This is a genomic window from Comamonas terrae, assembly GCF_001544075.1.
Taxonomy (GTDB): Bacteria; Pseudomonadota; Gammaproteobacteria; order Burkholderiales; family Burkholderiaceae_C; genus Comamonas; species Comamonas terrae.
This window is the reverse complement of the sequence record NZ_BCNT01000024.1, coordinates 1-45,002: the sequence shown is the minus strand read 5'-3', so window position 1 is coordinate 45,002 and position 45,002 is coordinate 1. Positions and strand designations below refer to the sequence as shown.

The following is a 45,002-nucleotide window of genomic DNA, read 5'->3' as shown; positions in this document are numbered from 1 at the left end:
TCTACCGACTGAGCTATTGAGGAATGTGTCGGCTGACGGTGCCCTGAACGATTGCAGGGCGATGAATCTTGGCTCCTCAACCTGGGCTCGAACCAGGGACCTACGGATTAACAGTCCGGCGCTCTACCGACTGAGCTATTGAGGAATGTGTCGGCTGACAGTGCCCTGAACGATTGCAGGGCGATGAATTTTGGCTCCTCAACCTGGGCTCGAACCAGGGACCTACGGATTAACAGTCCGGCGCTCTACCGACTGAGCTATTGAGGAATGTGTCGGTTGACAATGCCCTGAACGATTGCAGGGCAGATGAATTCTTGGCTCCTCAACCTGGGCTCGAACCAGGGACCTACGGATTAACAGTCCGGCGCTCTACCGACTGAGCTATTGAGGAAGAAGACCTGGATTATAGAACGTAAAAAGAGGGCTGAAAGGAGTTGCGGAGATTTTCCGAAAAAGAAGTGCGGGAAATCCATGCGCTCTCCGCTGTGACATGCCGGATTCGCATGCCGAATTCGCACGCTGCTTTCCCAAGCCTGCCGGCAAATGGATGCCATGTCCGGGCCGCATCTGGGTGCCGCGGGCGCTATGCTTGGGTAATGCCTGCGTGCCGCCATGGCGGCACGCAATTTCTCCCCCTCTGTTCCATGCAGTGTCTGTCGGGCCCGGGCCCGCTTCTGATTCACCATGACTGTCCGCGCCATCCTGAAGATGGGCGATCCGCGCCTGCTGCGCATCGCCCAGCCTGTCACGCAATTCGATACCGACGAACTGCATCTGCTGCTCACCGACTTGCTGGACACCATGCATGCAGCCAACGGCGCGGGTCTGGCGGCCCCACAGATCGGCGTGGACCTGCAGATGGTGGTATTCGGCTCGGGGCAGCCCAATCCCCGGTATCCGCAGGCTCCTGTCGTGCCCCGCACGGTATTGATCAACCCGGTCGTCACGCCCCTGGGAGACGAAGAGCAACTGGACTGGGAGGGCTGCCTGTCGGTGCCGGGCATGCGCGGCATGGTGCCGCGCTGGGGCCGGGTGCGCTACACCGGCTTCGATGTCTGGGGCGAAGCCATCGACCGTACGGTCGATGGCTTTCATGCGCGCGTGGTGCAGCACGAGTGCGACCACCTGTGGGGCAAGCTTTACCCCATGCGGATGCGCGACTTCACGCAGTTCGGCTTCACCGAGGTGCTGTTTCCGGGCATCAGTGCTGCCGAAGATGACTGAAGGCTGACTGCGCAGAAGGGGCTGGGACGGGAGTGTCCGGTTTCCCCGGTGCCCTGGCCACGGCCCGACATGCGCGCAAGCGGCGCCGGGCATTGCCGCTGCTTTCAGGAACATGGTCCCCGCAAGGGTAATTTTGACCTTTATAGTCAGCTCTTTGTATACAAAACTGTAGACAATTTTTGTACCATTGCGACGTACAGTCGTGCCCATCATGTCGATACTGGCATGGCTGCGATAGCGTGAGGGAATGGGGAAGCATTCCATTCCTTCAGGCTGCATGGAGCAGACGAGAACAGTCTGCCGGGTCGTGGGAGAGTCGTTCTCTCTGCTGGGGTCATGCCCAGGCGGCTGATTCCAAAAGACATATTTCGGCAGACGTGGGGGCGCTTGCCGGTCGGACTGCGCTTGGTTGCAAGCTCGGGCCGATTGGCGCGCGCGTCGGATATTCAAGGAACAAGGGGCCCAAGAGCCCTTGAGAGTTGGAAAGACAAGGAGACAGCGATGAAGGATCACTCCGCAGCATCGATGGGTTCTGCACAGCAGAGACCCGAGGACGAGAACCTGGGCATCGGGGCCAATCTGATGTATGGCCTGCAGCACGTGCTGACCATGTACGGCGGCATCGTGGCCGTGCCCCTGATTGTTGCGGAGGCAGCGGGCATGTCGGCAGCCGACGCCGGCCTGCTGGTGACGGCCTGCCTGTTCATGGGTGGAGTGGCCACCTTGCTGCAGACGCTGGGCCTTCCGTTCTTCGGCTGCCGCCTGCCGCTGGTGCAGGGCGTGTCGTTCGCCGGCGTGGCCACCATGGTCAGCATTCTGCATACCGGCGGCGGCATCGGCGGGGTGCTGGGCGCCGTCATGTATGCCTCCATACTGGGTCTGATCATCGCCCCGGTCTTTTCGCGCATCACCAAATTCTTTCCGCCACTGGTCAATGGCTGCGTGATCACCGTGATCGGCATGTCGCTGATGCCGGTGGCCGCGCACTGGGCCATGGGCGGCAATGCCAAGGCGGCCGACTACGGCAGCATGGGCAATGTGGGGCTGGCCGGGTTGTCGCTGTTCATGGTGCTGCTGTTCAGCAAGCTGGGCAATGCCACGCTGTCGCGCCTGTCGATCCTGGTGGCCATCGTGGTGGGCACGGTGACTGCCGTGTTCCTGGGCAAGGCCGATTTTTCGCAGGTGTTCAACGGCCCCATCGTGGCCGTGCCTGCGCCGCTGCATTTCGGCTGGCCCGTATTCGACATGGCTGCCACGATTTCCATGTTCATCGTGATCCTGGTGATCCTGGTGGAGACCTCGGCCGACGTGCTGGCCGTGGGTGAGATCGTGGGCAGTCCCGTCGACGGCCGCCGCCTGGGCAACGGCCTGCGCGCCGACATGCTCTCCAGCATCATCGCTCCCATCTTCGGCGGCTTCACGCAGAGCGCCTTTGCCCAGAACGTGGGCCTGGTGGCCGTGACCGGCATCAAGAGCCGCTTCGTAGTGGCTTTCAGCGGTCTGATCCTGATCGTGTTCGGCGTGCTGCCCGTGATGGGCCGCATCGTGGCCTGCGTGCCTCCCTCCGTGCTGGGCGGCGCGGGCCTGGTGCTGTTCGGCACCGTGGCAGCCAGCGGCATCCGCACCCTGGCCAAGGTGGAATACACCAACAACATGAACCTGATCATCGTGGCCACTTCGGTGGGCGCCGGCCTGCTGCCGGTGGTGGCGCCCAAGTTCTACGAGCAGTTCCCCAGCTGGTTCGCCACCATCTTCCATTCGGGCATCAGCGCAACTGCCCTGGTGGCCGTGGTGCTGAACCTGGTGTTCAACCATTTCAAGCAAGGCAATTCCGATCAGCCCTCCGTGTTCGAAGCCGGCTACGGCCGCGCACTGAGCCAGTCCGTGCTCGAAGCCCTGGCCGACGGCGACCGTGTCGAGAACGGCAAGCTCTACGACAAGGACGGCAACGAGATTCCGATTCTTCCCGCAGCGGCGGCTCACAGCCACTGAGGAGTCCTTTGAAAGTGCGCGCGGTGGGGCCCATGGCTCCGTCGTGAATTCCGCCGCTGCCCCGCAATGGGCAGCGGTTTTTTTTTGCGCCCTTCTCCGGCAACTGCTGCGGCCAGCCCTTTGGGGCGTTCTATACCGAACCCGCGATTGCCTGTATACGGCTGCCTGGATGTCGCAGCGAAACCGCCCCGGTAGAGTGAACGCTTCCGCGCGACAAGGCATGGGCATCGGCAGTCATGGGCCGGGCCGGCCCTTCCCGGCGGAGCTGGATCCAGGGCAGGGAGGATGGCTGCAGGCGGAGCAGGGCGCCCGGCTGCCGGTACCGTGCAGGCCCTGGCTCTCTTCCAGCTCTCCGGCAGAACAGACGAGACAAGGAGACACGCATGGAAAAGAAGAATGACGCATCACCGGCAATTGCGGCGATCCGCCCCGAGGACGAAAAGCTGGGCCTGACCGCCAACGTGCTTTACGGATTCCAGCACGTGCTGACCATGTATGGCGGCATCGTGGCGGTGCCGCTGGTCATGGCCAATGCCGCAGGCATGTCGGCCGCGGATACGGGCCTGCTCATCACGGCCTGCCTGTTCATGGGCGGCCTGGCCACCTTGCTGCAGACGCTGGGCGTTCCGTTCTTCGGCTCGCGCCTGCCGCTGGTGCAGGGCGTGTCGTTCTCGGGCGTGGCCACGATGATCAGCATTCTGCATACCGGCGGCGGCATGCAGGGCGTGCTGGGGGCGGTGATCCTGGCCTCCCTGCTGGGGTTGGTGATCGCCCCGGTGTTTTCCAAGCTCACGCGCTTTTTTCCGCCGCTGGTCAATGGCTGCGTGATCACCATCATCGGCATGTCGCTGATGCCGGTGGCCGCGCACTGGGCCATGGGCGGCGACAGCCAGGCCGCCGACTACGGCAGCATGGGCAATATCGGCCTGGCCGGCCTGTCGCTGGTCATCGTGCTGGCGCTGAGCAAGGTCGGCAGCGCCATGATCTCGCGCCTGTCGATCCTGCTGGCCATCGTGCTGGGCACGGTCTTCGCGGCGCTGATCGGCAAGGCCGACTTCTCGGTCGTGGGCAGCGGCCCCTGGTTTGCCGTTCCCATGCCGCTGCATTTCGGCTGGCCCACCTTCAGCGTGGCGGCCACCATTTCCATGTCCATCGTGATCCTGGTCACGCTGGTGGAGACCTCGGCCGACATCCTGGCCGTGGGCGACATCGTTGGCACGCGTGTGGATTCCCGCCGCCTGGCCGACGGGCTGCGCGCCGACATGCTGTCCAGCGCCGTGGCGCCGTTCTTCGGTTCGTTCACGCAAAGCGCGTTTGCCCAGAACGTGGGCCTGGTGGCCGTGACGGGCATCAAGAGCCGCTATGTGGTGGCCTGCAGCGGCCTGATCCTGATCGCCTTCGGCCTGCTGCCCGTCATCGGGCGGCTGGTGGCCTGCGTGCCCTCGGCCGTGCTGGGGGGCGCCGGCCTGGTGCTGTTCGGCACCGTGGCGGCCAGCGGCATCCGCACGCTGGCCAAGGTGGACTACCACAACAACATGAATCTGATCATCGTGGCCGCTTCCATCGGCATGGGCATGCTGCCCATGGTCAAGCCCGATTTCTATCACCACTTCCCGGCCTGGTTCGCGACGATGTTCCATTCGGGCATCAGCTCGACCACGGTGACCGTGATGCTGTTGAACCTGGCGTTCAACCACTTCAGGGCGGGCAATCCCGAGCAGCCCTCGGTGTTCGAGGCGGGATCGGAGCGCATTCTGAGCGCCTCCGTCATCAAGGCGCTGGCCGACGGCGACCGCGTGGAGAACGGCAGGATCTACGACAAGGATGGCAAGGAAGTGCCCATTCTTGCGGCGGCCGCGCACGGCCATTGAGAAAGAGCTTCAAGGTGCGCGTGGCGGGGCTCGGATCCCGCCGCGTATTCGGCCGCTGCCCGGGAACGGGTGGCGGCCTTTTTTATCAAAAAAAGACTTTATCCCTTGCCGGTAAAGCGGTATCTGCTATCGAAAATGGAGTCGGCGCGGGCCGTAGCAGGCTTTCGCTTACGGATTCAGGGACAGGGCCTTGAGCAGCTCGGTCTCTATGCGCAGCTGGCGCTGGTTGTCCTGCAGCTCGGCGCCTTCGATCAGAAAGGTGTCGTCCACGCGCTCGCCCAGAGTGCTGATCTTGGCCAGCTGCACGCTGATGTGGTGCTGGGCCAGAACGCGGGCAATGGTGTAGAGCAGGCCCGCGCGGTCGGTGGCCGAGATGGACAGCAGCCAGTGCTGGGCTTTTTCGTCGGGCCGCAGCAGCACGCGCGGCGCGAACGGAAAGCTCTTGACGCGGCGCGACAGCCGGCGGCGCGAAGGCTCGGGAAGCGGCCCTCCCTGGGACAGGACCTGGGCCAGATCGCTTTCGATCATGTGCATGAGTTCGCGGTACTGCTCCTGCATGGCCGGAGCCACGACCTGGAAGGTATCGAGTGCATGGCCGTTGTGGGCCGTGTGCACGCGGGCGTCCAGGATGGAAAAGCCCGCGCGGTCGAAATAGCCGCAGATGCGCGCGAACAGGTCGGCCTGGTCCGGCGCATAGACCAGCACCTGCAGGCCTTCTCCCGCCAGCGAGCGACGGGCGCGCACCACGGGCTTGTCGGTGCCCACATGGCGCGACAGGTGGCGCGTGTGCCAGGCAATGTCGGCCGCCTCGTGGCGCATGAAGTAGCTGACGTCCAGCGTGTCCCAGAGCTTTTTGTGCGACTCGAACGGCTGGGCCGTGAGCGCCAGCTGCACCAGCGCCTCGCGCTTGCGCGCCTCGATCTCGGCCGCCGCGTCGGGCGCCCGCCCGCCCAGCACGCGCAGCGTCAGGCGGTAGGTGTCCTCGAGCAGCTTGCCCTTCCAGGCGCTCCAGACCTTGGGGCTGGTGCCGCGGATGTCGGCCACCGTGAGCAGGTACAGCGCCGTCAGGTAGCGTTCGTTGCCCACCCTTTCGGCGAAGGCCTTGATGACCTCGGGGTCGGACAGGTCCTGCTTCTGCGCCACCTGGCTCATGGTCAGGTGTTCGCGCACCAGGAATTCGATCAGCTCGGCATCCATCCTGGCAATGCCGTGCGCGCGGCAGAAACGCTTGGCCTCCAGGGCGCCGATGATGGAGTGGTCGCCGCCGCGGCCCTTGCCGATGTCGTGGAACAGCGCGGCCACATACAGGATCCAGGGCTTGTCCCAGCCCCCGGCCAGCTGGGAGCAGAACGGATATTCGTGCGCATGCTCGGCCATGAAGAAGCGCCGCACATTGCGCAGCACCATGAGGATGTGCTGGTCCACGGTATAGACATGGAACAGGTCGTGCTGCATCTGGCCCACGATGCGCCGGAAGGGCCAGAGGTAGCGCCCCAGCACCGAAGTCTGGTTCATCAGCCGCATCGCATGCGTGATGCCGCGCGGCTGCTGCAGTATCTTCATGAAGGTGGCGCGGTTCACGGGATCGCGCCGGAAGGATGCGTCCATCAGATCGCGCGCGCCATACAGTGCGCGCAGCGTGCGCGAGGACAGGCCGGTGAACCCCTCGTGCTGCTCGTACATCAGAAAAGTCTCGAGGATGGCATGGGGTTCGCGCTCGTACAGGTCGTCGCTGGCTACCTCGATGGTGCCGGCCTTCTCGTAGAAGCGCTCGTTCAGCGCAATCAGCTCGTGGGAACGGGGGCTGAGCCGCTCCTCTATGCTCATGCGCACGATCTGGCACAGCTGCGTCACGGCCTTGGCAGCCCAGTAGTAGTGGCGCATCAGCGTTTCGCCGGCGCGCATGGCCAGCCTGCGGCCTTCTGGCGTGGTGGAGCGGTAGCCGAAGGTCTCGGCCACGGCCGTCTGCAGGTCGAACACCAGCCGGTCCTCATGGCGGCCGGCCACAGCGTGCAGGCGTGCACGGATCAGGTCCAGCAGCGATTCATTGGCCTCCAGCTGCTGTTCTTCAAAGGCGGTGATCAGGCCTTTGTCGGCCAGCTCGCGCCAGCTGCTGCCGAAGCCGGCGGCGCGCGCCAGCCACAGCATGGTGTGCAGATCGCGCAGGCCGCCCGGCGATTCCTTGCAGTTGGGTTCCAGCGAATAGGGAGTGAAGTCGTACTTGCTGTGGCGCTGGCGCATTTCCAGCAGCTTGCCTTCCACAAAGGCCCGGGGGTCGAGCTGGGCCGCGAAGCGGGACTGGAAGTCGGCGAACAGCGCGCCGCTGCCCGTGACCAGGCGCGACTCCAGCATGGCCGTCTGCACCGTCAGGTCCTGCGCGGCATCGTGCAGGCTCTCGTGGATGCTGCGCACGCTGGAACCTATCTCCAGGCCGGCATCCCAGCAGCTGCTGATGAACTGCTCTATGCCCTGAAGAGGGGTGCAGTCTGCACCATCCTGGTGATCCGGCAGCAGGATCAGCACATCGATGTCGGAATAGGGAAACAGCTGGGCCCTGCCGAAGCCGCCGACCGCGAGCAGGCTGGCTTGCGGCGCAATGCCCGCGCGTTGCCACAGCTCGCGCAGCAGGGCATCGGCCAGGTCGCTGAAATGGTGTAGCACGCCGCGGATGCTGCGGCGGCTGAGCGTGGGCGTGCGCAGCTGGGCGATCAGCCTGGCCTTGTCTTCGCGGTAGCTGTCGCGCAGCTGCTCAAGTGTGGGCGTGGAGGTGGAAGAGGTCATGCGCTGCGGATCAAGAAGAATGGTTTGCGGCTTGCCGAGCAAAAAATATGCCGCACAGTGTGCGGCATATCCATGGAGTGGTGGTCCCGTATGCACCGCTGCGGTGCATGGGTGGGGCCCTCAGGTCTTGATGCCGGTGATGAAGTCGGGCGGCGTGGGCGAGCCGTCGGACCAGGTCAGCACGTCATAGCCGGTCTTGGTCACGGCAATCATCAGCTCCCACTGGGCCGAGAGGCTGCGGTCCTTGGTGGTCACGGTCCAGCCGTCGGGCATGGCCTTGATGTCGCGCTTGCCCAGGTTGAGCATGGGTTCGATGGTGAAGACCATGCCTTCCTCGAGCACCACGCCGGTGCCGGGCTGGCCGTAGTGCAGCACCTGGGGCTCGTCATGGAATACCTTGCCGATGCCGTGGCCGCAGTATTCGCGCACCACCGACAGGTTGTGGCCTTCGGCAAAGCTCTGGATGGCGTGGCCGATGTCGCCCAGCGTGGCGCCGGGCCTGACCTGCTGAATGCCCTTCCACATGGCCTCGAAGGTCAGCTGGCACAGCCGTTTGCCGGCAATCGTGCCTTCGCCGATGATGAACATGCGGCTGTTGTCGCCGAACCAGCCGTCATCGGTGATGACGGTCACGTCCACATTGACGATGTCGCCCTTCTTGAGCGGCTTGTCGTTGGGAATGCCGTGGCACACCACATGGTTGACCGAGGTGCAGACATAGGCCGGATAGGGCGTCATGCCCGGCGGCTGGTAGCCCAGGCAGGCGGTCTTGGTGCCTTGCTGCGCCATGCGCTCGGCGCACAGGTCGTCGATCTGCTGCGTGGTGATGCCGGGCTTGATATGGGGCGTGATGTAGTCCAGCACATCCGAGGCAAAGCGGCCTGCCACGCGCATGCGCTCGATGTCTTCGGGGCTCTTCAGGGTGATGCTCATTCCCGCAATTATCCCATCGTGCGCCAAAGCGGCGTGCCGGCCCCGCAGGCAACCGCGTCCGTTTCCCGGCAATTTCCGGGCCCGGGGTCGTAGAATGACCGGGCGTTTTCTGTCTTTTCCATCAAGGCGGGAGGCCCACGCCAATCGCAGCCATTGCGCCGGGGACGGGAGGGCGCAGCGACATGGCAGCCGCTCCTGTGCCGGAGATATAAAAACATGCGTGCCTCCGTTCTCCGCAACCAGCCCTGCGCTCCGGCTGACCGGCCCGTGGATGATGCGCGCGTGCTGCGTGCCGTCGGCGGCATCATGTCTGCCTCCAGTTCCGTCGACGCACGCTTCTTCGGCATGCTGGTGGAGCGCTGCGTCACGGAAATGGGCGCAGACGGCGCCTGGGCGCATTTCCACGACGAGGCCGACTCTCCGGTCCAGACGGTCTTCAGCACAAGCTGCCAGGTAAGCGGCCGCGGCGACCTGGCTGCAGCCAGCGCCGCGGTCCATGCACTGCTGCGCGGCGGGGCGGCACTTTATCTGGAAAAGCGCTCGGCTTCCCTGCCGCAGACGCCGTGGTTCGCCCGGTTTGGCGCAGCCGCCTGCGTTGCATATCCGATCGGAGGGGGGGAGGGGGCCTTGGCAGGCCATCTGGCCCTGCTGTTTCGCGCCAGGCCCGGGCGTGCCGGGCCCTATATCCATGCGCTGCAGGCGCTGGGGGCATTTGCGCGGCATGCGCTGCTGGTCCGGCCGTGCAGGGACCGGGAAGCCGATGGCCTGCGCGAGGTCGTGGCGCAGTATGAAGCGGTATTCCAGACCGCGCCCGTGCTGGTGAATGTGTTCGGCGACGACGGCAAGTGCCTGCTGTGGAACGAAGAATGCGAGCGCCGCTTCGGCTGGACGATGGAGGAGGTCAATGCCCACCCGGAACCGCTGGCGCTGTTCTATCCCGATCCGGCGGTGCGGGCCCAGGTGAAGGCATCAGTGGGCGCAGAGCCCAGCCGGCTGTTCCGGGAATGGCATCCGCTGACCCGCAGCGGCGAGACGCTGAGCACGATCTGGTCGAATACACGCATGCCCAACGGCCGGGTCATCAACATCGGCCTGGACATCACGGAGCGAAAGCGGGCCGAGGCCGATATCGTGCGCCTGTCCCGCATCGACAGCCTGACCGGATGCTGGAACCGCGCCGAGATCCTGGACCGGCTCTCGCAGCGGCTGGTTTGGGCAAACCGGGGCGGTGCCGGCTTCACGGCCATGATGCTGGACCTGGATCATTTCAAGCAGGTCAACGATTGCCATGGGCACCTGGGAGGGGATGCTGCGCTCCAGCATTTTTGCGAGCTCCTGCGCGCCTGCCTGCGCGAGAATGACGCCATGGGACGGCTGGGCGGCGAGGAGTTTCTCGTGCTGCTCGACGAGGCCGATGCCCGGGCGGGCCATGCCGTGTTCGAACGGCTGCGCTTTTGCCTGCATGCCCAGCCCATTTCGCTGGGCGGTGTGCCCGCGGTGTTGACGGCCAGTGCCGGCATCGCGGTATTCGGCCTGGGCGATGCCACCGCCACCGATGTGCTCAGGCGGGCAGATCAGGCGCTGTATCAGGCCAAGCACCGGGGGCGCGACCAGGCCGTGGTGCATCAGGCCGGCGCCTGAGGCGGCCGGGACGGCCCGGCGCAAATCCCTTGACCCTGCAGCGCGGCGGTCCGGGCAGGGTGGAGGGATGGCCCGGCTTGGTAGAATGCAGGGCTCACCGATTCAGCGCCTTGGCTTTGTCTTTCTGGAAAGACAGGGCCTGGGCGCTTTTCACAAGCCTTCACATAAACAGGCCGCCACGTGACATTGCATCTGACACAGTTTGAGGGTGGAAACGCCCTGAGCTCGTTCCGCGCCCAACAGCTTCTGACCGATCTGGTCGCCATCCACCCCAAGATCACCGGCGTGTCCGCGCGCTTCGTGCATCTCGTGGCCACCGAAGGCGCAGCCGCGCCCGCACTCCAAGAGCGCCTGTCGGCGCTCTTGACTTATGGGGACCCCTACGAAGGCAGCAGCGAAGGCGTGGCCTTTGTCGTCACGCCGCGCCTGGGCACGATCTCGCCCTGGGCTTCCAAGGCCACCGACATCGCGCGCAACTGCGGCCTCCAGGTCTTCCGCGTCGAGCGCATCACCGAATACCGCGTCAGCCTGAAGAGCGGCCTTCTCGGCAATGTTTTGGGCGGCGCGCCCGAGCTGAGCGCCGGGCAGACCGCCCAGATCGCCGCGCTGCTGCACGACCGCATGACCGAATCGGTCTTCGCCACGCGCGACGAGGCGCAAAAGCTGTTTTCCACGCTGCAGGCCCAGCCCATGGAGTTCGTCGATGTGCTCGGCGGCGGCCGCGCCGCGCTCGAAGCCGCCAACAGGCAGTGGGGCCTGGCCCTGGCCGACGACGAGATCGAGTACCTGGTCAATGCCTTCAACGGCCTCAAGCGCAACCCCACGGACGTGGAGCTGATGATGTTCGCGCAGGCGAACTCCGAGCACTGCCGCCACAAGATCTTCAATGCCAGCTTCACCATCGACGGCGTGGCGCAGGAGAAGTCGCTGTTCGGCATGATCCGCAACACCGAGCAGCTCTCGCCCCAGCACACCATCGTGGCCTATGCCGACAATGCCTCGATCATGGAAGGCCATGCGGTCGAGCGTTTTGTGGCCAAATTCGATGCCAAGGAAGGTGCGGCAAGCGCACCCAGCTATCAAAAATCAAGCGCCACCAACCATGTGCTGATGAAGGTGGAGACGCACAACCACCCGACGGCCATCTCCCCCTTCCCCGGTGCATCCACCGGCGCGGGCGGCGAGATCCGCGACGAAGGTGCAACCGGCCGCGGCTCCAAGCCCAAGGCGGGCCTGACGGGCTTCACCGTCTCCAAGCTCTGGGGCAGCGAGGTAGGCAAGCCCGAGCACATCGCCAGCCCGCTGCAGATCATGATCGAAGGCCCGCTGGGCGGCGCCGCGTTCAACAACGAATTCGGTCGCCCCAACCTGACCGGCTACTTCCGCGAGTACGAGCAGCAGGTGGGCGAGGTCATGCGCGGCTACCACAAGCCCATCATGATCGCCGGCGGCCTGGGCGTGATCGATGCCGAGCTGACCAAGAAGATCGAGTTCCCGGCGGGTACGCTGCTGATCCAGCTGGGCGGCCCCGGCATGCGCATCGGCATGGGCGGCGGCGCGGCCAGCTCCATGGCCAGCGGCACCAACGCGGCCGAACTGGACTTCGACTCGGTGCAGCGCGGCAACCCCGAGATCGAGCGCCGCGCGCAGGAAGTCATCAACCACTGCTGGCAGCAGGGCGCGGACAACCCCATCCTGGCCATCCACGACGTGGGCGCCGGCGGCCTGTCCAATGCCTTCCCCGAGCTGACCAATGACGCGGGCCGCGGCGCGCGCTTCGACCTGCGTGCCATCCAGCTCGAGGAATCGGGCCTGGCGCCCAAGGAAATCTGGTCCAACGAATCGCAGGAGCGCTATGTGCTGGCCATCGCGCCCGAGTCGCTGGCGCAGTTCACGGCCTTCTGCGAGCGCGAGCGCTGCCCGTTCGCCGTGATCGGCACGGCCACCGGCGAGCGCCAGCTGGTGCTGGAAGACACGGCAGTCGCCGCCGGCGACCAGAAATTCCCCGTGGACATGCCCATGGATGTGCTGCTGGGCAAGCCGCCCAAGATGCACAGGGATGTGGCTACCGTCACGCGCGAGCTGCCCGCCATCGACCTGACCGGCGTGCCGCTGGAAAAGGCCGTGATCGATGTGCTGGCCCACCCGACGGTGGCGTCCAAGCGCTTCCTGATCACCATCGGCGACCGTGCCGTGGGCGGCCTCACGCACCGCGACCAGATGGTGGGTCCCTGGCAGGTGCCGGTGGCCGACGTGGCCGTGACCCTGGCCGACTACCAGGGTTTCAAGGGCGAGGCCATGGCCATGGGCGAGCGCACGCCGCTGGCGGCCATCAATGCCCCGGCCTCGGGCCGCATGGCGGTGGCCGAGGCCATCACCAACATGCTGGCCGCGCCCATCGAGCTGTCCAGGGTCAAGATGTCGGCCAACTGGATGGCGGCCTGCGGCGAGCCCGGCGAGGACGCGGCTCTGTACGAGACCGTGAAGGCCGTGGGCATGGAGCTGTGCCCCGCGCTGAACATCTCCATCCCCGTGGGCAAGGATTCGCTCTCCATGCGCACGCAGTGGAGCGAGAACGGTGCGGTGAAGAAGGTTACCTCGCCCGTGAGCCTGATCATCACCGGCTTCGCCAGCATCGACGACGTGCGCGGCACGCTCACGCCGCAGCTCGATGCCCAGGAAGAAGACAGCACGCTGGTGCTGGTGGACCTGGGCCGCGGCAAGATGCGCATGGGCGGTTCCATCCTGGGCCAGGTGCTGGGCCAGAGTGGCAACGAGACGCCCGACCTGGACGACGCCCAGGACCTGGTCGCACTGGTCGACGCCGTGAACGCGCTGCGCGCCAAGGGCCAGATCCTGGCCTACCACGACAGGGGCGACGGCGGCCTGCTGGCCACGGTGGCCGAAATGGCCTTTGCCGGCCATGTGGGCGTGGCGCTGAACGTGGACATGCTGGTCACCGAGGGCGACGGTATCAGCGACAGCCGCATGGACAGCGGCGAGGGCAAGAACTGGAGCGCCCAGGTCTCGGGCCGCCGCGAGGAAATGACGCTGCGCGCGCTGTTCAACGAGGAGCTGGGCGCGGTGCTGCAGATCCGCACGGCCGACCGTGCCGAGGTGCTGCAGACCCTGCGCGAGCATGGCCTGATCCAGTGCAGCCACATCATCGGAAAGACCCGGCCGGCAGCCTCCGCCATCGATGCGGGCAAGGGCGAGCTGCAGGTCTGGCGCGATGCCAAGCCGGTGTTCGGCGCCAAGCTCTCCGACCTGCACCAGGTCTGGGATGCCGTGAGCTGGAAGATCGCCCAGCAGCGCGACAACCCGGCCTGCGCCGACAGCGAGCACGCCGCCGCCGGCGATCCCGGAGATCCCGGCATGCATGTGCACCTGACGTTCGATCCGCAGGACAACGTGGCAGCGCCGTTCCTGAACCTGGCCGCCAAGCCCCGCGTGGCCGTGCTGCGCGAGCAGGGCGTGAACTCGCATGTCGAGATGGCCTACGCTTTTGCCGAAGCGGGCTTCGACGCCGTGGACGTGCACATGACCGACCTGCAGACCGGCCGCGCGCGGCTTTCGGACTTCGCGGGCGTCGTGGCCTGCGGCGGCTTCAGCTACGGCGACACGCTGGGCGCCGGCATCGGCTGGGCGCGCTCCATCACCTTCAACGAGCGCCTGTCCGAGCAGTTCCAGCAGTTCTTCGGCCGCAGCGACACCATCGGCCTGGGCGTGTGCAACGGCTGCCAGATGTTCGCCGAGCTGGCCGACATCATCCCGGGCGCGCAGGACTGGCCGCGCTTCACGCAGAACCAGAGCAACCGCTTCGAGGCGCGCCTGTCCATGGTCGAGGTGCTGGAGTCGCCCTCCATCTTCCTGCAGGACATGGCCGGCAGCCGCCTGCCGATCGCCGTGGCGCACGGCGAGGGCTATGCCAACTTCCGCTTCCGCGGCAATGCCCAGCAGGTGATCCCGGCCATGCGCTATGTGGACAACCACGGCCAGCCCACCGAGCAGTACCCGTTCAACCCGAACGGCTCGGCCGGCGGCCTGACCGCGGTGACCACGGCCGACGGCCGCTTCACGGCCATGATGCCCCACCCCGAGCGCGTGTTCCGCAACGTGCAGATGAGCTGGACTTCGGGCGATCCATCCGAATTCAGCCCCTGGATGCGCGTCTGGCGCAATGCGCGCAAGTGGCTGGGGTAAACGGTGTCCGGCGTGAGGCAGCGTGCTGAAGGTCGGTGAGCTGGCCCGGCAGACAGGGCTGACGGTGCGCACCTTGCACCACTATGACCAGATTGGCCTGGTTGTGCCGTCCGCCCGCTCCGAAGCCGGCTACCGCCTCTATGCTCCCGCCGACGTGCGGCGCCTGCAGAGCGTGCAGGCGCTGCGTGACCTGGGCTTTGGCCTTGCGCGCATTGCCCAGATGCTGGCCGGGCCGGCGCCGGATCGTGTTGCCCGCGCGCAGATCGAAGCCCAGCTGCGCGAGGTTGACGCAGCCATCGCGCGCAGCCGGCAGGTGCGCGAGCAGCTGTCGCTGCTGCTGCAGACCGTTGCGCTGGACGAGGCCGGCGGCGGCGCAGACGAGTCGCCCTGGCGGCAGCTGCTGCAGTTGCTGCCGGCCTTCAGCGCCCATTTCTCCGCGCGCGAGCTGCGCTCCGTGCTGCGGCGCTGGCAGCAGCTGCGCGCGCAATGGCTGCCGCTGATCGAACAGGTCGAGGCCCTGCGCCTGGCGCTGGTGCCGGCCGATGCGCCGCAGCTGCAGCGCCTGGCCCAGCAGTGGATGGACCAGTCCATGCGGCTCATGCACGGCAACCTGGCCCTGGCGCTGCGCTGGGCGCGCATGCACGAGCAGGCTCCCGAAACGGCACGCCACCAGGGCATTGCCCCGGCCACGCTGCAGTACATAGGACAGGCCATTGCGCTGCGCATGGCCGCCCTGCAGCGCCATGTGGATGCCGACCAGCTGATGCGCCTGGATGCAGGGCTTGCCTCGCGTTGGCAGCAATGGGCCGTCCTGGCGCAGCGCCTGCTGGAGCAGGGTACCGGCGTGCAAACGCCCGAGGCGCGGCGCCTGCTGGCGCAGTGGGATGCGCTGCTGGCGCGCATGGCCCGGCAGGATGCGGCGCTGCAGGTCGCCATTGCCCGCGCCTATGCCAGCGAACCCCTGCTGCAGCACGGCCACCCGGTCACTCCCGCTATGCGTGCACTTGTGCAGCGCATCCGCGAAGCCAGTGAGCCATCGGAGGCTTGACCCTCACGTCGCGTCAGGCCCGACAGTGCGGACTTCTGTTTCAAAGGAGTTCCACATGCAACACACTTCCCCGACCTCTCCCGCCATGCCGCGGCCAGGTACCAGTCCGTCGGCGCTGCGCATGGCCATGCTGCGCGCCGTGCACGGCCTGCTCGACGAGCCCGTCGTGTTCCGCGATCCCCATGCGCTGGACATCCTGGAGCCGGGAATGGCCCAGGCACTGCGCGAGGATCCGTTCGTTCTCAACGACCCCATGAGCCGCACCATGCGCGCGGGCATCGTGGCACGCAGCCGCTATGCCGAGGATGCGCTGCAGGAGGCCGTGGCCCAGGGGGTGCGCCAGTATGTCGTCCTCGGTGCCGGCTGGGATACGCTGGCGCTGCGCAACCCCTGGCCCGGGCAGCTGGCGGTTTACGAGGTGGACCAGCCTGCCGTACAGCAGGAAAAGCGCGCGCGCGTGCAGGCCCTGCCGGCTGCGCTGGCCGCACGGGCGCCGCACTGGGTGGCGGCGGACCTGTCTCGCCAGCGGCTGGCCGATGCGCTGGCACCGTCCGGCTTCGACCCGCGCCGGCCCGCCTGCATTGCATGGCTTGGCGTCACGCCGTATCTCGCGCCGGCGGCCGTGCAGGCCGTGCTGCGCGACGCCGCGCAGATGGCGCCGGGCAGCGTGCTGGTGCTGGACTACCGCGTCAGCAACCATCTGCTGGAACCGCTGGAGCGCATCATGGCCGAGCATTCGGCCAAGGCATTCGCCGCCATGGGCGAGCCCTGGCTCAGCGATTACGAGCCCAAGATCCTGCATGCGCAGCTGCGGGCGCTGGGCTGGTCCGTGCAGGAGGACCTGGGGGCCGCGCAGATCAATGCCCGCTATTTCCACCGCCGCCGTGACGGCCTGCAGACGGCGGGCGGCGGCTTTCGCTTCCTGCGGGCCGTGCGCGGATAGGCCGGCTGGCGTGCGGGCCGCCGCGCGACGGCGGCCCGATGGCGATTTTTTACGATTGCCTGTACCGGCGCGCGGCGGCGGGAGCAGCCGTGCGCTATTATTTTTATATCTTTCACTGAATGCCATGGCCGTGCGGATTGCAGTTGCGGCCCGGACCGTATCGATGGATAGCGTCGTCAACAGGGGATGTCTTTGTCGCGTGTGTTAGCAACTGAAGAGCAGGTCCTGGCCTTGTCGCCGGACGCCGCATCCAGCAAGGCGGCCAAAGGCCTGCAGTCCATCGGCAAGTGGCCCAGCACGGGCAGCAACGAAGCCGCGGTCTGGGGCGAATGCCAGGGCAGCGGCAGCAAGCCCTACCAGACCCAGGTGGACCTGAGCGGGCCTGCCTTCAAGTGCTCGTGCCCCAGCCGCAAGTTCCCCTGCAAGCATGGCCTGGCGCTGATGCTGCTGCGCGCGGCCGGGCAGGTGGCCGAAGGGGGCGAGCCGCCCGAGTGGGTGAACAGCTGGCTGGGCAGCCGCCAGGACAAGGCGGAAAAAAAGGAGGCCCGGGCCGCCGCTGCCGCAGCGGCGCCGGCCGACCCCGAAGCCGCAGCCAGGCAGCAGGCCCGGCGCGAAGACCGGCGCTGGGAGAAGGTGGCCGCAGGCATGCAGGAGCTGTCGCTGTGGATGCAGGACATGGTGCGCAGCGGCCTGGCCAATCTGGCTGCCGACAGCCAGGCCCGCACCCGCTGGAACAACATGGCCGCCCGCATGGTGGATGCGCAGGCCGCCGGTATGTCGGCACGCATCAGGGATGCCTGGGAACTGGTCGACAGCCACCCGGGCTGGCCGCGCGATCTGCTGGCGCACCTGGGCCACTGGCAGTTGCTGGTCGATGCCGTGCAGCGCCGCGAAGCGCTGTCCGCACCCGTCAAGGCCGACGTGATGGCGGCGCTGGGCTGGTCTCCGGACAAGGCCGAGGTGCAGGCCCTGGCCGAGCCTTTGGCCGACGAATGGCATGTGGCGGGCCTGCGCATGGTGGAGCGCGAAGGCCGGCTGACGGAGCGGCGGGTATGGCTGCAGGGCCTGCAAAGCGGCCGTGCAGCGCTGGTGCTCGACTATTCCCAGGGCGGGCGCGGCTTTGAGACGGCCTGGCTGCCGGGCCGTGTCTATCGTTGTGCGCTGCACTTCTATCCCGGCCGGGCGCCGCTGCGCGCGCTGCTGGCCGGCAGCAATGCCGGCGCCCTGGTGGAGCAGGGCGCCAGGGCGCTGACGGCGGCAGTGGCGGCCAGGCCCCTGGACGATCTTGCCCGGCGCGTGGCGGCCAATCCGCTGCAGGCGGCCCAGCCGCTGTGGTGCGACGGTGCCGGCCTGCAGCATGCCGAGGGACAGTGGTGGGCTGTCTGGCCCGGCGTGGATGGTGGCGCGCCGGGCCAGGTGCCCGCCCTGATCGCCGACGACGAGGCCTGGCACCTGCTGGCGCTGACCGGCGGCGCGCCCATGCTGCTGTTTGGCGAATGGGAGCCGGGGCGCGGCCATGTCGGATGCTGGCGGCTTCTCGGCGCCTGGCAGGCCGATGCGGAAGGCGCCATGCAATCCATCTGGCATCACCGGAGCGAGACCGTATGAGCAATGCACAAATCTGGGCTGCATTGCAGCAGTCGGCCATGGTGGGCGCGGAGCGCCTGCCCGTGCCGTCCCGCTTGGCACAGGCGGCGGACCGCACGCTGCCGGCCAGCCAGCAGGCGCTGCAGGCGGTACTGGCTGCCTCTGCCGGTACCGATGCAGGACAGGCTGCCGCACGGCAGTTGCTGCGTGCCAGCGGCGTGGCTGCCGTGCTGGAGCGCGCCGGCTGGAGTCCGGGCCCGGGCCTTGCCCTGCAGCCCCTGGCGCCGGCTGCGGCCGAAACGCGACCGGCGCTGCACGGCGCACGCCTGCTGCAACTCATGGGCGAAGTGCTGCGGGAAGGCCCGCAGGAACTGCTGGCCCCCATGTTCGCGGCGCTGGACGAGGGCGGGCGGCGCCTGCCCCATGGCCTGCTGGTGCAGGCGCTGGAGCTGGGACGCCAGTCCGCTGCGCTGCGCCATTGGCTCACGCCGGTGCTGGGCGAGCGCGGGCGCTGGCTGGCGGCGCTCAATCCGCAATGGAGCTATGCCAGCGGCGTGCAGGAAACGGCCGATCCCGAACAGATCTGGCAGGAGGGCTCCATCGACCAGCGCGTTGCGCTGCTGCATGGCGAGCGCACGGCCGACCCGGCCAAGGCCCGCGCGCGGCTGGAAGCCAGCCTGAAGGAATTGAGCGCCAAGGAGCGCGCGCCCATGGTCATGGTGCTGGAGAGCGGCCTTTCCCTGGACGACGAGCCGCTGCTGGAAAAGCTGCTGGGCGACCGCAGCAAGGAGGTGCGCGAAAACGCGGCCCGCCTGCTGTCGCGCCTGCCGCAAAGCGCGCACAGCCAGCGCATCACCGGCTGGCTGCAGGCCATGCTGAGCCGCGACGCCAGGGGCGAATGGCAGATCGAGCCGCCCGAGGAGGGTTGCAAGGACTGGGAGCGCGACGGCATCGCGTTGCAGCCGCCGCCGTACATCAAGGGCGTCAGGGCCTGGTGGCTGCAGCAGATGGTGGAGCTGGCTCCGCTCGACTTCTGGACCGGCACGCTGGCCATGGCGCCCGAGCAGCTGTGGGAGTGGAGCCGCCGCAGCGACTGGAAGACGGCGCTGCGCCAAGGCTGGCTGGCCGCCTTGCGCGACCAGCATGACGTGCGCTGGATTGCGCTGCTGCAGACCCTGGAGCGCGATGCGCGGGCCGAGTCGCTGCTGCCTGCGCTGCTCGACCGGCTCGGCCAGGAGCAGCGCGAGGCGCACTGGCTGGCGCAGCTGCAGCAAGCCAGGGGCACGCTGATCGACCGCATCAACGCCATCGAAAGCGGCATGCCGCCCGTTGGCGAATTTTCCCAGGCCCTGTCCGAGCGGCTCATGGAGGAGCTCGACAAGGCGCTGGGCGGCAAGCAGGTCACCGGCAGCTGGCACAGCTGGCAGGCCGACCAGGCCCTGCTGGCCTGCGCGCGACGGCTGCATGCCGGGGTATTGCCGCGATTTGCCCTGCTATGGCGTAAGCCGGCTGCCAGCGCTGCCGCCGACGCCGAACCCGATGCAGCAACTGCCAGCGGCATTGCGCTCACGCCCGAGCAGCAGGCCCGGCTGGAGCGCGCGCGCCTGCGTCCCTGGGATGACGAGCGCGTGCTGGCGCAGCTCAACCGCTGCGTCGACCTGCGCATGGCCCTGCATGCCGCGCTGGGCGCCTGATCCCTTTTTCCGTTTTCCGAATTCCACTCCCAAGCACACCATGAGCCAAGTACTACGCCAGCACGCCGAACAGCAATTCGCCGAGGAACTCGATGCCCTGCAGAAGGTGGACGACCGTCCGCGTCCGCCCAACTGGAAGCTGTCTCCCTGGGCCGTGCTGCAGTACCTGATGGGCGGCAAGCTCAGCAACGGCTTTGACGTCAGCGCCAAATACATCGGCAATCCGCGCCTGATGGAAATCGCGGTCTCCACGCTGGCCACCGACCGCGCGCTGCTGCTGTACGGCGTGCCCGGCACGGCCAAGTCCTGGGTGTCCGAGCATCTGTCGGCCGCCGTCAGCGGCGACTCCACCATGCTCATCCAGGGCACGGCCGGCACCAGCGAGGAACAGCTGCGCTACGGCTGGAACTACGCCCAGCTGCTGGCCCATGGCCCTTCCGGCAAGGCGCTGATCCCCAGCCCGATGGTCAACGCCATGCGGCTGGGCAAGATCGCGCGCATCGAGGAGCTCACGCGCATCCCCGCCGACGTGCAGGACACGCTGATCACCGTGCTGTCCGAAAAGACGCTGCCCGTGCCCGAGCTGGGCACGGAATTCCAGGCCGTGCCGGGCTTCTCGGTCATCGCCACGGCCAACAACCGCGACAAGGGCGTGAACGAGCTGTCCAGCGCCTTGAAGCGCCGCTTCAATACCGTGGTCCTGCCCGTGCCGGCCTCGCAGGACGAGGAGGTGCAGATCGTCACCAAGCGCGTGACCGAGCAGGGGCGCGCGCTGCAGCTGCCGGCCGAGCCGCCCGCGCTGCAGGAAGTGCGCCGCGTGGTGCAGATCTTCCGCGAGCTGCGCAATGGCCAGACCGAGGACGGCAAGACGGTGCGCATCAAGTCGCCCAGCGCCACGCTGTCCACGGCCGAGGCCATCTCGGTCATCAACAGCGGCATGGCGCTGGCCGGGCACTTTGGCGACGGCGTGCTGCGCGCCGGCGATGTGGCCTCGGGCCTGCTGGGTGCCGTCATCAAGGACCCGGTGCAGGACGCCGTGGTCTGGAAGGAATACCTGGAAACCGTGGTCAAGGAGCGCAGCGACTGGAAGGATCTGTACCGCGCCTGCCGCGAACAGCTCTGACCCTATGAGCGACGCATTGCATTTCTTTGGCATACGCCACCATGGCCCGGGCTGCGCGCGCAGCCTGCTGGCGGCGCTGGAGCGCCTGCAGCCCGACTGCATCCTGGTCGAAGGCCCGCCGGAGGGCGAGGCCCTGCTGCCCCTGCTGCAAAGCCCCGAGCTGTGCCCGCCCGTGGCCATGCTGGTCTACCGGCAGGACGAGCCCAGCCATGCGGCCTTCTATCCGTTTGCCGAGTTCTCGCCTGAATGGCAGGCCCTGCACTGGGCCGGTCGCCACCAGGTGCCGGTACGTTTTTTCGACCTGCCGCAGACCCATGCAATGGCGATCGAGGCGCAGCGGCGCGAGCAGCCGAGGCCGGAGCAGGCGGAATCCGAAGCCGGCGGCCAGTACGATGCCGTGGAAGGCGGCGAAGCGGCCGCTGCCGGGCAGGCCTTGCCCGCTGCCGAGGACCGCGCCGATATGGCGCTCGATGGCGAGGCGAACATTGCCGCCCGCCATCTGCCCGGCGATCCGCTGGACTGGCTGGCCCATGCGGCGGGCTTCGAGGATGGCGAAAGCTGGTGGAACCGCCTGGTGGAAGAACGGGGCGACAGCGAGCAGCTGTTCGAGAGCATTGCCGAGGCCATGGCCGCCGTGCGCAGCGAGATCGCCAAAGAGAGCGGCGCGCATGGCGAGCACTGGCGCGGTGCGCACTACGGGCGGCGCGAAGCCTTGCGCGAGGCCTGGATGCGCCAGTGCATGCGCGAAGCGGTCAGGACCGGCCACCAGCGCATTGCCGTGGTCTGCGGTGCCTGGCATGTGCAGGCGCTCAAGGAGAACGTGACGGCCAAGGCCGACAGCGCCTTGCTCAAGGGCCTGCCCAAGGCCAAGGTGCAGGCCACCTGGGCGCCCTGGACCTACCGCAACCTGGCCAGCAGCAGTGGCTATGGCGCGGGCGTCACCTCGCCGGGCTGGTATGCGCACCTGTGGCAATGTTCGGCGCCCGGCAAGGCACCGGTGGCCGCGGTTCCCGCCAGCACCGTGCGCACGGCCGGCTGGCTCGCGCGCGTGGCACACCTGCTGCGCGAAAAGGACCTGGACTGCTCCAGCGCCCACATCATCGAGGCCACGCGCCTGGCCGAAAGCCTGGCGGCCTTGCGCGGCCAGCCCTCGCCGGGCCTGGAGGAGCTCAACGAAGCCATCAGCACCGTCATCTGCATGGGCGAGACCGCGCCGCTGCAGCTGATCGAGGACGGCCTGACGGTGGGCGACGTGCTCGGCACCGTGCCGGCCGATGTGCCCCAGGTGCCGCTGCAGCGCGACATCGAACAGCAGCAGAAGACGCTGCGCCTCAAGCCCGAGGCGGCGACCCGGTTGCTGGCGCTGGACCTGCGCAAGGACACCGACCTGGCGCGCAGCCGCTTTCTGCACCGCCTGCGCCTGCTGGGCATCGACTGGGGCACGCTGGCGCGCGATGCGCAGCGCAACCGCGGCACCTTCCGCGAAAGCTGGCAGCTGCAGTGGCAGCCCGAGCTGGCCGTGCGCATCATCGAGGCCAGTGTGCACGGCTCCACCGTGGCCCAGGCCGCCACGGCCAGGCTGCGCGCCAGCCTGACGCCCGGGACGCCGCTACCCGCGCTGGCCCAGGCGATCGACGATGCGCTGCTGGCCGATCTGCCGCAGCTGGTCGAGGCCCTGATCGCCACGCTGGCCGAGCGCGCCGCGACCACCGGCGACGTGGCCCAGCTGCTGCAGGCCCTGCCGCCGCTGGCCGGTGTGTACCGCTACGGCAGCGTGCGCCAGACCGATACGGCACTGCTGGCCGCGGTGATCGACTCCCTGGTGCTGCGCGCCGCCATCGGCCTGCCCGTGGCCTGCATGGCCATGGACCAAGAAGCCGCTGCCGCCATGCGGACCCAGGTGCTGGCCGCCCATGACGCGCTGCGCCTGCGCGGCGCCGGCGAACCCGATGCGCAAGCCGGGGAGTCGCGCAACGCCTGGCGCGCCGCGCTCAGAAGCCTGGCCATGGGCGACGCCGCGGCGGCCCTGCTGCGCGGCATGGCCTGCCGCCTGCTGCTGGACGAGCACCTGCTGGAGAGCGGCGAAGCCGTGGCCCAGTTCGGCCGCAATCTGTCGCTGGGCGTGGCGCCCATGGATGTGGCGGCCTGGCTCGATGGCTTTCTCAACCAGCAGGCCCTGGTGTTGCTGCACGACGAGGCCATCTGGGGCGCGGTCGACGCCTGGCTCACGCAGCTGGGCGAGGCCCAGTTCGCGCAGATCCTGCCGCTGGTGCGGCGCAGCTTCTCGGCCTTCAGCAATCACGAGCGCCAGAGCCTGGGCGAGAAGGCCAGGCGCACGCCCGTGGGCGGTGCCGCAGGGCCTGCTGCAGCGGCCGTGGCACAAGGTGCGGCAGGCGGTGCGCCGCCGCAGGCTCCGCCATGGGACGAAGCGCGCGCCGTGCTGGCCCTGCCCGTGCTCGATGAGCTGTTGGGGCTGGATCTGCCCGCAGCGCTCACAGAGCAAGCGCCGGCTGCTCCTGTTTCCGAAGAACTCAGCGAGGTGACGCCATGAACGATGCGGCAGCTGCCGATACCCATGCCATCGACGAGCAGGCGCTGCAGCCCACCACGCGGCTGCAGCGCTGGCGCATGGTGCTGGGCGGGCCCGCCGATGCCAGCTGCGGCGGTGTCTCGGGGCGCTTGCAGGAGATGGACCAGGCGCTGGCCGCGCTGTACGAGGAGGACAGCAAGCTGGCCTCGCGCCGCGGGGGGCGCGGCAATTCCTCGCCCTCGGTCGCGCGCTGGCTGGGCGACATCCGCAAGTATTTTCCGAGCCAGGTTGTGCAGGTCATGCAGCGCGACGCCATGGAGCGCCTGAACCTGCGCGAGCTGCTGCTGCAGCCCGAGATGCTGGAGAACGTGCAGCCCGACGTGCACCTGGTGGCCGACCTGATCTCGCTGGGCTCCGTGATCCCGCAGAACACCAAGGCCACGGCGCGGCTGGTGGTGCGCAAGGTGGTGGATGAGCTGATGAAAAAGCTTGAGGACCCCATGCGCAGCGCCGTGGCCGGGGCGCTGGACCGCAGCCAGCGCAACCGCCGCCCGCGCCATGCCGAGATCGACTGGAACCGCACCATCCGCGCCAACCTGCGCCACTGGCAGCCCGAGTACCGGACCATCGTGCCCGAGACGCTGATCGGCTACGGCCGCAAGGCGCGCCGCCCGCAGCGCGAGGTGATCCTGTGCATAGACCAGAGCGGCTCCATGGCCAACTCGGTCGTGTACTCCAGCATCTTCGGTGCGGTGATGGCCAGCCTGCCGGCCGTCTCCACCAGGCTCGTGGTGTTCGATACCGCCGTGGTGGACCTGACCGACAAGCTCGACGATCCCGTCGATGTGCTGTTCGGCGTGCAGCTGGGCGGCGGCACCGACATCAACGGCGCCGTGGGCTACTGCCAGGGGCTGATCGGCGAGCCGCGCAACAGCATCCTGGTGCTGATCTCCGACCTCTACGAGGGCGGCGTGGAGTCGGGCCTGCTGCGCCGCGCCCACGAGCTGGTCGAGGCCGGCGTGCAGTTCATCACGCTGCTGGCGCTCAGCGACGAGGGCGCGCCCGCCTACGACGCGGAACTGGCCGCCAAGCTCGCGGCGCTGGGCGTGCCATCGTTCGCCTGCACGCCCGATGCCTTTCCGCAGCTCATGGCCGCGGCGATCCGCCGCGACGACGTGGCCGCCTGGGCCGCGACGCAGGGCTTCAGGACCAGCAAGTAGCGGCGACCGGCGGCGCTGCGCGCTCCTGCATTGCGAGCAGCTGGCACGCGCCTTGCCTGCATTGCATGGCCGACAAGGGCTGCAGTGCAGGCCCGGTGCGCGCTGGCAGCTTGCAGATGCATAGCATGCCCTGGCGCCGCCGCCATGCGATTTGCCCCGCAGCCCGCGGGGTTTGGCTTCGGGCGCGCATGGCGCGCTGCATGATGGGGCATTGCCGAACAAGGAGATGCAATGGCGGGTGCTGGCCTTTTGATGCTGCTGGACGATATCGCGGCGCTGCTGGACGACGTGGCCTTGATGACCAAGACCGCGGCGGCCAAGAGCACGGCCGCGGCCGACGATGTGGCCACCATGACCAAGGTGGCCGTGGGCAAGACGGCGGGCGTGCTGGGCGACGACCTGGCGCTCAATGCCGAGCAGGTCACCGGCGTGCGCGCCAGCCGCGAGCTGCCCGTGGTCTGGGCCGTGGCCAAGGGCTCGCTCAAGAACAAGGCCATCCTGATTCCCGCGGCGCTGCTCATCAGCGCCTTTGCGCCCTGGCTGATCACGCCGCTCCTGATGGTGGGCGGCGCCTTTCTGTGCTTCGAGGGCGTGGAAAAGATCCTGGAGCTGTTCCACAAGCATCAGAAACCCGATGTGCAGGAGGCCCGCATCGACGCGCAGCAGGCCGCGCAGGCCGGCGTGGCGCCGTCCTCGGTGCGTGCCGCGCGCGCCAAGGCCGTGGACCCGGTCGCGTACGAGAAGGCCAAGGTGGCCGGCGCCGTGCGCACGGACTTCATCCTCTCGGCCGAGATCATGGCCATCGCCCTCGGCACGGTGGCGCAAAAAGCCATCTGGGAGCAGGCGCTGGTGCTGTGCGTCGTGGCCCTGGCCATCACCGTGTTCGTCTACGGGCTGGTGGCCGCCATCGTGCGCATGGACGATGTGGGCAGCTGGCTCATGGCGCGCGCGGGCCGCGCCGCGCAGGCCCTGGGGCGCGGGCTGATCGGCTTCACGCCCTGGCTGATGAAGGGCCTGTCCATCGTCGGCACGGCCGCCATGTTCCTCGTGGGCGGCAGCCTGCTGGTGCACGGCATGCCGCCCGTCACGCACTGGCTGCACGACAGCATCGAGCCCCTGGGCGGCGTGGCCGCCGCCGTGGTGCCGCATCTGGTGCACGTGGGTGTCGGCGCCGTGGTGGGCGGCGCGGTCGTGGCCGGCGTGGAGCTGTGGCACAGGCTGCGGCCGGCCCCGGCCCCGCATTGAAGAGAGGGCCGGTGCGTGGCGCCAGGGCAACGCATTGCGGTTTCCGCAGGGCCGCGACGGCCGAGGTGGTTTCGGGTTGACCTGGGACAAACCCTTGGAGTGAACGCCTTGTTTCAATCAGGGCCAGGGGATGCATCGCCTCCCAGGAATCACTTCAAGGAAATCCCAATGAAAAAGACCCTGATCGCCATTGCCGCAGCCGCCAGCGCCCTGACCGCCGGCACCGCCTTTGCCCAGTCCTTCGACGGCAGCGGCCCCTGGATGGTGCGCATGCGCGCCGTGCACCTGAACAGCGACAACGGCGGCGCCGCGGGCGATGCCGGCGTGAGCATCAACAACAAATGGATGCCCGAAGTCGACGTGTCGTACTTCTTCACGCCCAATATCGCGGCCGAGCTGGTGCTGACCTATCCGCAAAAGCACGACGTGCGCCTGAACGGCGGCAAGATCGGCTCGCTCAAGCACCTGCCGCCCACGCTGCTGGCCCAGTACCACTTCACCAATTTCGGCGCGTTCAAGCCCTATGTGGGCGCCGGCATCAACTACACGCGCTTTTCGAACGTGGACATCCTGGACGGCGCCGTGACCGTCAAGAAGAACAGCTTCGGCGGCGCGCTGCAGGTGGGCTTCGACTATGCGCTGGACAAGAACTGGTCGCTGAACTTCGATGTCAAGAAAGTCTTCATCGATACCAAGGTGACCGGCGCCGGCGTCTTCGACAACACCCCCTTCAAGGTCGATCCCTGGCTGGTCGGCGTGGGTGTGGGCTACCGCTTCTGATCGCTGCCGCGGCAGCGCCTGGCCGCCTGCCAGGCCTTGGGTTGCGGAATCGGCATGCTGCACTGCGGCATGCCGATTTTTGTTTTCATGCTACTGTAAACATAGCTTCAGATGACTGCCGGGAAAGAGGTTGCAGCTGGATTCATGAGAAAGTCATGAATCCAGGAAGCACTCCTACGCCGGCCGCCGGAGCATGGCCTTAGTCTGGCGCTCGGGCCTGCCGCGGCGGCAGGGGCCGGCAGCCGCGCCTCCCGTGCACGGCGACAGAATGCATCCATGCCGCACGCCAGGCCGAGGCCGGCGATCGGCTTGCAAGGAGACCAGGCCATGGACGGTATGTCGATGCGGGCGGAGCAGTTTTCCAGAGCCGGGCGATTGCCCCTGCCCTTGCCCACGGGGCGTTTCGCGCTGCGCAGCAGCGCCCGTGCCCGCGAACCCGCGCAGCCCTCGCAGCACCAGCTGCAGCAGGAGTTGCAGCGCGAATTGCGCCAGGGCCTGATGCAGCCCGCGGCGCAGATTTCTCCCAAGTTCTTCTACGACGAGCGCGGCTGCGCGCTGTTCGAGCAGATCACGCGCCTGCCCGAGTACTACCCGACGCGAACCGAGGACGCCATCATGGCGCGCTACGAGCAGGCCATGGCCGAGGCCATGGGCCCGTGCCAGGTGCTGATCGAGCTGGGCGCCGGCAATTGCGAGAAGGTGCGCCGCCTGTGCCGCAGCCTCGCGCCGCGGCAGTTCGTGGGCGTGGACATCGCGGCCGGTTTCCTGTCCCGGGCCGTGCAGCGGCTGCAGCAGGAGTTCTCGCCCATGGCAGCGCGCGCCGTGGCTGCGGATTTCACGCAGGAATGGGCCCTGCCGGCCGACGTGCCGCGTGCCGGGCGCCTGCTGTTCTACCCGGGCTCCTCCATCGGCAACTTCGACCCCGCTCAGGCCCAGCACATGCTGGCCCATATGCGCAGCCTGCTGGGCGACGACGGCGCGCTGCTCATCGGCATAGACCTGCCCAAGCCCCGGGAGGTGCTGATCGCCGCCTACGACGATGCCCAGGGCGTGACGGCCGCCTTCAACCGCAATGTGCTGCAGCATGTCAACCGCGTGCTGGGCAGCGACTTCGACCTGCAGGACTGGGCGCACGAGGCGCGCTTCGACGCCGTGCATTCGCGTGTGGAAATGCATTTGCGTGCGCTGCGGCCGGTGATCGTGGGCTGGCCGCAAGGGCTGCGCCAGTTCGCCGAGGGCGAGACCATCCACACCGAAAACAGCTACAAATACCCGCTGGGCACGTTTCTCGGCATGCTGTCGCGTGCCGGCTTCGGCCGCAAGCGCGTCTGGACCGATGCACGGAACTGGTTTGCCGTCATTCACGCCCATGCCTGAGCCGCATGCGCTGCAGGCCCTGGCCGGGCGCTACCTGCGCGTGCGCGCCCGGACCCAGCGGCTGGCCGAGCCGCTGTCGGCCGAGGACGCCTGCGTGCAGTCCATGCCCGATGCCAGTCCGGCCAAATGGCACCTGGCCCACACCACCTGGTTCTTCGAGACCTTCGTGCTGGCCGCGCATGTGCCCGGATACGAGGCGTTCGATCCGTCGTTCCGCATGCTGTTCAACTCCTACTACCAGCAGGTGGGCGAGCGCCATCCGCGCGCACGGCGCGGCCTGCTCACGCGGCCCTCGCTGCAGCAGGTGCGGGACTACCGCGATGCGGTGGACGAGCGCATGCTGGCGCTGCTGGAAAGTATGGCGCGCGGCACGAGAAAGGGGCCCGAGGCCTGCCGCGCCATCGGCGATCTGGTGGAGCTGGGCCTGCAGCACGAACAGCAGCACCAGGAACTGCTGCTGACCGACATCAAGCATCTGCTGTCCTGCCATCCGCTATGGCCCGCCTATATGCCGGACCCCGTGTCGCCCGGTGGTCCCGGTGATGCCCAGGACGATGCCGTGCCGGCGCTGCACTGGCTGCCGGTGCAGCGCGGCCTGCACGAGACAGGCCATGCGGGGCAGGGCTTTGCGTTCGACAACGAGCTGCCGCGGCATGCGGTGTTTCTGCAGGCGGCCGAGATTGCGAGCCGGCCGGTGAGCAACGCCGAGTTCCTGGCGTTTGTGCGCAGCGGCGGCTACGGCCAGCCGCAGTGGTGGCTGGCAGAAGGCTGGGACTGGCGCGAGGCGCAGCAGCTGCTCCATCCCTGGTACTGGCGCAGCACGGGGGCGGCGGAGGCTGGCTGGCAGGAGTTCAGCCTGCATGGCGCCCTGCCGCTCCATCCGGCGCGGCCCGTGGCCCATCTGTCCTATTACGAGGCCGATGCCTATGCGCGCTGGGCCGGTGCGCGCCTGCCCACCGAGGCCGAATGGGAGGCCGCGATGGCACCGCACTGGCCGCTGGCCGAAGAAGAGGGGGATGAGGGCCCGCAGGAGAGTGACCGGGTGCGCTTGCATCCCTGGCCCATGGCGCAGGAGGCGGGCGGGATGCAGCTCGGGCAGGTCTGGGAATGGACCCAGTCATCCTATGCGGCCTACCCGGGCTTTCGCGTGGCCGAGGGCGCCGTGGGCGAATACAACGGCAAGTTCATGGTCAACCAGTACGTGCTGCGCGGCGGCTCCTGCCTGACGCCCCCGGGCCATGCGCGGGCGAGCTACCGCAACTTTTTTCCCGCCGCTGCCCGCTGGCAGATGACGGGGCTGCGGCTGGCACGCGATGCCGGCTGACAGCTTCGCCCGCTCCGATGCTACTGAATAAAGAGCTGCCAGCGCTTGATGGAAAAGCGCTGCAGCCCTAAATGCTTCAAACCGCGGCCAGGGCCTGGTTCAGGTCTTGCAGCAGATCGTCGATGTGCTCGATGCCGATGGACAGGCGCACCATGCCTTCGCTGACGCCGGCCTTGGCCAGTTCGGCCGCATCGAGCTGGCGATGCGTGGTCGAGGCGGGGTGCGTGGCCAGCGACTTGGCATCGCCGATGTTCACCAGGCGGGTGAACAGCTGCAGTGCGTCGAGGAAACGCGCACCGGCCGCGCGCGCATCGCCGTCAGCCGCCTTGAGGCTGAACGACAGAATGCCCGATGCCCGGCCGCCCAGCTGGCGCTGCACGAGCGCATGGTCGGGGTGGTCCTTCAGGCCTGCGTAGCGCACCCATTCCACCTTGGGGTGGCTTTGCAGCGTCTCGGCGATCTTCTGCGTGTTCTCGCAGATGCGGTCCATGCGCAGCGCCAGCGTCTCTATGCCCTGCAGGATCAGGAAGGCGTTGTGCGGCGACAGGGCCGCACCCGTGTTGCGCAGCGGCACCACGCGCACGCGGCCGATGTAGGCGGCCTCGCCCAGGGCCTCGGTATAGACCACGCCGTGGTAGCTCACATCGGGCTCGTTCAGGCGCCTGAAGCGCGCCTTGTGCCGGGCCCAGGGGAATTTGCCGCTGTCCACGATGGCGCCGCCGATGCTGTTGCCGTGGCCGCCCAGGTATTTGGTCAGCGCATGCACCACGATGTCGGCGCCATGCTCGATGGGGCGCAGCAGGTAGGGGCTGGGCACGGTGTTGTCCACGATCAGCGGCACGCCGTGGTCGTGGGCCACCTTGGCCAGCGCGGCGATGTCGGTCACATTGCCCAGCGGGTTGCCGATGGATTCGACGAACACCGCCTTGGTCCTGTCGTCGATGAGCCTGGCAAAGCTGGCCGGGTCGCGCGGATCGGCGAAGCGCACCGTGATGCCCTGCTGCGGGAAGGTGTGGGCGAAGAGGTTGTAGGTGCCGCCGTAGAGCGTGCTGGCCGAGACGATGTTGTCGCCGGCCTCGGCAATCGCCTGGATGGCATAGGTGATGGCCGCCATGCCCGAAGCCACGGCCACGGCGGCGATGCCGCCTTCCAGTGCCGCCACGCGCTTTTCGAGCACGTCGTTCGTGGGGTTCATGATGCGCGAGTAGATATTGCCCGGCACCTTGAGGTCGAACAGGTCGGCGCCGTGCTGGGCGCTGTCGAAGGCATAGGCCACCGTCTGGTAGATGGGCACGGCCACGGCCTTGGTCGTGGGATCGGGGGAGTAGCCGGCATGTACGGCCAATGTCTCGATATGCATCTGCAACCTTTTATTCACGGAAAGAATCGGGGAAGGGGCTCTGGGACCCGGTGCGAGCGGCCATTATGGGTGGCGGCCGCGGGAAGGGGAAACAACGGATTCGCTATGTGCTTATGCCGCGCAGAATCCGCTGATACACTTTGAAACGAGCCGGCGGCCATGCATGCAACGGCGTGCAGCGGCCCTGTCCTTGAGCGCCCTGACCGGGTTTTGCCAGAGCGAATCGTGAACGTGAATGCCCATCAATATTTCTCGTTGACCGCGCCGGCCGGGGTGATTGCGCTGGGCATGGTGTTGGTCGCCTGCTGGTGGGTGCAGCGCCGCAGCAGGTCCGCGCGCTTTCTGCTGTGGGTGGCAGCAGGCTATGTGCTCCCTTCCCTGGCCATGGGGCTGCAAAGCCTGATGAGCAATGCGCAGCTGAGCCAGTGGTCGCTGTTCACCGCCGTGCTGTACCTGGCCGGGCTCTGGTGCCTGGCCCAGGGCATGGCGCTGCGGGCCGGTATCGGGTCCATCTCCTGGCAGGCCGGGGCGCTGATCTCGGCGGCGACGCTGGCCGGGCTTTACTACCACTCGCGGATGCATGACGACTTGTGGGCGCGCATGCAATGGCTCAATCTGGGCGTTGGCGCCCTGCTGCTGCTGCCCGCGCGCCGCCTGTGGCGGGCCCGGCTGCCTGCCGACCGGCTGGAGCGCCTGCTGCACTGGTCGTTTCTGGGACTGGCGGCCTACCATGTGCTCAGGGCCGCTACCGCGGCCTTGCTGGTGCCCGCCCATGGGCCGATCGTGCTGACGCACTCGGGCTACTGGCTTGCCATGCTGGCCGGCAGCCTGCTGTTTGCCATCTGGTTTTCCGTGCTGCTGCTGGCCTGCTCCATGCGCACCGTCTACATGAGCATGCGCGACGAGCGCAACCGTGATCCCCTGACACGCCTGCTCAACCGCCGCGGCTTCGAGGAGGCCGCCGATGCACTGCTGGGCAACGGACGCAGCGGACCCTGGGTGGCCGTGGTCGGGGATATCGACCACTTCAAGCGCGTGAATGACCGTTGCGGCCATGCCTGCGGCGACCAGGTGCTGCAGGCCGTGTCCGAGTTGCTGATGCAGCAGGTCAGGGAGCAGGACCTGGTGGCGCGCTTTGGCGGCGAGGAATTCGTGCTGCTGCTGGGCCGCGTGCAGTTGCCGGAGGCGGAGAAGGTGGTGCAGCGCATCCGGGAGCAGCTGCGTGCCATGCCGCTGGCCATGCTTCCGCCCGACATGCGCATCACCATGAGCTTCGGCATTGCCGCGGTGCAGACAAGGCAGTCGCTGCGCGCCTCGCTGGACGAGGCCGATGTGCTGTCCTATGCGGCCAAGCAGGCCGGGCGCGACCGCATCCATCTGCAGGCCTTTGCCTGAACAGGGCACCGGGCGAAAGCGCCGTGCGACGGCCCTCAGGCCTGGGGCTGTGCCTGCGGGCCCGGGCGTGGGCGCCTGCCTGGTGCCGGCACGGGGGGCTGCCGGTGTTCCCATCCGGCCAGCGCAGCCTGCACCCGCGCTGCCGCATGTGCATCATGGGCCGCATAGCGGCGTTGCGCTTCGCTGAGCTGGCGCACGGCCCAGTTCGAGGTGCTGGTCTTCTTGGACTTGCGGAAGTTCTGCCCCAGCACCAGCGCCGCGGCCGCCCGCACGCCGACCGAGGCTCCATAGCCATGGCGTTTGAAGACGCGGTCCAGGTCCAGGATGTTGTGCAGCTCCACGCCCAGCTTGCGCGGCAGCGCATGCCTGTCGTTGTCCAGGCCGAAGCCTGCCTTGCAGATGCCTGCGTGGGCCAGCACTTCGCGGGCCAGTTCCACGGCTTGCGGATGGTGCAGCTGCAACAGCCAAGCTTCCTGCTCCGTGGCAAGCTGCACCACATGCGGGCCGGTATCGGTCTGGCTGCTGTGAAACAGCGGCTTGCTCTCGGTATCGAAGCCCAGGACCGTCGCCGACAGCAGGCGCTGGCGCGCCAGCGCGAAATCGGCCTCGGTCTGCGGCACGTGGATGGCGCTGTCGGGCAGGCCTGCATAAGAGGGCAGCAGCGCGGATTCTTCCTTGCTGGGCGGTTTGATTCTGGGCATATGGACGCTATTGTGCAGCCCGGACGCTTCCCCATGCGGCGAGCCGGCGTGGGGCGCTTGCCTTTGTCCCCGGATTGTGGGGATTCTCTTGTGGACAACTGCCCGGGTAACCGCGCAAACCCGCACCGGCTGGAGGTTTGCCTGCAATGCCTAAAAAATCATCATGGGCGTCGGGCGGGGTGAAAGAAGCGCAAGGGCCGGCTGCGATATCCGCCAGGTAGCGGGTCGATGGGCCTCAGTCCGGAAGGGGGAGGGACTCGAGCCGGCAGGGCTTTCGATTGCGCTGCATCAATCTTCGGCGTCCGCATTGCGCTGGCGCAAGTGGCGCTTGATCTGGGGGCGCTGCAGGCGCTGCTCGGGTGCGGCGCCTTCGGTCACACCCATGGCGCGTTGCAGCTGGATGTGAGCGACCAAGCCGCCCGAGGAGGAGTTGGACAGTGCAAAAACGCCGCCCATGCGCTGGACCGTCTTGTCGACGATGGACAGGCCCAGGCCGGCACCGGCCGCTGCCGTGCGCGCCGAGTCGCCGCGGAAGAACGGCTGGGTCAGGCTGGCCAGCTGTTCGGGCGGAACGCCCGTGCCGTGGTCGCGGATGCGCACCACGAGCCAGCTGCCGTTTTCCTTGACGGTCACGTCCACATAGGTGGATTCGGTGTCGGGCGTCTTGCCATACCGGCGCGCGTTCTCGAACAGGTTGGAGATCACGCGGGCCAGTTCCACCTCGTCGGCCAGCACGTACATGCCTTCGGGCACGGCCATGGAAATCTGCAGCTCGCGATGGTCCTGCACGGCATAGACGCAGGAAGAGACCACGGCATGCAGGTCCACGGGGCTCAGCGTCACATGGTCGGGGCGCGCGTAGTCGAGGAATTTGTCGATGGTTGCATCCAGCTGCACGATGTCGGCCACCATGTGCTCGCGCGCGACTTCGTCGTCCACGCTCATTTCGGTTTCCAGGCGCAGGCGCGCCAGCGGCGTGCGCAGGTCGTGCGAGATGCCGGCCAGCATGACCGCGCGGTCCTGCTCCAGCTTGGCCAGTTTCTGGGCCATGCGGTTGAAGCCGATGTTGACTTCGCGGATCTCGCTGGTCACGGCTTCCTCGTCGAGCTGGCTGGCGTCGAAGTCGCCGTCGCGCACGCGGTTGGCGGCGAACGACAGCTGCTTGAGCGGCCGGTTGATCAGCCGCGCGATGGCCGCGGCGCCGATCAGCGACAGCAGCCCGGCCGTGACCAGCCAGATCAGCCAGGTGCGCCCGCTGGCCGGCGTGAAGCGCGAGCGGTCCATGAGCAGCCAGTTGCGGTCGCCATTGATGGTGAAGCCCACCCACAGTCCCGGTTCGCCGTTGACGCTGCGCGCCACGATGGTGCCGTAGCCCAGGCGGCGCGTGAGTTCCTCGGTCAGCCGCTTGCCCAGCGTGTTCTGGTCCAGCAGCTCGAAGCTGTCGCCGGGCTCGCGCGGCAGGATGCGCACGCCTTCCTGGTCGGCCATGGTCTTGATCAGCGAGACGCGGTTGATCGCATCCGAGTGCACCAGGGCCGCCCGGCTCAGGTTGACCAGCGAGGCGATCTGCTGCGCCGTGTGCAGCGTGCGCGGTTCGAAATCCAGCGCGCGCAGTGTCTGCAGCCATGCCAGGATGCTGCCCACCAGCAACAGGGCCAGCAGGCAGAACGTGCGCCAGAAAAGATTCAGCCCCAGGGGCGAGCGCGCGGTCAGGCGCCGCTCGTACTCCAATGGCACGGGGCTGGTGGCGTCGGCGGGCGTGGCGGAAAAGACACTCATGAGCAGCAATGTGCAAATAGCGGTGGGAGCAGGGACGAGCGGCTGTCGCTGAAAATGAGTGGTCGCTTCAATTTCTCTCGGGCGGTGTCATGGTGGGCACCAAGCCTACGCCATGCGCTGCCGCCCGAAGTTACGGGTTGTCTTTGCCGTGACAAACAGGCCACAGCCGCGGCCTGGCGGCCGCCTCCCGGCCCGCGGTCCGGGCAAGGTCGGCACCATACCGCGTTTGGTCTGGCTTTGTCATGAAAAGATGACATTTCCCGAGCAATGAATGTGCTACTGCGGTGAAGGCCAATGGCTGCACGACAGCATGGCCGTGCGTGCATGGGGCCGGTCAGTTCACGCCATCGGGCACGAACACATAGCCCACGCCCCAGACGGTCTGGATGTAGCGCGGCGCAGCCGCATCTTCCTCGATGAGCTTGCGCAGGCGCGAGACCTGCACGTCCAGGCTGCGGTCAAAGGGCTCGAACTCGCGGCCGCGTGCCAGCAGGGCCAGCTTTTCGCGCGACAGCGGCTGGCGCGGGTGGCGCACCAGGGCCTTGAGCATGGCGAATTCGCCGGTGGTCAGCGGCAGTTCCTCGCCGTTCTTCTGCAGTACGCGCGTGCCCAGGTCGAAGGTGAAGGGGCCGAAGGTCACGACCTCGTTGTCGCCCGAAGGCGCGCCCGGCGCTTCCTGCGGCGGGCGGCGGCGCAGCACGGCGTGGATGCGCGCCAGCAGTTCGCGCGGGTTGAAGGGCTTGCCCAGGTAGTCGTCGGCCCCGACTTCCAGGCCCACGATGCGGTCCACGTCCTCGCCCTTGGCGGTGAGCATGATGATGGGGGTGCGGTCATTGGCCGAGCGCAGGCGGCGGCAGATCGAGAGGCCGTCCTCGCCGGGCATCATCAGGTCCAGCACGATCAGGTCCACCGTCTCGCGCAGCAGGATGCGGTTCAGGGCCTTGCCGTCTTCGGCAATCATGATCTCGAAGCCTTCCTGCGTCAGGTAGCGGCGCAGCAGGTCGCGGATACGAGCATCGTCATCCACCACCAGGATCTTGTCGGTACGGTTGTTTGTCGTTGCCATGAACAATCCTCGGTTCGTGATTTGTAACAGCGGCCATTGTTACCAGCTTGGCCGGAAAAGTCAGTCGAAAACCGCCTTGTTTTGCCTTGTGTTACATATTTTGCGTTTAAATTTAGGACGAAAAATGTTTCTTTAGATTTATTGACTCTTGTTTTGCCTGATTGATGCAATTATTGTTGCATCATTGTGATCAATAAGTGGCGGGTGGGCAGGTCTTCTGCGCTCCGCCGGGCGGCGTGCCGAAGCGAAAGGACGGCATGCGGCTGTATCCCTCGGATTCCTTTCATTGCAAAGGTGATGCATGAGCAAGATCTCGAAACAGCTGTCCCGTTCCTGGAGCCGTTCCATGATTGCGGCGACCGCGCTGGCCTGCGCCGGCGGCGCCTGGGCCCAGGGGGGCGACGGTGCGGCGGCGCAGCCCATGAACGTGGTGCAGCTGTCGGCCGAAGGCTCGGTGGACGTGGTGCAGGACCTGCTGGTCGCCACGCTGGCGGCCACGCGTGACGGCCGCGATGCGACCGCGGTGCAATCGCAGTTGCAGAAGGTGGTGGAAGCCGCGCTGGCCGTGGCCCGGCGCAGTGCCCAGCCCGGCCAGATGGATGTGAGCACCGGCAGCTTCGGCATCTATCCGCGCTACGGCAAGGACAACAAGATCGACGGCTGGCAGGGCCGTGCCGAGATCGTGCTGCAGGGCCGGGACTTTGCGCGCATCACGCAGACGGCGGCCCAGGTGCAGGACATGCCGCTGGCCAACATCGGCTTCGGCCTGTCGCGCGAGGCGCGCGAGAAGGTCGAGGGCGAAGCCCAGGCCAAGGCCATCGAGCAGTTCAAGCAGCGCGCTTCCACGCTGGCCAAGAGCTTCGGCTTTGCGGGTTACAGCCTGCGCGAGGTCAGCGTCAACAGCAGCAACAGCGCCATGCCCCTGCCGCGTCCGCACATGATGGCCATGGCGGCCAAGGCCGGCGGCGCCGAGATGGATGCCATGCCCGTGGAAGCCGGCAAGGCCCAGGTCGTGGTCCATGTCTCGGGTTCGGTGCAGATGCGCTGAACGCCGCATGCGCCCATGAAAAAAGGAGCGCATGGCGCTCCTTTTTTCCATGGGTTTGATGCGAAATCGCCTTGGATTCTTTTCTATTCAGGCGCAGGCTGCTTCTTGTTTGATAGCGAAGTCACTGAGCGGCCCAGCCGCCGTCCATGTTCCAGGCCACGCCCCGCACATTGCCGGCCGCGGGCGAGCAGAAGAACACGGCCAGTTCGCCCAGCTCCTCGGGCGTGGTGAACTGCAGCGAGGGCTCCTTTTCGCCCAGCAGCTGCTTGGTGGCCTCCTCGTTGGAGATGCCCTGGGCCTCGGCCTTGGCATCGACCTGCTTTTGCACCAGCGGCGTCAGCACCCAGCCCGGGCAGATGGCGTTGCAGGTGATGCCCGTGGTGGCATTTTCCAGCGCGGTGACCTTGGTCAGGCCCACGATGCCGTGCTTGGCTGCCACATAGGCGGACTTCTGCGCCGAGGCCACCAGGCCGTGCACCGAGGCCACGTTGATGATGCGGCCCCAGTTGGACTTCTGCATGGCAGGCAGCACCAGGCGCGTGGTGTGGAAGGCGCTGGTGAGGTTGATGGCGATGATGGCGTCCCAGCGCTCGGGCGGGAATTCCTCGACGCGGGCCACATGCTGGATGCCGGCGTTGTTGACGAGGATGTCGACCTGGCCGAAGTTGCGCTGCGCGTATTCGATCATGTCCTCGATATCGGCCGCGCGGCTCATGTCCGCGCCATGGTAGGCCACCTGGGCGCCGGCAGCCTTGCCGGCCTTGAGCACCTGGGCGCGCGGCGTTTCCACGTCGCCGAAGCCGTTGAGCACGATATTGGCGCCCTGGCGGGCCAGTGCAGTGGCGATACCGAGGCCAATTCCGCTGGTCGATCCGGTCACGAGGGCGGTTTTGCCTTTCAACATGGGCATACAGGGTCTCCGAATGAATTACGATGCAACACAGCCATTATCGGCGCCGGTTTCGTGAATGCGTGCTCCATGAATCAACCTAAGCTGAATTACGTATCCTGTCCCGGCGCCAGCGCTGCCGCCCCCGCATGGGCGGATGCGCGCCGCCATGCCGAAACCGGCCAGTTGCCCGAGGGCGTGCACCGCATGGCCTATTGGGAATGGAACAACACCGGCGATGCCGGTCATCCCCATGTCATCGTCTGCGTGCATGGGCTTTCGCGCCAGGGGCGCGACTTCGATGCGCTGGCGGCCGAACTGAGCCGTTTCGCGCGCGTGATCTGCCCCGATGTGGTCGGCCGTGGCGAGAGCGACTGGCTGCAGGATCCCCTGGGCTATCAGGTGCCGCTCTATGCGGCCGACATGCTGGCGCTGCTCGTGCAGCTCCATGCGCAGGCGCCCATCCGCACGCTGGACTGGGTGGGCACGAGCATGGGCGGCCTGATCGGCATGGGCATTGCCGCCATGGCGGCAGGACCGGGGGCCGGCCAGGCCGGCCTCTCCCTGCCGGTTCCCGTCCGGCGCCTGGTGCTCAACGATGTGGGGCCGGCCATCGAATGGAAGGCGCTGGAGCGCATCGGCCAGTACCTGGGCAAAAGCTTGCAGTTTCCCAACCTGGAGCAGGCCGCTGCCGCGCTGCGCTTGATATCGGCCGGATTCGGCCCACATAGCGATGGGCAGTGGCTGCAGCTGACGCGGGCCATGGTCAAGCCTTCGCTGCAAGGCGGGGTTGTGCTGCACTACGATCCGCGCATTGCCGTGCCGATGGCGCGCATGACGCCCGAGTCGGCCGCGGCCGGCGAGGCCGTGCTGTGGCAGTTCTACGACCGGATCGCGGCCCGGGTGCTGCTGATCCGCGGCGCCGAGTCCGACCTGCTCTCGCCCGCTACGGCGCGCGCCATGGCGCAGCGGGGGCCGCAGGCGCATTGCACGCAGCTGGAAGGGGTGGGCCATGCGCCGACCCTGGTGGTGCCGGGCCAGGTGGCCCTGGTGCGAAAGTTTTTACAAGGGGATGAGCGCTTGCCGGATACCATGAGTCTTGCCCAACAGGCGCAATCTGACACTTAGGAACGCTGCATGAAAACCAACGATACGGTGCCTGCAGCCGAGGCGTCGTCCCATTCAGCGCCGCGGATCGTCGAACCCACGCCGCAGCTGATCCTGGCCACCGCGCACACCCTGCCGGAGCAGGTCAATGCGCTGGCGCGCGCGCGCGCCTTTGCCGAACCCCTGATTGCCTCCGAGGTCATGGAGACCGGGGAGAACGCCCTGGCCCATGCCGATGCCGTGGCGGCCATCCTCAAGAAGATCGGCGGCTCCGAGACCATGCAGGCCGCCACCTATCTGGTGCATGCCAGCGTGCATCTGAACCGCCCGCAGGAAGTCATCACCAAGGCCTTTGGCGAGAACTTCGCCACGCTGGCCATGGAAACCGTCAAGCTCATGCGCGTGCAGCAGCAGGCGCGTGGCCAGCATGCCCGCGGCGCGGGCCATCAGCATGTGGACGACGAGGCCACGCAGACCGAGAACGTGCGCAAGATGCTGCTGGGCTTCTCGCGCGATCTGCGCGTGGTGCTGCTGCGCCTGGCTTCGCGGCTGCAAACGCTGCGCTACTACGCGGCGGCCAAGCGGCCGGTGTCGCCGGGCATCGCGCGCGAGGCGCTCAACGTGTTCGCGCCGCTGGCCAACCGCCTGGGCATCTGGCAGATCAAGTGGGAGCTGGAAGACCTGTCCTTCCGCTTCCTGGAGCCCGACACCTACCGCGAGGTCGCGCGGCTGCTCGACGAAAAGCGCGTCGAGCGCGAAGCCTACATGGAGCAGATGCGCGCCCGGCTCGAGGCCGATCTGCGTGCGCACAGCATCAGCGCCACGGTGCAGGGCCGGCCCAAGCATATCTACAGCATCGTCAAGAAGATGCGCGGCAAGTCGCTGAATTTCGACCAGCTGTTCGACATCCGCGCCATGCGCGTGATCGTGCCGACCATCAAGGACTGCTACGCGGCCCTGTCCTGGGTGCACGAGCAGTTCACGCCGCTGGAAGCCGAGTTCGACGACTACATCGCCAAGCCCAAGCCCAATGGCTACCAGTCGCTGCATACCGTGGTGCGCGACGAGACGGGGCGCACCATAGAGATTCAGATCCGCACCCAGGCCATGCACGACCATGCCGAGCATGGCGTGGCTGCGCACTGGGCCTACAAGGAAGCCGGCACCAAGGGCTATGCGGGCGTGACGGCGGCCAGCGAGTACGACGCCAAGATCGCCGTGCTGCGCCAGCTGCTGGCCTGGGGCAGCGATCTGGCGGCCACCAACCATCGCGGCCTGTTCGAGGACCGCATCTACGTGCTCACGCCCGATGCCGCGGTGATCGAGCTGCCGCAAGGTGCCACGCCCGTGGACTTTGCCTACTCGGTGCACACCAGCCTGGGCCACCGCTGCCGCGGCGCGCGCGTCGATGGCGCCATGGTGCCGCTGAACACGCCGCTGGAAAACGGCCAGACCGTGGAAATCACCGCGGCCAAGGAGGACCGGCCCTCGCGCGACTGGCTCAATGCAGATCTGGGCTATCTGGTCAGCAATCGCGCACGCGCCAAGGTGCGCGCGTGGTTCAATGCCCAGGCCACCCACGAGACCGTGTCGCGCGGTCGCGAGGCCGTGGAAAAGCTGCTGCAGCGCGAAGGCAAGACGGCCGTCAAGCTTGAGGAACTGGCCGTGCAGCTGGGCTTCAAGTCCGCCGATGCACTGTTCGAGGTGGTCGGCAAGGACGAGTATTCGCTGCGCAATATCGAGGCCGTGCTGCGGCCCAGCGAAGAGGAGCCCGAGCCCGATGAGCTCACGCTGGTGCGCAAGGCCCGCGGGACGGACACGCCCAAGGGCGGGGTGCTGGTGGTCGGCGTCGATTCGCTGATGACCCAGCTGGCCAAATGCTGCAAGCCTGCGCCGCCCGACGATATCCGCGGCTTTGTCACGCGCGGCAAGGGCGTGAGCGTGCACCGGGCCGACTGCTCGAACTTCCGCGAGATGTGCGCGCGCAACCCCGAGCGCGTGATCGACGTGGACTGGGGGCTGCCCAAGACCTCGGAGAAAAGCCTGCCCGTCTATCCCGTGGACGTGGCCGTGGAAGCCACGGACCGCCAAGGCCTGCTGCGCGACATCTCCGAAGTCTTCGCGCGCGAGAAGACCAACGTGATCGGTGTGCAGACTCAGTCCGTCAAGGGCACGGCGTGGATGACGTTCACCGTAGAAGTTTCCGATTCGGGCCGCCTCAACAAGGTGCTGGGCATCGTGGCGGGCGTGGCCGGCGTTCGCTCGGCGCGCCGGCGCTAGGAAGGCTGCGGCTTTTTTGGGGAGCCTGAAAACCGTGCTAGAATCGCGTTCTCGAACAAACACAGGCGCGTAGCTCAGCTGGTTAGAGCACCACCTTGACATGGTGGGGGTCGTTGGTTCGAGTCCAATCGCGCCTACCAAATTCCGCAAGCCAGACCAGTGCTTGCACCGCAAAAGGCCTGCATGAACTGCAGGCCTTTTTGCTTTTGTGGCATGCGCTGGAGCGCATCCGCGGGGAGGGCGGGTCGCATCCTAGAATGGCTTGTCGGCCTGGCGGCATGCCGGGTTCCTGCCCTTTTATCGCCTGCCTATGTCCCATACCTTGATTCATGGAAAACCGCTGTCCGCCTGGATTGCCAGCCATCCGCTGGTCGGGGACCTGACCGCGCTGCGCGAGACGGCATGGTTCAACCCGGCCGTGGCTCCGGCTGCGCAGGCCTTGGGCGATGTGGGGCTGGATGCTGCGGACGTGTCGCATGCCGGCGAGCGGCTGCAGCGCTTTGGGCCGTATATGGCGGCGGTCTTTCCCGAGACGGCGCAGGCCGGCGGCATCCTGGAGTCCGCCATCGCGCCGCTGGATAAGCTGCAGCAGCGGCTGGCGGCCGATGCGGGCCTGCCGCTGCCGGGCCGGCTGTGGATCAAGAAGGACAGCGACCTGCCGGTCTCGGGCTCCATCAAGGCGCGCGGCGGCATCCATGAAGTGCTCAAGCATGCGGAGGACCTGGCGCTGGCGCAGGGCCTGCTGCAGCCGGGCGACAGCTACGAGAAGCTGGCCAGTGCCCGGGCGCGTGAATTCTTCGGGCGCTATCGGATTGCGGTGGGCTCCACGGGCAACCTGGGCCTGTCCATCGGCATCATGGCGGCGCAGCTGGGCTTTCAGGCCACGGTGCATATGTCGGCCGATGCAAGGCCCTGGAAGAAGGATAGGCTGCGCGCCCACGGCGTGAGAGTGGTGGAATATGCCTCGGACTACAGCACGGCCGTCGCACGCGGGCGCGAGCAGGCGGCGGGCGATGCGCTGTGCCATTTCGTGGATGACGAGAATTCGCCCCAGCTGTTTCTGGGCTATGCGGTGGCGGCGCTGCGCCTTGCCCGGCAGTTCGAGCGCGAGGGTATTGCCGTCGATGCCGCGCATCCGCTGTTCGTCTACCTGCCCTGTGGCGTGGGCGGTGGGCCCGGCGGTGTCGCCTTTGGCCTGAAGCTGCTGTTCGGCGATGCCGTGCACTGCATTTTTGCCGAGCCCACGCATTCGCCGTGCATGTTGCTGGGCGTCTATACCGGCCTGCACGAAGAGGTGTGCGTTCAGGACTTCGGCATCGACAACCGCACGGCGGCAGACGGGCTGGCTGTCGGCCGGCCCTCGGGCTTTGTCGGCAAGGCCATGCAGCGGCTCATCGATGGCTATTTCACCGTGGAGGACAGTGCGCTGTTTCGCTTTCTGGCGCTGGCGCACCAGCTGGAAGGCCTGAAGCTGGAGCCTTCCGCCGTGGCGGGCATGCCGGGCATGCTGCATGTGCTGCGCGACAGCGCCTACCTCGCGCGTCTTGCATTGACGCCGCAGCAGCTGGCGCAGGCTACCCACCTGGTCTGGGCCACGGGCGGCTCCATGGTGCCCGAGCCGGAATTCGCCGCCTATCTGCAGCGGGGCAGGGAAGGCTTGGCAAAGCCGGCCGGCGGAATATGAGAAAGCCCGGCCGCAGTGCCGGGCGCACGGGTATCAGCGGCCTATGCCCAGCCGGCGCAGGTCCAGCCGGCCGTCGCGCATGGGCGGGCACCACAGATAGCAGCCGCTCAAAGGTCTGGAAAAGCCGAACAGTGCGTCGCTGATGCCGTCGTCCATGCCCAGCATGCGGCGCATCTGCGCTTCGAAGGCATCGAAGCTGCAGCCGAAGGCCGAGAACATCAGGCCCGCGCGGTCGGCGCCTTGCGGGCTGGCGGACCACCATGGCATGGAGCGGCGCATGACGAAGGCCTCGGGTTCGAAGCTCTCCTGTGCCGTGCGCTTGACGTGGGCGGATGCGGGAGCGTCCTCGAGCTCCTCGTTGTCGCTGAGTCGGCGGCCGATCGCATGGTCCTGTGCTTGAGAAGGCATGGCCTGGAAGGCCGTGAAATCATGCTCCCATTGCTGCAAGGCCCAGCAGCTGCCGCCATCCAGGCCATCGCCCTGGGCCCGGCCCAGGGCTGCCAGTGTGGCGGCATCGCCCGTGGGATTCTCGGAGCCGTCCTCGTAGCCGGTGAGGTCGCGGCCCAGGCCATTGTCGCCGCAGCGGTGCACAAAGGCGTCCACCGAATGCTGCAGGGCAAAGGCCGGCTGCAGTGCCAGTGCCAGGCGGCGCGTGAGCGCCAGCAGCTCGCCGCGGTCCGTGCCACGCAGCCACAGGCACAGTGCCGTGGGAGTGCAGGGAGCCTGGAACCGAGGGCCTTGCAGGGACGGGAATTCACGCAGAAAAGGCAGGGGACTGTCCAGGGCGGCAGCCAGTTGCGGGCCCATGCCCACCACGGCATTGTTGCCGTCCACCAGGGGCTGGAGGCGCTGGAGTGCGGTGCGGATGGCATCGGCGTCGCGGCCGGCGAGGGAAAAGAAAACATAGCGCCCCACGGGTGGCAGCGGTGCAAGTATTCCTGCTTGGTACAGAGGCATGTATTGGTTCTTTTGTCGGGATGAAGGTAGCGGCCTATTGTCCCGCAGCCGCGGGCATGCCGCTGCGATTGCGGGATGGGCTGGGGGCCGTGGCTTGCCGGTCGGCCAGCGCCAGGATCGGGAGAGGAAAAAATTGCGCGGCTTGGCCAAAGCTGGCTTTGTCTGCTGCTATAATTTCAGCTTCAACGACAGGCGCGTAGCTCAGCTGGTTAGAGCACCACCTTGACATGGTGGGGGTCGTTGGTTCGAGTCCAATCGCGCCTACCATACATGGTTTTGCCTGCATGCAGGTGAAGCAAAGAATCCCGCTGCTGGCGGGATTTTTTTTGTCCGCAAACAGAGTGCACCGACCGAAAGCTCATCAATTCATAGCTTTTGGCGCCGGGTATGGCTTGAGTTTGCTGTCATTTCCGCGTGAAATGATGGTGCAGCATGCGCCAGCTGCTTTTGTTTGCATAGCGCAGGCTTTTGCGCCTGCGCTATGACCGGTCAGGGTTACTGCTCGCAATCGACAGGCATGCACTGCCTAAAATCTGTTGCAGCGCAATACCGGCAATGTCCATCCGAAGGAGGAGCGTGCGATGGTGGAAAAAAATCAGGGGGCCGAATCCCAGAGCTCGCAGCGTGTGATCAAGAAGTATCCGAACCGGCGCCTGTACGACACGGATACCTCGTCCTATATCACCCTGGCCGAAGTCAAGCAGATGGTGATGGACAGCGAACCCGTGGTGATCAAGGATGCCAAGACCGGTGAGGACCTCACGCGCTCCATCCTGCTGCAGATCATTCTGGAAGAGGAGGCCGGCGGCGCGCCCATGTTCTCCGAGGCCGTGCTGGCCAACATCATCCGTTTCTACGGCCATGCCATGCAGGGCTACATGGGGTCGTACATCGAGAAGAACGTGCAGCTGTTCACCGATTTCCAGAACAAGCTGGCCGAGCAGTCGCACAACGCCTCGCCCGAGGCCTGGAACCAGTTCATGCGCATGCAGCCGCCCATGATGCAGAACATGATGAGCAGCTACATGGAGCAGTCGCAGAACATGTTCTCGCAAATGCAGGAGCAGATGCAAAAGCAGACCGAGCAGATGCTGGGGGCCTTGGGTATCAAGCGCTAGCGCCTTGGGCGCCCGTAAGGCGGGTGCATTGTCCGATGCCGCTTGCCGACGGGCGAGCGGCTTTTTCTTGGTCCGTTTTTGCCGCTGTGCCAACGAAAAAGA

General features: G+C 67.1%; 30 protein-coding genes and 5 tRNA genes. 24 read left to right on the top strand and 11 right to left on the bottom strand.

The genetic code is table 11. The features are described from left to right. Positions 1-69: 69 nt before the first annotated feature. The 3 genes from Cte04_RS20625 to Cte04_RS20615 all read right to left on the bottom strand — a co-directional run bounded on the left by Cte04_RS20625 (position 70) and on the right by Cte04_RS20615 (position 391). Positions 70-145, bottom strand: a tRNA-Asn gene (locus tag Cte04_RS20625). A gap of 46 nt (positions 146-191) precedes the next feature. Then, a tRNA-Asn gene (locus Cte04_RS20620) sits at positions 192-267 on the bottom strand. Positions 268-315: 48 nt separating this feature from the next. Further along, positions 316-391: transfer RNA gene (locus Cte04_RS20615), tRNA-Asn, on the bottom strand. A 293-nt stretch (positions 392-684) separates the two neighbouring features. Here Cte04_RS20615 and def point away from each other — a divergent pair. From def to Cte04_RS20600, 3 genes are all read left to right on the top strand, one after another. Beyond that, complete coding sequence (def, locus tag Cte04_RS20610) at positions 685-1,224, top strand: peptide deformylase (protein ID WP_066483612.1); 540 nt, start codon at positions 685-687, stop codon at positions 1,222-1,224. Between the two features lie 501 nt (positions 1,225-1,725). Continuing rightward, positions 1,726-3,216, top strand: coding sequence for a nucleobase:cation symporter-2 family protein (locus tag Cte04_RS20605; protein WP_066483610.1), 1,491 nt, complete (start codon positions 1,726-1,728; stop codon positions 3,214-3,216). 383 nt (positions 3,217-3,599) lie between these two features. Then, positions 3,600-5,087, top strand: coding sequence for a nucleobase:cation symporter-2 family protein (locus Cte04_RS20600; RefSeq protein WP_066483609.1), 1,488 nt, complete (start codon positions 3,600-3,602; stop codon positions 5,085-5,087). A 168-nt stretch (positions 5,088-5,255) separates the two neighbouring features. Here the strand turns inward: Cte04_RS20600 and Cte04_RS20595 are convergent, their stop codons facing one another. Further along, positions 5,256-7,868: a [protein-PII] uridylyltransferase gene (locus Cte04_RS20595; RefSeq protein ID WP_066483607.1), complete on the bottom strand. Its 2,613-nt coding sequence runs from the start codon at positions 7,866-7,868 to the stop codon at positions 5,256-5,258. Between the two features lie 120 nt (positions 7,869-7,988). Further along, complete coding sequence (gene map / locus Cte04_RS20590) at positions 7,989-8,801, bottom strand: type I methionyl aminopeptidase (protein WP_066483605.1); 813 nt, start codon at positions 8,799-8,801, stop codon at positions 7,989-7,991. A gap of 216 nt (positions 8,802-9,017) precedes the next feature. On the opposite strand from map, the gene Cte04_RS20585 reads away from it, so the two are divergent. From Cte04_RS20585 to egtB, 13 genes are all read left to right on the top strand, one after another. Further along, positions 9,018-10,442, top strand: a complete 1,425-nt coding sequence (locus Cte04_RS20585; protein ID WP_245633460.1) for a GGDEF domain-containing protein — start codon at positions 9,018-9,020, stop codon at positions 10,440-10,442. A 180-nt stretch (positions 10,443-10,622) separates the two neighbouring features. After that, positions 10,623-14,645: a phosphoribosylformylglycinamidine synthase gene (gene purL, locus Cte04_RS20580; RefSeq protein WP_066483604.1), complete on the top strand. Its 4,023-nt coding sequence runs from the start codon at positions 10,623-10,625 to the stop codon at positions 14,643-14,645. A gap of 22 nt (positions 14,646-14,667) precedes the next feature. Then, positions 14,668-15,693, top strand: coding sequence for a MerR family transcriptional regulator (locus tag Cte04_RS20575; RefSeq protein WP_066483600.1), 1,026 nt, complete (start codon positions 14,668-14,670; stop codon positions 15,691-15,693). A 55-nt stretch (positions 15,694-15,748) separates the two neighbouring features. Then, on the top strand, positions 15,749-16,636 hold the full coding sequence (locus Cte04_RS20570) for a class I SAM-dependent methyltransferase (RefSeq protein WP_066483599.1): 888 nt from the start codon (positions 15,749-15,751) through the stop codon (positions 16,634-16,636). 231 nt (positions 16,637-16,867) lie between these two features. Further along, complete coding sequence (locus Cte04_RS20565; RefSeq protein ID WP_245633459.1) at positions 16,868-18,244, top strand: SWIM zinc finger family protein; 1,377 nt, start codon at positions 16,868-16,870, stop codon at positions 18,242-18,244. Then, the gene (locus Cte04_RS20560) at positions 18,241-19,917 is read left to right on the top strand and encodes a DUF5691 domain-containing protein (protein ID WP_066483593.1); all 1,677 of its coding nucleotides are present in this window, start codon (positions 18,241-18,243) and stop codon (positions 19,915-19,917) included. Before Cte04_RS20565 ends, Cte04_RS20560 begins: the two co-directional genes overlap by 4 nt. A gap of 40 nt (positions 19,918-19,957) precedes the next feature. After that, a complete protein-coding gene (locus Cte04_RS20555) occupies positions 19,958-21,040 on the top strand; it encodes an ATP-binding protein (RefSeq protein ID WP_066483624.1) in 1,083 nt (360 codons plus the stop codon). Positions 21,041-21,044: 4 nt separating this feature from the next. Further along, the gene (locus Cte04_RS20550; protein ID WP_066483590.1) at positions 21,045-23,591 is read left to right on the top strand and encodes a DUF5682 family protein; all 2,547 of its coding nucleotides are present in this window, start codon (positions 21,045-21,047) and stop codon (positions 23,589-23,591) included. Beyond that, positions 23,588-24,790, top strand: a complete 1,203-nt coding sequence (locus Cte04_RS20545; RefSeq protein WP_066483587.1) for a VWA domain-containing protein — start codon at positions 23,588-23,590, stop codon at positions 24,788-24,790. Before Cte04_RS20550 ends, Cte04_RS20545 begins: the two co-directional genes overlap by 4 nt. A gap of 231 nt (positions 24,791-25,021) precedes the next feature. Next, positions 25,022-26,035: a DUF808 domain-containing protein gene (locus Cte04_RS20540; RefSeq protein WP_066483585.1), complete on the top strand. Its 1,014-nt coding sequence runs from the start codon at positions 25,022-25,024 to the stop codon at positions 26,033-26,035. Between the two features lie 168 nt (positions 26,036-26,203). Beyond that, the gene (locus Cte04_RS20535; protein WP_066483583.1) at positions 26,204-26,815 is read left to right on the top strand and encodes an OmpW/AlkL family protein; all 612 of its coding nucleotides are present in this window, start codon (positions 26,204-26,206) and stop codon (positions 26,813-26,815) included. 498 nt (positions 26,816-27,313) lie between these two features. Next, positions 27,314-28,192 carry an L-histidine N(alpha)-methyltransferase gene (gene egtD, locus Cte04_RS20530; RefSeq protein WP_066483621.1) on the top strand — a complete coding sequence of 293 codons (879 nt, stop codon included), beginning with the start codon at positions 27,314-27,316 and terminating at the stop codon, positions 28,190-28,192. Further along, positions 28,185-29,516, top strand: coding sequence for an ergothioneine biosynthesis protein EgtB (gene egtB / locus Cte04_RS20525; RefSeq protein WP_066483582.1), 1,332 nt, complete (start codon positions 28,185-28,187; stop codon positions 29,514-29,516). Before egtD ends, egtB begins: the two co-directional genes overlap by 8 nt. 76 nt (positions 29,517-29,592) lie before the next feature. On the opposite strand, the gene Cte04_RS20520 is transcribed toward egtB, so the two are convergent. Further along, positions 29,593-30,876: an O-acetylhomoserine aminocarboxypropyltransferase/cysteine synthase family protein gene (locus Cte04_RS20520; protein WP_066483580.1), complete on the bottom strand. Its 1,284-nt coding sequence runs from the start codon at positions 30,874-30,876 to the stop codon at positions 29,593-29,595. A gap of 231 nt (positions 30,877-31,107) precedes the next feature. On the opposite strand from Cte04_RS20520, the gene Cte04_RS20515 reads away from it, so the two are divergent. Then, positions 31,108-32,271 (top strand): GGDEF domain-containing protein, encoded by a 1,164-nt coding sequence (locus tag Cte04_RS20515; RefSeq protein WP_245633458.1) that lies wholly within the window; start codon positions 31,108-31,110, stop codon positions 32,269-32,271. A gap of 35 nt (positions 32,272-32,306) precedes the next feature. Here Cte04_RS20515 and Cte04_RS20510 read toward each other — a convergent pair whose 3' ends face one another. The 3 genes from Cte04_RS20510 to ompR form a co-directional block, all read right to left on the bottom strand. Further along, the gene (locus tag Cte04_RS20510; RefSeq protein ID WP_066483576.1) at positions 32,307-32,972 is read right to left on the bottom strand and encodes a 3'-5' exonuclease; all 666 of its coding nucleotides are present in this window, start codon (positions 32,970-32,972) and stop codon (positions 32,307-32,309) included. A gap of 288 nt (positions 32,973-33,260) precedes the next feature. After that, a complete protein-coding gene (locus Cte04_RS20505) occupies positions 33,261-34,751 on the bottom strand; it encodes an ATP-binding protein (RefSeq protein ID WP_066483575.1) in 1,491 nt (496 codons plus the stop codon). 334 nt (positions 34,752-35,085) lie between these two features. Continuing rightward, positions 35,086-35,817, bottom strand: coding sequence for an osmolarity response regulator transcription factor OmpR (gene ompR / locus Cte04_RS20500; RefSeq protein WP_066483619.1), 732 nt, complete (start codon positions 35,815-35,817; stop codon positions 35,086-35,088). 301 nt (positions 35,818-36,118) lie between these two features. Between ompR and Cte04_RS20495 the strand changes: the two genes are divergently transcribed. Next, a complete protein-coding gene (locus Cte04_RS20495; RefSeq protein ID WP_066483574.1) occupies positions 36,119-36,865 on the top strand; it encodes an SIMPL domain-containing protein in 747 nt (248 codons plus the stop codon). 121 nt (positions 36,866-36,986) lie between these two features. Here the strand turns inward: Cte04_RS20495 and Cte04_RS20490 are convergent, their stop codons facing one another. Continuing rightward, entirely contained in the window at positions 36,987-37,769 is a 783-nt protein-coding gene (locus tag Cte04_RS20490) for a 3-hydroxybutyrate dehydrogenase (protein WP_066483617.1), read from the bottom strand. A gap of 75 nt (positions 37,770-37,844) precedes the next feature. Here Cte04_RS20490 and Cte04_RS20485 point away from each other — a divergent pair, with 75 nt between their 5' ends. The 4 genes from Cte04_RS20485 (at position 37,845) to dsdA (ending at position 42,825) form a co-directional block, all read left to right on the top strand. Next, positions 37,845-38,882 carry an alpha/beta fold hydrolase gene (locus Cte04_RS20485; protein WP_083526781.1) on the top strand — a complete coding sequence of 346 codons (1,038 nt, stop codon included), beginning with the start codon at positions 37,845-37,847 and terminating at the stop codon, positions 38,880-38,882. A 9-nt stretch (positions 38,883-38,891) separates the two neighbouring features. After that, a complete protein-coding gene (locus Cte04_RS20480) occupies positions 38,892-41,141 on the top strand; it encodes a RelA/SpoT family protein (RefSeq protein ID WP_066483571.1) in 2,250 nt (749 codons plus the stop codon). A 63-nt stretch (positions 41,142-41,204) separates the two neighbouring features. Beyond that, positions 41,205-41,281 (top strand) — tRNA-Val (locus Cte04_RS20475). 170 nt (positions 41,282-41,451) lie between these two features. Beyond that, positions 41,452-42,825 carry a D-serine ammonia-lyase gene (gene dsdA / locus Cte04_RS20470; protein ID WP_169798073.1) on the top strand — a complete coding sequence of 458 codons (1,374 nt, stop codon included), beginning with the start codon at positions 41,452-41,454 and terminating at the stop codon, positions 42,823-42,825. A 33-nt stretch (positions 42,826-42,858) separates the two neighbouring features. On the opposite strand, the gene Cte04_RS20465 is transcribed toward dsdA, so the two are convergent. Further along, positions 42,859-43,782, bottom strand: coding sequence for a Dyp-type peroxidase (locus Cte04_RS20465; RefSeq protein ID WP_066483569.1), 924 nt, complete (start codon positions 43,780-43,782; stop codon positions 42,859-42,861). A 190-nt stretch (positions 43,783-43,972) separates the two neighbouring features. Between Cte04_RS20465 and Cte04_RS20460 the strand changes: the two genes are divergently transcribed. Together Cte04_RS20460 and phaR are read left to right on the top strand one after the other, a co-directional pair. Then, positions 43,973-44,049, top strand: a tRNA-Val gene (locus Cte04_RS20460). 314 nt (positions 44,050-44,363) lie between these two features. Continuing rightward, on the top strand, positions 44,364-44,900 hold the full coding sequence (phaR, locus tag Cte04_RS20455) for a polyhydroxyalkanoate synthesis repressor PhaR (RefSeq protein WP_066483614.1): 537 nt from the start codon (positions 44,364-44,366) through the stop codon (positions 44,898-44,900). The last annotated feature ends 102 nt before the right edge of the window (positions 44,901-45,002 follow it).

Coding starts and splice junctions, on each gene's coding strand:
- def (WP_066483612.1), top strand. CDS start 685: ATGACTGTCCGCGCCATCCTGAAGATGGGCGATCCGCGCCTGCTGCGC.
- Cte04_RS20605 (WP_066483610.1), top strand. CDS start 1,726: ATGAAGGATCACTCCGCAGCATCGATGGGTTCTGCACAGCAGAGACCC.
- Cte04_RS20600 (WP_066483609.1), top strand. CDS start 3,600: ATGGAAAAGAAGAATGACGCATCACCGGCAATTGCGGCGATCCGCCCC.
- Cte04_RS20595 (WP_066483607.1), bottom strand. CDS start 7,868: ATGACCTCTTCCACCTCCACGCCCACACTTGAGCAGCTGCGCGACAGC.
- map (WP_066483605.1), bottom strand. CDS start 8,801: ATGAGCATCACCCTGAAGAGCCCCGAAGACATCGAGCGCATGCGCGTG.
- Cte04_RS20585 (WP_245633460.1), top strand. CDS start 9,018: ATGCGTGCCTCCGTTCTCCGCAACCAGCCCTGCGCTCCGGCTGACCGG.
- Cte04_RS20570 (WP_066483599.1), top strand. CDS start 15,749: ATGCAACACACTTCCCCGACCTCTCCCGCCATGCCGCGGCCAGGTACC.
- Cte04_RS20560 (WP_066483593.1), top strand. CDS start 18,241: ATGAGCAATGCACAAATCTGGGCTGCATTGCAGCAGTCGGCCATGGTG.
- Cte04_RS20555 (WP_066483624.1), top strand. CDS start 19,958: ATGAGCCAAGTACTACGCCAGCACGCCGAACAGCAATTCGCCGAGGAA.
- Cte04_RS20550 (WP_066483590.1), top strand. CDS start 21,045: ATGAGCGACGCATTGCATTTCTTTGGCATACGCCACCATGGCCCGGGC.
- Cte04_RS20545 (WP_066483587.1), top strand. CDS start 23,588: ATGAACGATGCGGCAGCTGCCGATACCCATGCCATCGACGAGCAGGCG.
- Cte04_RS20540 (WP_066483585.1), top strand. CDS start 25,022: ATGGCGGGTGCTGGCCTTTTGATGCTGCTGGACGATATCGCGGCGCTG.
- Cte04_RS20535 (WP_066483583.1), top strand. CDS start 26,204: ATGAAAAAGACCCTGATCGCCATTGCCGCAGCCGCCAGCGCCCTGACC.
- egtD (WP_066483621.1), top strand. CDS start 27,314: ATGCAGCCCGCGGCGCAGATTTCTCCCAAGTTCTTCTACGACGAGCGC.
- egtB (WP_066483582.1), top strand. CDS start 28,185: ATGCCTGAGCCGCATGCGCTGCAGGCCCTGGCCGGGCGCTACCTGCGC.
- Cte04_RS20520 (WP_066483580.1), bottom strand. CDS start 30,876: ATGCATATCGAGACATTGGCCGTACATGCCGGCTACTCCCCCGATCCC.
- Cte04_RS20510 (WP_066483576.1), bottom strand. CDS start 32,972: ATGCCCAGAATCAAACCGCCCAGCAAGGAAGAATCCGCGCTGCTGCCC.
- Cte04_RS20505 (WP_066483575.1), bottom strand. CDS start 34,751: ATGAGTGTCTTTTCCGCCACGCCCGCCGACGCCACCAGCCCCGTGCCA.
- ompR (WP_066483619.1), bottom strand. CDS start 35,817: ATGGCAACGACAAACAACCGTACCGACAAGATCCTGGTGGTGGATGAC.
- Cte04_RS20495 (WP_066483574.1), top strand. CDS start 36,119: ATGAGCAAGATCTCGAAACAGCTGTCCCGTTCCTGGAGCCGTTCCATG.
- Cte04_RS20490 (WP_066483617.1), bottom strand. CDS start 37,769: ATGTTGAAAGGCAAAACCGCCCTCGTGACCGGATCGACCAGCGGAATT.
- Cte04_RS20485 (WP_083526781.1), top strand. CDS start 37,845: ATGAATCAACCTAAGCTGAATTACGTATCCTGTCCCGGCGCCAGCGCT.
- Cte04_RS20480 (WP_066483571.1), top strand. CDS start 38,892: ATGAAAACCAACGATACGGTGCCTGCAGCCGAGGCGTCGTCCCATTCA.
- dsdA (WP_169798073.1), top strand. CDS start 41,452: ATGTCCCATACCTTGATTCATGGAAAACCGCTGTCCGCCTGGATTGCC.
- Cte04_RS20465 (WP_066483569.1), bottom strand. CDS start 43,782: ATGCCTCTGTACCAAGCAGGAATACTTGCACCGCTGCCACCCGTGGGG.
- phaR (WP_066483614.1), top strand. CDS start 44,364: ATGGTGGAAAAAAATCAGGGGGCCGAATCCCAGAGCTCGCAGCGTGTG.